Annotated in this window: 53 protein-coding genes and 1 tRNA gene (2 of these 54 running past the window's edge); 22 read left to right on the top strand and 32 right to left on the bottom strand. The window is 42.2% G+C overall.

From position 1 onward, the window contains the following. Nucleotides 1-430: the 5' portion of an SDR family NAD(P)-dependent oxidoreductase gene (locus DIU38_RS09770; RefSeq protein ID WP_112652401.1), read on the bottom strand. The gene continues 332 nt to the left of window position 1, outside the view; the window shows 430 of its 762 coding nt (coding positions 1-430); it begins with the start codon at nucleotides 428-430; the stop codon falls past the left edge of the window. A 1947-nt stretch (nucleotides 431-2377) separates the two neighbouring features. Between DIU38_RS09770 and DIU38_RS09765 the strand changes: the two genes are divergently transcribed. The 3 genes from DIU38_RS09765 (at nucleotide 2378) to DIU38_RS09755 (ending at nucleotide 6118) form a co-directional block, all read left to right on the top strand. Continuing rightward, complete coding sequence (locus DIU38_RS09765; protein WP_112652543.1) at nucleotides 2378-3352, top strand: heme-binding domain-containing protein; 975 nt, start codon at nucleotides 2378-2380, stop codon at nucleotides 3350-3352. 130 nt (nucleotides 3353-3482) lie between these two features. Then, entirely contained in the window at nucleotides 3483-3815 is a 333-nt protein-coding gene (locus tag DIU38_RS09760) for a hypothetical protein (RefSeq protein ID WP_146750379.1), read from the top strand. Between the two features lie 155 nt (nucleotides 3816-3970). Next, entirely contained in the window at nucleotides 3971-6118 is a 2148-nt protein-coding gene (locus tag DIU38_RS09755) for a sensor histidine kinase (RefSeq protein ID WP_167516133.1), read from the top strand. 188 nt (nucleotides 6119-6306) lie between these two features. On the opposite strand, the gene DIU38_RS09750 is transcribed toward DIU38_RS09755, so the two are convergent. The 3 genes from DIU38_RS09750 to DIU38_RS09740 form a co-directional block, all read right to left on the bottom strand. Continuing rightward, nucleotides 6307-6609, bottom strand: coding sequence for a hypothetical protein (locus DIU38_RS09750; RefSeq protein WP_112652404.1), 303 nt, complete (start codon nucleotides 6607-6609; stop codon nucleotides 6307-6309). Between the two features lie 114 nt (nucleotides 6610-6723). Then, nucleotides 6724-7782, bottom strand: coding sequence for an alpha/beta hydrolase (locus DIU38_RS09745; protein WP_243770773.1), 1059 nt, complete (start codon nucleotides 7780-7782; stop codon nucleotides 6724-6726). Nucleotides 7783-7808: 26 nt separating this feature from the next. Continuing rightward, on the bottom strand, nucleotides 7809-8831 hold the full coding sequence (locus DIU38_RS09740; RefSeq protein ID WP_112652406.1) for an alpha/beta hydrolase: 1023 nt from the start codon (nucleotides 8829-8831) through the stop codon (nucleotides 7809-7811). Nucleotides 8832-9399: 568 nt separating this feature from the next. Here DIU38_RS09740 and DIU38_RS09735 point away from each other — a divergent pair. Next, on the top strand, nucleotides 9400-10608 hold the full coding sequence (locus DIU38_RS09735; protein WP_112652407.1) for an MFS transporter: 1209 nt from the start codon (nucleotides 9400-9402) through the stop codon (nucleotides 10606-10608). 67 nt (nucleotides 10609-10675) lie between these two features. Here DIU38_RS09735 and DIU38_RS09730 read toward each other — a convergent pair whose 3' ends face one another. From DIU38_RS09730 to DIU38_RS09690, 9 genes are all read right to left on the bottom strand, one after another. After that, the gene (locus tag DIU38_RS09730) at nucleotides 10676-12082 is read right to left on the bottom strand and encodes a sigma-54-dependent transcriptional regulator (RefSeq protein WP_112652408.1); all 1407 of its coding nucleotides are present in this window, start codon (nucleotides 12080-12082) and stop codon (nucleotides 10676-10678) included. 69 nt (nucleotides 12083-12151) lie between these two features. Beyond that, complete coding sequence (locus DIU38_RS33475; protein WP_208057536.1) at nucleotides 12152-14932, bottom strand: sigma 54-interacting transcriptional regulator; 2781 nt, start codon at nucleotides 14930-14932, stop codon at nucleotides 12152-12154. A gap of 1060 nt (nucleotides 14933-15992) precedes the next feature. Then, entirely contained in the window at nucleotides 15993-18134 is a 2142-nt protein-coding gene (locus DIU38_RS09720; protein ID WP_167516132.1) for a tetratricopeptide repeat-containing sensor histidine kinase, read from the bottom strand. 551 nt (nucleotides 18135-18685) lie between these two features. After that, nucleotides 18686-18970, bottom strand: a complete 285-nt coding sequence (locus DIU38_RS09715; protein WP_112652410.1) for a sigma 54-interacting transcriptional regulator — start codon at nucleotides 18968-18970, stop codon at nucleotides 18686-18688. A 523-nt stretch (nucleotides 18971-19493) separates the two neighbouring features. Continuing rightward, nucleotides 19494-19883, bottom strand: coding sequence for a DUF302 domain-containing protein (locus DIU38_RS09710; protein WP_167516131.1), 390 nt, complete (start codon nucleotides 19881-19883; stop codon nucleotides 19494-19496). A 98-nt stretch (nucleotides 19884-19981) separates the two neighbouring features. Continuing rightward, on the bottom strand, nucleotides 19982-20551 hold the full coding sequence (locus DIU38_RS09705) for a DUF417 family protein (protein ID WP_112652412.1): 570 nt from the start codon (nucleotides 20549-20551) through the stop codon (nucleotides 19982-19984). A 4-nt stretch (nucleotides 20552-20555) separates the two neighbouring features. Beyond that, nucleotides 20556-20900 carry a DUF983 domain-containing protein gene (locus tag DIU38_RS09700; protein WP_317132430.1) on the bottom strand — a complete coding sequence of 115 codons (345 nt, stop codon included), beginning with the start codon at nucleotides 20898-20900 and terminating at the stop codon, nucleotides 20556-20558. Between the two features lie 210 nt (nucleotides 20901-21110). After that, the gene (locus DIU38_RS09695; RefSeq protein WP_112652414.1) at nucleotides 21111-22070 is read right to left on the bottom strand and encodes an MBL fold metallo-hydrolase; all 960 of its coding nucleotides are present in this window, start codon (nucleotides 22068-22070) and stop codon (nucleotides 21111-21113) included. A 78-nt stretch (nucleotides 22071-22148) separates the two neighbouring features. After that, a complete protein-coding gene (locus tag DIU38_RS09690) occupies nucleotides 22149-22688 on the bottom strand; it encodes a carboxymuconolactone decarboxylase family protein (protein WP_112652415.1) in 540 nt (179 codons plus the stop codon). A 520-nt stretch (nucleotides 22689-23208) separates the two neighbouring features. Here DIU38_RS09690 and DIU38_RS09685 point away from each other — a divergent pair. The 5 genes from DIU38_RS09685 to DIU38_RS09665 all read left to right on the top strand — a co-directional run bounded on the left by DIU38_RS09685 (nucleotide 23209) and on the right by DIU38_RS09665 (nucleotide 26369). Beyond that, nucleotides 23209-23622 (top strand): nuclear transport factor 2 family protein, encoded by a 414-nt coding sequence (locus tag DIU38_RS09685; protein WP_112652416.1) that lies wholly within the window; start codon nucleotides 23209-23211, stop codon nucleotides 23620-23622. A gap of 54 nt (nucleotides 23623-23676) precedes the next feature. Next, nucleotides 23677-24465: an SDR family NAD(P)-dependent oxidoreductase gene (locus tag DIU38_RS09680; RefSeq protein ID WP_091170598.1), complete on the top strand. Its 789-nt coding sequence runs from the start codon at nucleotides 23677-23679 to the stop codon at nucleotides 24463-24465. A gap of 191 nt (nucleotides 24466-24656) precedes the next feature. After that, nucleotides 24657-25097: a nuclear transport factor 2 family protein gene (locus tag DIU38_RS09675; protein WP_112652417.1), complete on the top strand. Its 441-nt coding sequence runs from the start codon at nucleotides 24657-24659 to the stop codon at nucleotides 25095-25097. Nucleotides 25098-25137: 40 nt separating this feature from the next. Beyond that, the gene (locus DIU38_RS09670; RefSeq protein ID WP_091170590.1) at nucleotides 25138-25473 is read left to right on the top strand and encodes a putative quinol monooxygenase; all 336 of its coding nucleotides are present in this window, start codon (nucleotides 25138-25140) and stop codon (nucleotides 25471-25473) included. 137 nt (nucleotides 25474-25610) lie between these two features. Continuing rightward, nucleotides 25611-26369 (top strand): SDR family NAD(P)-dependent oxidoreductase, encoded by a 759-nt coding sequence (locus DIU38_RS09665; RefSeq protein WP_112652418.1) that lies wholly within the window; start codon nucleotides 25611-25613, stop codon nucleotides 26367-26369. 66 nt (nucleotides 26370-26435) lie between these two features. On the opposite strand, the gene DIU38_RS09660 is transcribed toward DIU38_RS09665, so the two are convergent. After that, nucleotides 26436-27224 carry an alpha/beta hydrolase gene (locus DIU38_RS09660; protein WP_112652419.1) on the bottom strand — a complete coding sequence of 263 codons (789 nt, stop codon included), beginning with the start codon at nucleotides 27222-27224 and terminating at the stop codon, nucleotides 26436-26438. 434 nt (nucleotides 27225-27658) lie between these two features. Here DIU38_RS09660 and DIU38_RS09655 point away from each other — a divergent pair, with 434 nt between their 5' ends. The 7 genes from DIU38_RS09655 (at nucleotide 27659) to DIU38_RS09625 (ending at nucleotide 35304) form a co-directional block, all read left to right on the top strand. Continuing rightward, nucleotides 27659-28621 (top strand): SLAC1 anion channel family protein, encoded by a 963-nt coding sequence (locus tag DIU38_RS09655; RefSeq protein WP_112652420.1) that lies wholly within the window; start codon nucleotides 27659-27661, stop codon nucleotides 28619-28621. Between the two features lie 247 nt (nucleotides 28622-28868). Beyond that, complete coding sequence (locus DIU38_RS09650) at nucleotides 28869-29069, top strand: hypothetical protein (protein ID WP_112652421.1); 201 nt, start codon at nucleotides 28869-28871, stop codon at nucleotides 29067-29069. 144 nt (nucleotides 29070-29213) lie between these two features. Continuing rightward, entirely contained in the window at nucleotides 29214-30050 is an 837-nt protein-coding gene (locus tag DIU38_RS09645) for a sulfite exporter TauE/SafE family protein (RefSeq protein ID WP_112652422.1), read from the top strand. Next, a complete protein-coding gene (locus DIU38_RS09640; protein ID WP_091170571.1) occupies nucleotides 30051-30422 on the top strand; it encodes a DUF1634 domain-containing protein in 372 nt (123 codons plus the stop codon). Between the two features lie 384 nt (nucleotides 30423-30806). Next, complete coding sequence (locus DIU38_RS09635; RefSeq protein ID WP_112652423.1) at nucleotides 30807-32546, top strand: thiamine pyrophosphate-dependent enzyme; 1740 nt, start codon at nucleotides 30807-30809, stop codon at nucleotides 32544-32546. Nucleotides 32547-32556: 10 nt separating this feature from the next. Then, nucleotides 32557-33819: an MFS transporter gene (locus DIU38_RS09630; RefSeq protein WP_208057538.1), complete on the top strand. Its 1263-nt coding sequence runs from the start codon at nucleotides 32557-32559 to the stop codon at nucleotides 33817-33819. Nucleotides 33820-33843: 24 nt separating this feature from the next. After that, entirely contained in the window at nucleotides 33844-35304 is a 1461-nt protein-coding gene (locus DIU38_RS09625; protein ID WP_112652424.1) for a porin, read from the top strand. Nucleotides 35305-35611: 307 nt separating this feature from the next. Here DIU38_RS09625 and DIU38_RS09620 read toward each other — a convergent pair whose 3' ends face one another. The 6 genes from DIU38_RS09620 to DIU38_RS09595 all read right to left on the bottom strand — a co-directional run bounded on the left by DIU38_RS09620 (nucleotide 35612) and on the right by DIU38_RS09595 (nucleotide 43526). Then, nucleotides 35612-37858 carry a sensor histidine kinase gene (locus DIU38_RS09620; RefSeq protein WP_112652425.1) on the bottom strand — a complete coding sequence of 749 codons (2247 nt, stop codon included), beginning with the start codon at nucleotides 37856-37858 and terminating at the stop codon, nucleotides 35612-35614. A gap of 177 nt (nucleotides 37859-38035) precedes the next feature. Further along, nucleotides 38036-38764 carry an SDR family oxidoreductase gene (locus DIU38_RS09615; RefSeq protein ID WP_112652426.1) on the bottom strand — a complete coding sequence of 243 codons (729 nt, stop codon included), beginning with the start codon at nucleotides 38762-38764 and terminating at the stop codon, nucleotides 38036-38038. A 152-nt stretch (nucleotides 38765-38916) separates the two neighbouring features. Next, nucleotides 38917-39237, bottom strand: coding sequence for a phosphoribosylpyrophosphate synthetase (locus DIU38_RS09610; protein WP_112652427.1), 321 nt, complete (start codon nucleotides 39235-39237; stop codon nucleotides 38917-38919). A 616-nt stretch (nucleotides 39238-39853) separates the two neighbouring features. After that, nucleotides 39854-39927 (bottom strand) — tRNA-Ile (locus DIU38_RS09605). Between the two features lie 157 nt (nucleotides 39928-40084). Next, entirely contained in the window at nucleotides 40085-41803 is a 1719-nt protein-coding gene (locus DIU38_RS09600; protein ID WP_112652428.1) for an ATP-dependent helicase, read from the bottom strand. Nucleotides 41804-41807: 4 nt separating this feature from the next. After that, nucleotides 41808-43526, bottom strand: a complete 1719-nt coding sequence (locus DIU38_RS09595; RefSeq protein ID WP_112652429.1) for an ATP-dependent nuclease — start codon at nucleotides 43524-43526, stop codon at nucleotides 41808-41810. Between the two features lie 172 nt (nucleotides 43527-43698). Between DIU38_RS09595 and DIU38_RS09590 the strand changes: the two genes are divergently transcribed. Further along, entirely contained in the window at nucleotides 43699-45201 is a 1503-nt protein-coding gene (locus tag DIU38_RS09590; RefSeq protein ID WP_112652430.1) for a protein kinase domain-containing protein, read from the top strand. A gap of 27 nt (nucleotides 45202-45228) precedes the next feature. Here DIU38_RS09590 and DIU38_RS09585 read toward each other — a convergent pair whose 3' ends face one another. Next, entirely contained in the window at nucleotides 45229-46626 is a 1398-nt protein-coding gene (locus tag DIU38_RS09585; RefSeq protein ID WP_112652431.1) for a hypothetical protein, read from the bottom strand. Between the two features lie 120 nt (nucleotides 46627-46746). Here DIU38_RS09585 and DIU38_RS09580 point away from each other — a divergent pair, with 120 nt between their 5' ends. Then, entirely contained in the window at nucleotides 46747-47367 is a 621-nt protein-coding gene (locus tag DIU38_RS09580) for a hypothetical protein (protein WP_112652432.1), read from the top strand. Here DIU38_RS09580 and DIU38_RS09575 read toward each other — a convergent pair. From DIU38_RS09575 to DIU38_RS09540, 10 genes are all read right to left on the bottom strand, one after another. After that, nucleotides 47364-47717 carry a hypothetical protein gene (locus DIU38_RS09575; RefSeq protein ID WP_146752286.1) on the bottom strand — a complete coding sequence of 118 codons (354 nt, stop codon included), beginning with the start codon at nucleotides 47715-47717 and terminating at the stop codon, nucleotides 47364-47366. The genes DIU38_RS09580 and DIU38_RS09575 overlap by 4 nt on opposite strands. A 122-nt stretch (nucleotides 47718-47839) precedes the next feature. Then, nucleotides 47840-48217 (bottom strand): hypothetical protein, encoded by a 378-nt coding sequence (locus tag DIU38_RS09570; protein WP_112652434.1) that lies wholly within the window; start codon nucleotides 48215-48217, stop codon nucleotides 47840-47842. Nucleotides 48218-48225: 8 nt separating this feature from the next. Beyond that, nucleotides 48226-49002 carry a DUF3560 domain-containing protein gene (locus tag DIU38_RS09565; RefSeq protein ID WP_112652435.1) on the bottom strand — a complete coding sequence of 259 codons (777 nt, stop codon included), beginning with the start codon at nucleotides 49000-49002 and terminating at the stop codon, nucleotides 48226-48228. A gap of 42 nt (nucleotides 49003-49044) precedes the next feature. Beyond that, entirely contained in the window at nucleotides 49045-50091 is a 1047-nt protein-coding gene (locus DIU38_RS09560) for a DUF932 domain-containing protein (protein WP_112652436.1), read from the bottom strand. Between the two features lie 11 nt (nucleotides 50092-50102). After that, the gene (locus DIU38_RS32985) at nucleotides 50103-50276 is read right to left on the bottom strand and encodes a hypothetical protein (protein WP_167516130.1); all 174 of its coding nucleotides are present in this window, start codon (nucleotides 50274-50276) and stop codon (nucleotides 50103-50105) included. Beyond that, a complete protein-coding gene (locus DIU38_RS34420) occupies nucleotides 50273-50401 on the bottom strand; it encodes a hypothetical protein (RefSeq protein WP_262714285.1) in 129 nt (42 codons plus the stop codon). The genes DIU38_RS32985 and DIU38_RS34420 overlap by 4 nt, the downstream gene beginning before the upstream one ends. 66 nt (nucleotides 50402-50467) lie before the next feature. Further along, on the bottom strand, nucleotides 50468-51070 hold the full coding sequence (locus tag DIU38_RS09555) for a hypothetical protein (protein ID WP_112652437.1): 603 nt from the start codon (nucleotides 51068-51070) through the stop codon (nucleotides 50468-50470). Between the two features lie 767 nt (nucleotides 51071-51837). After that, entirely contained in the window at nucleotides 51838-52668 is an 831-nt protein-coding gene (locus tag DIU38_RS09550) for an RteC domain-containing protein (RefSeq protein WP_167516129.1), read from the bottom strand. A 99-nt stretch (nucleotides 52669-52767) separates the two neighbouring features. Continuing rightward, the gene (locus DIU38_RS09545) at nucleotides 52768-54153 is read right to left on the bottom strand and encodes a cysteine peptidase family C39 domain-containing protein (protein ID WP_112652440.1); all 1386 of its coding nucleotides are present in this window, start codon (nucleotides 54151-54153) and stop codon (nucleotides 52768-52770) included. 10 nt (nucleotides 54154-54163) lie between these two features. Continuing rightward, nucleotides 54164-54802, bottom strand: coding sequence for a hypothetical protein (locus DIU38_RS09540; RefSeq protein WP_112652441.1), 639 nt, complete (start codon nucleotides 54800-54802; stop codon nucleotides 54164-54166). A 132-nt stretch (nucleotides 54803-54934) separates the two neighbouring features. Here DIU38_RS09540 and DIU38_RS09535 point away from each other — a divergent pair, with 132 nt between their 5' ends. Next, nucleotides 54935-55423: a rhomboid family intramembrane serine protease gene (locus DIU38_RS09535; RefSeq protein ID WP_149354069.1), complete on the top strand. Its 489-nt coding sequence runs from the start codon at nucleotides 54935-54937 to the stop codon at nucleotides 55421-55423. 204 nt (nucleotides 55424-55627) lie between these two features. Here DIU38_RS09535 and DIU38_RS32980 read toward each other — a convergent pair whose 3' ends face one another. Then, on the bottom strand, nucleotides 55628-55804 hold the full coding sequence (locus DIU38_RS32980) for a hypothetical protein (RefSeq protein WP_167516128.1): 177 nt from the start codon (nucleotides 55802-55804) through the stop codon (nucleotides 55628-55630). Nucleotides 55805-55926: 122 nt separating this feature from the next. Between DIU38_RS32980 and DIU38_RS09530 the strand changes: the two genes are divergently transcribed. From DIU38_RS09530 to DIU38_RS09520, 3 genes are all read left to right on the top strand, one after another. Next, nucleotides 55927-56313, top strand: coding sequence for a helix-turn-helix domain-containing protein (locus DIU38_RS09530; protein ID WP_112652443.1), 387 nt, complete (start codon nucleotides 55927-55929; stop codon nucleotides 56311-56313). Nucleotides 56314-56397: 84 nt separating this feature from the next. After that, nucleotides 56398-56604 carry an HTH domain-containing protein gene (locus tag DIU38_RS09525; protein ID WP_112652444.1) on the top strand — a complete coding sequence of 69 codons (207 nt, stop codon included), beginning with the start codon at nucleotides 56398-56400 and terminating at the stop codon, nucleotides 56602-56604. Nucleotides 56605-56657: 53 nt separating this feature from the next. Next, nucleotides 56658-57671, top strand: the 5' portion of a protein-coding gene (locus tag DIU38_RS09520; RefSeq protein ID WP_112652445.1) for a serine/threonine protein kinase. The gene runs 369 nt beyond the window's last position; the window shows 1014 of its 1383 coding nt (coding positions 1-1014); the start codon lies at nucleotides 56658-56660; its stop codon lies beyond the right edge, outside the window.

The raw sequence follows: 57671 nt of genomic DNA, 5'->3' as shown, positions 1-57671 counted from the left end.
AAACTGAACCGCCCGGGAGGGAAGAATGCGCAAGCAGGGAACCAATATTTACCAAAGCATCACCCTGCCTGGCATTTTGCAAAAACGCATAAGACAGGGTTACAAGGGCGTTCATATTGAGCTGCATGGTTGCCAGTTGCTCGTCCAATGGAATGTCAATAAACTTTCCGTAAATACCAGCACCTGCATTGTTGATCAGAACATTGTATTCCCCGGTTTTCAAATGATCCGCTACTTTTTGCAGGTTGTCTTTATCCGTCAGGTCCGCAACCAAAATGGTATGGCCAGTACCATCCAGATCTTTTACTGCCTTATTTAACTTTTCCTCGCTACGGGCTACCAGTGTTACCCGGTAATTTTGAGCAGCCAGGCGTCTGGCTATCTCCAGCCCTATGCCCCCGCTCGCTCCTGTGATCAATACTTTTTTCATGATTATCTGGTTAATATTTTAAACATGTCAAAATTATTGAACAGTGTTTAAATAATTAAATTAATTTATTAATCTGACGTCAGCATGATAGTCGGATTAATAAATTAATTTTAAATCGAGTAAAAACTTGCTGTGAAAGTAAGGAAGGAATATTTCGTGAGATGGAATGTAGCTTCAAACATTGGCACCGCGATTAAAAACAGTGCCTCAGTAAAATCGATAATGCACTGGAAGCAAAAATAAGTGAACTACCTATAGCCACACGCAGTATTGATGATGATTTAAACAGAGCTGTGTCTGCCTTGTCCTCAATAAATGGATTAATTAGCCTGGATGATCGCAAATTAAACCGGGAATTAATAGGTTCAGTATTTCCGGGAAAATTCACATTTGAAATTGAGAGATAGAACCGCTCGGATAAACGAGGTTGCAGATATTATCTGATAGATTAACAACTGGTTACAAGATAAAAAGCAAAGGGCAAGCGATGAAAATTCATGCTTGCACAGTTGGGTGCGCCCATTTGGCTCGAACCAGGAACCAAAAGATTTTGAGTCTATAGAAACTAAATTACTTGTTAAATAATTGAAAATAAACAGATTACTAATAGTAAACTTTAAATATCAGACCTATCACATTAGAGCATTTTTAAAATGTACGTGGTGTTACGTCGGCCTCCTCGCTCTTTTTCCAAAATACCTTTTTCAATCAAATTCTGTGTATCCCGTAAAGCCGTCTCAGCAGAACTCTTTGTCATTTTTGGCACAATTATCACAGATTGGTTTTCCAAAAATCATCGAGCAAAACCGTGAACATATGTTGTTGACGGCCACTTAACTGACCTCCACTGTTTTCTGGACAGCTCTCATCTTCCATAATTCAACCCCTTTTTCCGATATTGCAATTTTTTTTCTTTTATAATCGCCTGGGAAGACAGAGCGCGGTTCGCAAAAAAGCAGCCCGTCTTATCCATATTTCATTAGTCACGAGTGGCTTTGGCGATATGACATGAGCAAATGCTATTATGTGAAATTATTAAACAATTAATTATCAATTAATTAAACCAATGGCATTGCTTCTGCCCTAATCCTGTCATATCGTTCATCAAAAAAGTTGACGCCATGCAGATAGGAAATACCGGAATCGAAGGCTCGAACAGCCTTAGCCCCAACAATAGGATCACATCGGAAAATTGCGCAAACCCAATAGTTCCGGTGCTCGGTCGCCGAAACCAAGTCTGCTGGCCATTTATACTGTTATGCATGAAAATTCGGAAACTGCAAGGCAGAACACTGGCAATTTACCTCGAAGCCCTGGAGTTACTGCACATACTGTATAGATAATCAATCATCCATTAATTTCATAAACATGAAAAATTTCACAAAGATCACGGCTTTCATTCTTCTTCTCACAGCATTCGCTATGAGGCTACCGGCAAATTCAAATACGTTTTGGACAACAGCAAAATTAACTTCATTGCGTGTTGCCTACACCCTAGACAGCAAAAAATAAAAACCGGGTGGTGATTAGTTAAAGATTGGATCGCCAATCAATACTCCTTGTAACAAAAGCAATATGGAAATCTTATTATTTCTTACGACACACCTGATGATGTTTTCCTGCCTGATCGTCATTCTTCAAGCAGTTTACAATATACATCGCGACGATATAACAGAGCCCTGCATCTTTTGAGCGACAGCTTTCGGCAGGATTGAACAATGTAATTATTGAAATTTCACTTATTCCATTATTAAAAGTGAAATATCGCCGGCACGCACGCCACAAAAACAAGCTAATATATTGACTATGAAAATATTAAGCAAAGGCACATTTATGGCTAAAGCAATTTAATAGAGCTCCATTGGTTGAACAGGCGGCATGGCTATCAATGGTTTAAATATAGTTGGTAAAATCCAATCTGCAGAACAGCCAAAGATCAAATCAATTATGAACCCATTACCAAAATTATTCAGCCGTGAGGCATTCACCAGTATCGGCCTTATGGTTCTGATCTTGTTGGTGGCAGTTCAGTTTTTACGCCCAGAATTAAAAGAACGCCCGGTAACTCGTGATATCACCTTGCCGGCCGACGTTAAAGCAATCTTTAAAAAATCATGTTATGATTGCCATTCCAATGAAACTCAATTAGGATGGGGCGATCAGATCGTACCCGCTTACTGGCTGGTCGCCCGGCACATCAGGCAAGGGCGCGCACACCTGAATTTTTCTGAATGGGATAAACTGACGCCGGCTGAACGCAAACAAAAATTATGGGAGGCGGTCAATCATACCGCGCTTGGTGCGATGCCGTGCGCAGATTACGTTTTTATGCACCCGGCGGCTAAAGTATCCGATAAGGAATTAACTATCTTAAAAAACTACCTTGCCAGCCTTGTGGATTATGAGCCTTCTGATACTTCGAAAATCAATGCCGAAGCTATCCAATACCAGCAATGGCTGCATACGAAGGCGCAGTCCATTCTTCCCGTTTCACCCAATAGCATCACTTATGATCCGAACTATAAGAACTGGCAAGTCCTGAGCACCAGCAACCGCTTTGAAAGCGGGACCATGCGGGTAATATTTGGCAATGAGATCGCTATTCAGGCAGTCAGTCTTCATAAGACCCGTCCATGGCCCGACGGAGCCCGGCTCGCCAAAGCGCTTTGGACACAAGTAACAGATTCTGCCGGAAATGCGCGCACCGGTGCATTTGTACAGTTGGATTTCATGATCAAAAATTCGCAAAAGTATGCTTCTACGGGTGGCTGGGGATTTGCCCGTTTTAAAACATTGAAAATGGTACCGTATGGAAAAACCGCATTATTTGCATCAGAGTGTATCAATTGCCACCGGCCTATGAAAAATCAAGATTATGTATTTACTATTCCTGTTAAAACTGAACGTCGTGAAAGTCGTTAGATTTTTTCTTTTAGTTGCTGTGGCTCTGTCTATAGCCGGCTGTGCCGGGGCACCCTTTGTGGATCAACAATCGAATACCAGGGCGACAATACCTAAGAACGCCGGGTTTGATCCATCAAATTATAAAGTTATGAGTACGCTGATTGATAAAAAAGCTGGCACCATGTCCACCCTTTATGCAAATGATATCGCCATGCGTGCAGCCCGGTCAAGCAGGCTGAGAGGTGCACGGGGATTAGCCATGGCTCTGGTAACCTGGAAACAGCAGGAGAATCCTTATTGGTACGGAAATAACATCCCGGGTGAATTATTGTCGGTTGAAATGCTTAGTTCAGACAACCGGACAGACAGCATCAGGTATACGCTTTTTGAAAGAAAAAAATTAGCTTTTAACGGCTTATCGGCACAACCGAATCAAAGGAAAAATTTTATCTTAGACCAGAAACCTTCAATTATGCCCTAAAAATATTTTAAGCGCTAATGATCCGAAATCCCAAAGCAAAGTCAAGCAGACCATTTTATCTTTATTTTGCGATCACATGCGTTTGGCTTGCGATTTTTCTGCCTGCAAAGGTCCGGGGGCAATACTATGGCTATCCAAAGCCTATACCTGCGGCCATGGAAAGCTATTTACAGTTACAGCTGAAACATAGCAAGCCCGACTTAAACCAGGTAAAGGTGCTTTTAGATCTGGCTAACCTATATTATAATAAACCCTTGCGAAAACAGTCTGATCTAAACACTGCCCAAGGGTATGCGGAACGGGCAGGAAAGCTAAGCGGACAACTTAAATATACGAAGGGTTTTTCCCTCGCCCAGATCCGGATGGCTGAAATATTAAGTGATCGTCACCGTGTTGCCGAAGCAGATGCTTTATTGCCATCCGTTACAGGTGGCGAACGGATTAACATGCTGCTGACTTTAAGCTACAAAAATTTTTATGAAGCTAATGAAATTACGGATGGCTATTACGGTGATGCGCTGAAATATGCACGGCAGGCCAGGGATTTGTCCCTTAAGGCAAATGATAAAGAAAAAGAAATCATCGCCAGGGTCCTGTTGACCTATTTCCGCTATTATGGTAATTATACCGGGATAGAAGCAGACTTTACAGCCCTGCTTAAAGATAGTGAAACGGCACATTATCCCTATCTCGAGTACGTGTACCTGCCAATGTACGTTTATTACATGGCTACTGGTGATTATAAAAAAGGTTTTGAACTAGCCCAAAGATCCCTGGAACTTGAGAAAAGATTAAATGATCCGCTTGCATTAGCTGACTGTTACGGCGCTTTTGCAAATTTTTATAACAGTAACAAACAACCGGAAAAGTTTATTGAATATCTGAAGCTAGCGATTGATGCACAAAAGGTCCATCCCAGCATGTTCAATGATGATGCTCCTAAATTAGTTACCCAGGTGTCGGCCGCGTTACGAGCCATGAAGCGTTACGGCGAAGCGATTGACTACCTTCAAAGAGGAATGCGAGAGTTTCCAGCAACAGGATCAGAAAATGCGCGCTATGAAAGTGAGTTAGGCCGCTGTTACCAAAAGATAAACGTTAGAAAGGCTGAAAGGCATTTACTCAATGCTTATAATTATTTAAACAGCGTACACGAGGCCTTTCGGGCCGATCATCAGGAGATGGCACAGTTCTATGTCGAGACGCAGTCCTATGCCAAAGCCCGGCCCTATCTTGACCGGATTTCTAACGAGGTAAAACAAAAACTTAAAATATCTACGCGTAGCGAGATCGAGTACCTGTATTTTAAGGTTGATTCAGCAACTGGTAATTACAAATCTGCGATAGCACACCTGAGCCGTAACAAAGAACTTGATAATTTTTATTTAACCGAAAAAAAGAACAAAGACATTCAGGAATTGAGTATTAAATATGAGACAAAAAAAAAGGAAGACCAGATCAAAATACTTAACCAAAATTCCGCTTTAGAAAAGGGAAGACTACAACGTCTAAATCTGATCAAAAACGTGACTATCGTCGGTATTTTCCTCGTAGTGGTCATTGCCGCCTTATTCTACCGGCAAAGTACTATCCGTAAAAAAAACAACCTGATCATTTTAAAGAAAAACGAATTACTGGAGCATCTCTTAAAGGAGAAGGAATGGTTATTAAAAGAGGTGCACCATCGCGTGAAAAACAACCTGCATACGGTCGTTTGCCTGCTGGAATCGCAGGCGATCAATTTACAGGATGACGCTTTACATGCGATTGAAAATTGCCAGCACCGAATTTACGCCATGTCACTTATCCATCAGAAACTTTACCAGTCGGAAGATATTGAAACGGTTAACATGGCAATTTTTTTACCTGAGTTCATCGGTTATCTTAAAGACAGTACCGGCACCGGCAACAAGATATATTTTGAGCTTGAAGTGGACCTGATAAAAGTTGAAGTATCACTCGCCATACCGCTCTCGCTGATCATCAATGAGGCCGTGACCAATGCGATCAAATATGCGTTTCAAGGGCGAACAAATGGCATAATATCCATTAAGATGTATACTTCCGGCCCTAAGGTTAAATTGATTATCTCCGATAACGGAATCGGCATACAACATGACCATCTTCAAGGCCCGTCCAATTCACTTGGCCTCAAACTTATCAGGGGATTGGCCGATGATATCAATGGCAGCCTCGAAATCCAAAATCGAAATGGGACTTCCATCATGATCGAGTTTCAAATCGAACCGGTAACCTACAATAATGACGCATTGACCGAGACGGAAATCGCACGGAACGGTTAAATATTTTGTAACTGTGTCTGTCAAAATCATTTAATTGCTTGTTCAAGGGCATCTGAGTCAGATCACTTTAAGGATCAGCCTCCAGCCGGACAGTTTACAGGAACGCAGTTTAGCTCCTTAGGAGTAAACTGCGTTTGCCGGGGTTAATGCTGATAAACTCACAGACCTAAGGTATAAGTAACACAAGGTCAGGATAACCAGCCGGAATCAGGCTTGACCGTAAGAACGCTGAGATAATATTTCAGATAGGCAAGGCATAAAAAAACATTTAATAAAAGAACACCAACCGCCATAGGTACCCCAGCCGGTGCCAGTATGATATGAAACAAGAAAATATTTACGCTTACCGGCAACAGCACTAATAAAAACAACGCTGTATACCGGTTGATTAATAAAAAGAAACCACCTACAATTTCCACTATTTTCAAAAATTGAAAAAAGTAGTCTGAAGAAATCGGTGCTTTAAGAAAGTCATCTCCTTGCTTTCCCATTTGAGGAACCGGCGTAAATTTGAGAAAGAAATCAGGCCGAACACAAAATAGATCAGTCCCAATAACAAGCGGGTAATCAATACTGTTGTTTTCATTTTGCCAGGTATCTGTTGCTTATTTTAAATATTTACGCATTTCTGCGGCCGCCTGAATAAAAAGAGATTTGGTCTGCGGAAGGTCTGCTAACCCGGTCAGCAGGCCCCAGTCATGAATAACGCCATTGTAACGAACAGTTGTTACAGGCACACCGGCCTGCTCCAGCATACGGCCGTAGGTTTCGCCGTCATCGCGTAAGATATCTTCCTCTGCCACCAGAATCAGTGCAGGAGGCAGACCCTTTAACGGGTGGGGGCCGGCTTTTACGGGTGAAGCATGTATGTCATCTCTGTTGCTATCTTCAGGTATATACATATTATACATCCACTTCATTACTGGTGTTGACAGGAACCGGTCCTGACCATAAGCCTTGTAAGAATCCGTTTCAAAATTATGATCAAGTATTGGCCACATCATGATCTGCAGGCTGATCTCCGGGCCGTTGTTCTCTTTGGCCTTAATAGCGGTTATCGCGGTCATATTGCCACCAACACTATTGCCCACAACCGCCAGCTTTTTACCATTCACGTTGATCTCATTGCCGTGCTCGGCAACCCACTGGGTTGCGGCATAAATCTGATTGATTTGCGTAGGGTAAGCAGCATCAGGCGTGCGGGTATAATTAACAAAAACCCCTACACAACCCGAAAGTACGGCGAGGTTCCTTACCATATGCTTGTGAGTCGGAAAGTCGCCTAACACCCAGCCGCCGCCATGTATATAAATAAACACCGGAAGATTTCCCTTTAAACCTTCAGGACGAACGATATTTAATTGGAGGTCCTTGCCATCAACTTTGATCGTTTTTTCTGAGATGGTAACGCCGGACATATCAACCGGATAAGCTTTTTGTATACTGACCAAAACCTCGCGGGCTTTTTCAGGTGTGAGTGTTTCCAACCCGGGTCCGCCGATATTGAGCGTCTTCAGAAAAGTCTTAACCCCAGGGCTGAGATGGTCATCAGTTGCATAATCTTTTACCTGGCTGTGCGCGTTAAAAGCGCTGCTGATAATTAATAACAGAATACCTGCCAGGTATCCTGCCGGTTTCGTTGAGGTCATGAATAGATTTTTCATTTTTATAATTTTAGTTAAGCTTATTATTAATTTCCGAGGTTATTATCTTTCTTGATCAGGTGGTTGCGCAATTCAGCGGCAGCATGTTCAAACAGTGAACGAGTGGGATGGATATACGCCAGCGGATTAAGCAATCCAAAGTCATGGATCATGCCGTTATAACGTACTACCGTCGTCCTAACGCCGGCTTCGTCCAGTTTCCTTCCATAGGCTTCGGCCTCATCACGCAGCACATCGTTCTCTGCTACCTGGATCAATGCGTGCGGTAAGCCTGCCAACTGTTCTTTAGTGGCCTGCAATGGAGATGCGTATATTACGTTGCGGCGCTTAGGATCTGGGATATACATATCGTAAAACCACTTCATCAGTGGTGTAGTCAGAAATCGCTCCTGACCAAATCGCTGATACGAATAAGTATCAAAATTGGCGTCAACGATCGGCCACATCATGATCTGCAATTTTATTTCCGGACCGTTGTTCTCCTTCGCTTTCAAGGTGGTCACTGCTGTCATATTGCCACCAACACTGTTTCCCGCAATTGCCAGACGCTTGCCGTCCACATTAATCTCATGACCGTTTTCCGCTACCCATTTGGTAGCCGCGTAGATCTCATTGATCGCCTGTGGATAAGCAGCATCGGGGGTACGTGTATAATTCACAAATACGCCGGCCACTCCGGATAACACGACGAGGTCGCGCACCATTCTTTTGTGTGTTGGGTAGTCGCCTAACAACCAGCCACCACCATGAATAAAAATAAATACCGGTAAAACCCCTCTCATGCCTTCGGGGCGTACAATATTCAGCACAATTTCATAGCCGTCAGCATTGATTGTGCGTTCCGATTCCTCGATGCCTGACATATCTATGGGTACAGATAGCTGGGCATTTTCCAGCACTTTTCGTGCTTCCAGCGGGGGCATCGATTCAATCGCTACGTTACCTGGGGCGTTTAAAGCTTTAAGAAATTCCCTCACCTCTTTTGAAAGTCTCGGATCCTGATCATATGGTGGTATGACCACATTACCATCATTACTAATTGTTTTCATTGTTTTGATTTTAATAAATGATTGTGCCCGTTGGGTTATGGCTGTTGATAGTGAACTTGCGTTAGTTCACGAATTGCAGCCATTATTGCTATCTGGATAGGCGAAACTGGTGCCACTATTTAAATAACTAACAATCAGATACTTATTTTGTAGACCTCAATTTATAGGTCACGAAATATCACTTTATGAAGGCTTTTTATTTAGATATCAAGAATGACTGCACCATTGCAGAAAATCGGCATAGCGAATGATTATCAGGCGGGGCTATATTCGGCTAAAAACAAACGCACAGGTATTCACCGGAAAAACAAGCCCCCCTTGTCAATCCTTTAGGGCAGGCTTAGATCAATATTTAACTAAAGCTGTTTGCGTTATGGAAATCGCTAATAGCAGGCTAATTAGCGGTATACCGCATGAATTAAAACAAATATTAAATCATAAAACACTCATTAACAGAAAACTAAAAAACAGGCATCAGAATTGAAATCCGTGAATATGACCGGAGCCAACCTTTCCGTTAAGAAACTTTCAACTGGCATTTACTTCATTAATATTCAGATCGCCGCTCATGAACAACTTATTAACCACACCCGCCATATCTGACAAAAACCGCGAAAAATTGCTATGGCTGCTTGCCTCCGCAACCTTTATCATTTTCTTTCAGGCCTATATGATTGCGCCATTGATACCCAGCCTGGCAACGACTTTCGGTGTGTCCCAGCAACTGACAGGAATACTGATTCCGGCTTACCTCATTCCTTATGCAGTTTCTACCCTTTTTTTCGGACTGTTGGCAGATCGGTTCGGGCCTACCTCGATCATTACCGCCTCGCTGACTGCTTTTGTAGCCTTATCATTTTTTACGTCTACGGCAGCAAACATGGATCAATTTATTTTATGGCGGTTTTTAACCGGTGTAGGATCCAGCGGTGTCATTCCGATCTCCGTATCACTAACAGGCAGACTGTTCAGTTTTGAGGAGAGGGGCAGGCCGCTGGGCCTGCTTTTTGGCGCCATGGCTGGTGGAGCCGCCGCAGGATCTACCCTGGGTGTAGCCGTCGCACCCGTTGTCGGCTGGAGATTTTTATTCATAGGGTTGGCTATCCTTGCAAGTATAGCGCTATTGTTGCTCGTTTTTGGCATCAAAAAGCTTCGGCTACCCAAACCCGTTACTACCGGGATCACCTTAACTGCCATCATAAACGGCTACTATAACCTTCTTGCACAAAGGCGCGGCCTCAGGACTTACTTTTACGTTTTTTGCAACGGTATTTTTCATTCAGGCGTTTTTACCTGGTTGGGATTGTACTTAAAAGACAACTATGGTCTTAACGAGTGGCAGATAGGGCTGGCATTGATGGGCTATGGCTTACCCGGATTTATTTTTGGCCCCTTTATTGGCAGGGCGGCCGATAAAAACGGCCGAAAACGCTTATTACCTTCGGGAATCCTTTTAAGTGCGCTGAGCGTCGGACTGCTTGCATTGCACCTGCCGTTGTGGATGGCTTGTTTACTTATAACCATCCTGTCATTGGGATATGACCTAAGCCAGCCTCTTCTGGCCGGGATAGTGACTGATTTGGGGAAAAATCAGCCGGGGCAGGCAATGGGGCTTAATGTTTTTACCTTATTCATGGGATTTGGTTTAGGAAGTCTGTTGTTCGGGGCTATGGTTCCTTACGGCTGGGCTGTGGCCTTGATCACTTTCACAACTTTTCAACTAACCATAGCACTATTTGGCTTTAAGGTTTTCAAGCGTGAAACGAACAAGATCTGAATATTACAATCTGGGTATCACAAAATTGACATTAATGCCGGCTGCGAAACACAGTTGTAAGTTCAGATCAGTCATTTTTGTTTTCACCGCTATTTTTAAAATAGTGCTTCTTGTCTATCCCCAGTTTTTTCATTCTCGAGTTTAATGTGGATACGTTAATATCCAGCAGTTCGGCCGCCCCTCCTTCACCAAAAACCTTCCAGTCACATTTAAATAATGTAGCAAGGATGTGGTCGCGCTCATTCTCCTCCATAGTTTTTTGCCTGTCTGCTTCAATTTCAATCGAGGCTTTCCGTTTATCCTTAGGAAGCACCAAACTGGTGATCAGCGTTCCCATCGAAAGCAGCACACTTCGCTCCATCATATTTTCCAGTTCACGGACATTGCCGGGCCAACTATAATTCCGGATTTGCGTGATCACGTCGTCAGAAAAGCCGGTGATCGACTTTCCCTGTTTAACCGCGTATTTTTTTAGGAAATAGTCGGCCAGTAACAATATGTCACCTTGTCTTTCCCTTAAGGGCGGTAACAAGATCGGAAAAATGTTCAGCCTGTAGTACAAGTCCAGACGGAAACGGCCGGTGCTGATTTCTTCTTCAAGATTCTTGTTGGTGGCCGCAATGACGCGCACATCCACTTTCTTCGAATTGCCGCCGATCCGTTCGATTTCCTTTTCCTGTAAAACCCGTAGGAACTTTGTCTGCAGGTCAAGCGGGAGCTCACCAATCTCATCCAGGAAGATCGTGCCACCGTCGGCTTGTTCAAATTTACCTACACGCCTGTTGAAGGCGCCGGTAAAGGAACCTTTTTCGTGCCCGAAAAGTTCGGATTCAATCAGATTTGCGGGCAGCGCCCCGCAATTAACAACGATCAGCGGTTTATTTTTACGGTCAGACAACTTGTGTATCGCCTGGGCTATCAATTCCTTGCCAGTGCCGCTTTCTCCTAAAATCAGCACGGCCGTGTTTGATTGGCTGACAATCTTTACGCTGTTCATAATGCGCGCAATGGCCGGACTATTGCCGATGATTTCGGGAAGGCCTCCTGATACCGCAGAACCAGCCCTTTTAAGATAAGCTTCGCGGTTTTTTGCCTCCTCTTCTACCTGCTGATGCAGATACCAGGCAACATCCAGCATAATCAATACATCTTTTGCCCGGAACGGTTTTACAAGAAAGCCATAAGGTTTGGTAGCTTTGGCTGCATCCAGTATTTCCTTATTGGAATTGGCAGATAAGTAAACAAAAGCAATGTTCATTTCGCGCAGTTTTCCCGCAAGATCGATACCCGTCAGATTTCCTTGTAAAAGGATGTCCAGCATAACCATATCTGGTTTTTCTTTTTCAACCATTTTTAAAGCGATGGGCACCGAACGGGCAATTCCTGTTACCTTGTAGCCTGCCCTTTCCAGGATCCCCTGCATGTTATTGGCCTCAATAAACTGGTCTTCAACAATCAATATTTTTGTTCTCACGTTTATATTATTTGATGGTCAACTTTGTGTGGTTTAATCGCTCTATAATCATCAATTATGTTATTAGCATCATATTAAATGTTCCTTTTTGATACCAAGCCGCTTAATTTTCGAGTTAAGCGTACTTGGCGGCACGCCCAGTATGTCGGCAGCACCACCTGGTCCGGATATACGCCCCTGGCAGTATTTGAGGATTTTTAAAATATGGTCGCATTCATTTTCATCAATGGTCTTCAGCGCTATTTCGCCTGCTGAGGTGGCGGCCGTTCCTTTGGGTTTATTAGTTGGTAAATGGATATTTTTCAGCATTGGCCCGGTGCTCAGTAATATACTGCGTTCAATTAAGTGTTCAAGTTCCCGGATATTTCCGGGCCAGCTGTAGTGGACCATTTCCTGCAGCGCTTTGCTGCCGAGCGTAGTTATCTGACGCCCTGTTTTTTTAGCATAACGGTGGATAAAATGCGTCGCCAGGATCGGAATATCCTCCTTACGGTCGCGCAGTGCCGACAATTCGATAGGAAAAATATTCAAACGGTAATATAAATCACTGCGGAAGCGGCCTTCATCAACCTCCTTTTCCAGGTCGCGATTCGTCGCCGCGATAATCCTAACATTTACTTTGATCGTGCCACGGCCTCCCACACGTTCAATCTCTTTCTCTTGTAAGGCGCGCAGCAGCTTTACCTGGAGCTCAAGGGGCATCTCTCCTATCTCATCCAGAAACAGGGTGCCATTGTTTGCCAGCTCGAATTTGCCCAGGCGGCGTTCCGTTGCACCTGTAAAACTGCCTTTTTCATGACCAAAAAGCTCGCTTTCGATAAGGTTTGCCGGAAGCGCTGCGCAATTGACCTTCACCATCAGTTTGTTTTTGCGCGGAGAATTATTGTGAATAGCCCTGGCTATCAGTTCTTTTCCCGTCCCTGTTTCGCCCAGTATCAACACCGTACTGTCTGAAGAAGCAACCTGTGTAACCATGCGAAACGTTTTTTGCATCACCTGACTTTCACCGATAATCTCTGCGTAATTTTGATTTACCTCTATTTCTTCCTTCAGATAAATTGTTTCTTCCTCCAGTTGATGTTTGTAACGGTCAATTTCTATGAGTTGTTGGTTCACCTTTTCATTGGCCAATATATTAGATATGGCGATTGACAACTGTGAACAAATGCTTTTTAGTAAAACCTCCTGTTGTTTGACTTGGCGAAAATCGGGGTGAAGAAAACTTAAAACGGCAATCCCCTCCGAACCGATTTGTATGAACATGCCGATGCGCGTATTGTCTGACTGGGCGTCTGCTGTCATTGGACCAGGAAGCAAGGTCAGGCAGCTATCGTTTACTTCGTACAATACCGGGCTGTCAACCTCTGTAATTAGGTCAAGAATACTTTCCGGGAAAGTCATCAGCGTGTTCAAATTATCTGCCAGTTCATCCGGTTCAGCCCCCGCTTGTGACGCATCATAGAGAAACGGCATGCACTTTTGACTTTCCCGGTCAAATAAATGGATGACATAATCTTCAATTCCGAACAATTCCTGAAACTGCACTTTAAGGATTTTAGCCAGCAATTTATGGTCCCTGACCGGTGCGATAGCGCTACTGAACTTTAATAAACGCCCTTTCTCCTCCTCCCGTGATTTGATTTCCTGGTTCGCCAGGATATTCGCCACGGAAATGCAAAGCTGCAAAGATAAACTTTGGATCAGTTGTAGTTTACCGGTGGTAATAATGTCGCGGTCCTTGAAGTAAATCAGCCAAAAACCGAATACTTCTTCGCCTTTAGCAAGACGGATCACCAGCAAGGTCTTTTGCTGAAGCTGGCGGTTAATCTTGACATATAACGGCTGATATTCCTGTAAAGCCAATTCATCGAGATCGAACAACAGCGGGATACTGGTCTGCCTTGCCTGGTTCAGTACCGGGCCGTTGATTTTATTACTGTCACGGGCACTGAGGTTAGACAAATGTGTTTTTGCACGGGCATCCTCATCCAACAGGAAAGCACTATAGGTGAGCCCGTCGTTATTCCGGACAGCGATCATGGTGTGACTGCAGCCCAATAGCTGCTTAAATTTATCCTTGATAAACCTGGCCAGTTCATCCGTACCGCGGACAGAAGCAATATCAGTATTAATGGCCAGCAACAATTCCATTTCATTTCTTCGGCGCATCGTTTCCTCTACCATTTTGATATTAGAAAGGGCGACCGAAAGCTGAGCGCTGATTCCCCTTAATAAATTGATACGCAGCGAAGCAACCGCATGCGGGAACATGTGCAGGATCAGATGGCCCAACGTTTCCCCGCTGACTTTCAATGTCACCGCGGCAAAGTTTTGCCAGCCTCTTGCCTCCCAGGATTTAAACAGATCAACTTCCGGATATCGCTCCACAAACTCAGCGGTATCAAAAGACAGGTCCGTTAAGGCATCCGCCATTTCGTTGATCACAGGTCTCAGCTGTAAATTATGTTCATGCCGCCTGTTTACCTTTAATTGTATATCACCCGCAGAAGTTCGTTCTTTCTCATATTCATGAAATTGATAGCTATCATTTTCCGCGCTGTGCAGGATAATGGTAAGCCCTTCAATATCAAAAAATGAAGCCAGTTTGGCATGTACTGCCTCCAGGAGGTCTTCGCTGTTTCTGGATGCGGCGACTTCGCTACTCAGGTTGAGCAGAATTGCTTTTTCGTCGTCGTTTGCATGTAATGTTGCCGAAAGCAGATGTGTTAAAATCGCATCCTTAAATTTTTCAGACAGACTTTCCATGCTGATCAGGTGTTCATTCAGCATATCCGAAAGTGCTTTGTATCTGACTTCTTCAGTTCCGGCGTGTTTGATGGAGTTCAACATAACTAAATATTTTAATAGGGTTTAAAACTGTTTTAACCTGGAAATGAGATTAGCCGAAAAGCAATTTACAATTCCGGTACCACAAAATAAACTATTGATTTTAAGTACATTAATTTAATTTCCTATTTGAACGTTGACGAAATATCATCAAGCCTGAACGGCATTGGTGATATTTCACCAATCGCTTATTTATGTATGGTTTAATGATGTCGTCCGCTTTCCAAATGAGGACCTTCCAGGCAGCGATAGCGATGCCCATTTCGGTTGCTGCTCATCCCCCACCAGAGCTGTTCTAACTTCGGATCCGCTGTCGTAAGCATTAGCAATAAACGAAGATCACCCTGAAATACCCGAAATTAAAAGGGGACAAAATTAATAAAGCGGTCAGGCGGGTCATTACATCCGGCCATGGACCAGTACTTACCGTAAGAACCGACAGGGCGACGGAAATCTTAATCAATAGCGCCACATTCATGGCGTAGCTGACGAACATCGCCATATAAAAATTACCTGTTTCGATTTCATAGGTGAGTTTACAATGATCACATTATTTTAGCATTCTGCTGTCCGTGGAGTCCATACATTGCGCTTACAAACATTCCACCCGGTGGCAGGAGCATTTTGCGTGTATCACAGCTGGCCATAGCCAGCATTTCATGATACTGAGCAAGCTAAACATAATTGCCTATCGGGCCGCGGCCGGTAATGACGATAGTATGTTTATTGGTGTTTGCGCCGCGGCAGTAATCATGCCGCCGATGGCATAATCTATAAAAGGATAATAGCCATTCCAGAAGGTATCCGCTACGTGAAGAAAGAAAGTTTGTAAACCCTGACGTTTGAGTCACCAAATGTATGAGGCACAGATAGCTTAAAATAGGCTCATGGAAAGAAAAAGCCGTTTCCTATACAAATAAATGGCTTTTTATTAAAGTGCGCCCACCTGGGCATTTATCGAATCAGTTTTTGAGTGATTTGAAGTGAGTAGCGGCTCAATGTGTTACGCAGTTTGAGAACGCTATTGAGCGAAATTAAAAAGAGGCAGATTGTTCCTTTAATTTCAAGCCGTTGCGTATATCATCTCGTCTATTTTAAATTTAAGCGTAATTGTTGTTCCATTAACGTTCTCAATACTGATTTCCGCCTTTATATCTTCGGAAAGACCACGCAACAGCTTCAAGCCTAAAGCCCCTGAATGGCTTCCAGATTTATGCGCGTTTATTCCAATACCGTTGTCCGCAATTATTAATTCAACCTGTTCATTAATTTGATACATAGTAATACTTATAGCCCCCTTTTTTTTACCAGGGAAAGCATATTTTATGGAGTTGGTTACGGCCTCGTTAATGATCAGCGACAAAGGTACTGCATAGGATACAGCCAACCTAAGCGGCTGAATATCGAGTTCAAAACGGATCTGACTGGTGGTTCCAAAACTATCATTAAGATAACTTACAAATTCGGGGATGTAAACAGACATATCGATCGTTTTTATATCTTCCGACTGGTAAAGTTTTTGATGAATCAACGACATGGCATAAATGCGATTCTGGCTGTTTTCAATGGCTTTCAACGCATCATTCTCCAAATAAGCTGCTTGCGACTCTAAAAGGCATATTACGGTGTGCAGATTGTTTTTAACCCTGTGGTGCACCTCTTTCAGCAACCATTCTTTTGACAGTAGGAGAACATCTTTGTCGTGTAGCAAGCTCTCTAACAGATGGTTCTTATGATCTATTTCATCCTTTTGAGCTTGTAGCTTTTCATTGTTTTTCCTATTAATATAAAATCGATAATAAATCATTCCTATGATTAAAACGGTCAGAGCCACACCGATATATATTAGTTTCCTAACGTTATCGGCTTGTTGGTTTTGAAGCGCGTTTTTAGCTCGAAGAATCTGGAGATCTTTTTCCTTTTGGGTCATCTCCAACTGAATCTTCATACCTGCTATATTTTTGGCATCATTTAATTCAACTATTTTCTTATAGTACGTTACATATTGTAGGAGATGTTTTGCCGCAGATTCGTAATTTCCCTGGAGCGAATCAATCTTAAAGAGCATCCAATTGGCTGCAGAAAAAGTTATTGGTTCGTTCATTTTAATAACGGGGATTGCTAAAGAATTCTGAAGGTAACTTTTTGCCTTATCGTACTGTTTTATTTCAAAATAAAATGTTCCTATTTTTAGTTTAATTTGAGCCGAGCGGAAATCTTTTGTAATTAATTTGTCTTGATCCGAAAGATGATCAGCCATTAAAAAATATTTTTCAGCCTGCCTATAGTTGTTTATATCTTTATAGTTTGCGGCTATCGATAAATAGGCCATTTGTTTATCGACAAGACTTGCAGGAGGAATAGTTTTAAGTGTATTTGATAACAGAAGTATCGCTTCTCTTGACTTGCCGCTCTCATTTAGATAAGAGGTATAATTAAAAAGGGCTCGATATATGGCAGGATCGCCATTCTTACTTAACTCCTCCACCGCTTTTTTGAACCAATAGGATGCAAATGCGGATATTGTTTTACTCCCATAATGCAAATCGGCAACTCTTGCGTAAAAATATCCCAATCCAATACTATCTTTAGTTTCCTGCGATGCTCTAACAGCCTTTAGCCCATAGTTCGTGCCTCTATCATCGTTACCATTAACCTTGCAGATTAACGAAAGCAGATCGTAATTGTAATGAGTGTAGGGAAAAGCCATGGCATTTTCCAGTTGTAGCGCTTTCAACGCATTTACTTCGGCTCCTTTGATATCCTTTAAAACAAAGGCCAGGTACGCCAAATTCGTTAATGTATTAACTTGCTTCGCAGGCTTATTCAACTGCTGATACAAAATATTGGCTTTCGCTAAGCTATTTATTTTCAACATAATAGTAGCAGGTAACGGTGGGCAATAGGTGCCCTGGTAATCCCAGGCTTTTGCCTCCGTTACCTTGTCATTCGCTCTCTGGCAAATATTAATCAGGTCCGTAAAGCACTTTGTCCCTTTTTCTACCTGGTTACCTTTGAAATAGTTTTTGCCCAATAAACAAAGACTTTGGTTTGACCAGAATGCTGAATGAAGCGCCTCGCTCTCCTGTTTGGCTTTTGATAAAAAATATTGAGCACTGTCCCGGTCATTTTGGCTGTAACCTGGTTGGAAAGCATAATAAGAGCCTAATAGTACCAGCAACTTAACATGGTCTATCCCATGCAAAGTGCCCAATATTTTTACGGCTTGCCGGGTTTGCCGGGTATCTATCCATTTATTATCTTCTTTAGCGATATCATCGCTAAAGCCATCTGTAATCACCGTCCACCTGCTTAATCTGCCTTTTCGGCTTACCAGAACAAGACTGCTATCCTGGTCTACCTGTCCCTCCTTTACAACCGTATAAAAATTTAAACTTAGCTGTAACCAAAGTTGTTGTTTTTCGGAGCTTAATCGGGAAGTCTGGGCATAGATCGTTACTGGATAGATAATAAGGTATACCAGCAAGTTCAACAACATAAATTTATTGGCCATGGCACTTCAATATTATCGACGGTTCGGAAAAAACACAGCAAAATGCCATCAATAGCCTTACATTGACTCCTTCGAATACAGGTGCATCAAATTAATTTTTCTTAGACATGGCTGACAATTGCAAAAATGCGAAAACAGACACAAAGAACATTTTAACTCTTCGGGGACTGAAAAGTCCACCTAATAAAATTAAACGCTTTTTTTGAAAATAGCAAATGTGCCAACATTGGGGCGACTTTGATTTAAATATAATTCCGGATTTGCGCGATAACCTTGTCGGAAAAGCCGGTAATTGATCTTTCTTGTTTACCTGCGTATTTTTTCAGAAAACAATCGGTCAGCAACAATATGTCGCCTTGGCTTTCAAGTAGTTGCGGTAACAAAATCAGAAAAACGTTCAGCCTGTAGTATAAGTTCAGTAGGAAACGGCTGACACTGATTTCTTCTTCGACATTCTTGTTGTTGGCCGCAATGACGCGGACATCTCCCTTTCTGCCATCAACACCATATTTATCCTGCAGGTTCATTTAAGGTCCCCATCGATTGCCGCACTCGCAGAAGGCTTTCAGCTTATGGCTGAACAAAAAGGTCAAGGCACTTTTCAAGCAATACGCTATCATCAAACTTAAGCTTGTCTTTACGGTACAGTCGACAAAGAAAACATGTGATGATACAATTATGAGAGTGGAGTACGCCGGCTAAGGTTTCCCGGTATTCCCCAAATTAAAGGAAAAGGTCATTGATTTCGTCCTTGGTCCTATCGGTACGGAATTCTTTCTTAAGGCCAATGTAGTATAAGTATTTAAAATAGTATGTATAAAGGGCGTCAAAAAGAATTCTCATCTTCTGAGAAGACAAAATTGTTCCATTCTTCTTTTAGATCCGCACCTTTTAAAGTTCTAATCATTAAAATTACAGGCCATTTTTAATAATCTATAGCAACAATTAAAATTTCGGTTAACACCGGGAATCCAATCATTGATAATTGGCCATATAATTATAATAATGAAATTACTTTAGCGCAACATTAATGTTGCATAAATTGCTATCCTAATCATTTAACGCAGATTGAATAACACTGCTTAGGTCAAACAGTTTAGCGACTTCCGGTTTCAGGTTAAATCGTTCCTGCAGATATGCTGCAGTATTATAGGCAATTGATATGTTATGTGCCGTATCTTCCCACACCAGGATTTTTAACGGTAGGTCAATACCCGAAACGGCAACTTCTGAAAGTACCTTGCCGCCCACTTTAGGATTCCCGAATAATATTAAATGCATCGGTGGGATAGCAATGTCAGCAGTACTTAATTCTTTCTGCTGGTCAATTACTGCATAGACCTTTGCACCGCGACTTTTCAGTACGGAGCAGAGACGCACCACAGTTGCTTCAGCAGTAAAACGACTTTTTTCAATAAATACGCCTTTAGGTTCGAACATAACGCAAATATTTGAAGGTGAAAATATAGCAATTCTGGCGAGTGAAACCATTGGCAAAAATTGCCTGCGGCAAGGTTTCTTATTGAATTGTGACTGTATCATTTTTTTTGATGGCGATCCAGGTAAATAGCCGCAGACTCACTCATGGTTATAATCGCGCCGCCCATGATGACGGTATCTTTGAGTACCAGCCTGCCACGGCCCGATAAAAATGGAAATCCCCAATCAGCATCACCAAGATTTGGCACCCAGGATTCGGGGGGGGTGACCAGAAAGAAAAGCGTTACCGCGGTCATCAGGAAAACCAGGATGCTGGCAATCATACTTGGTGTTGGCCATACGCGGTATAGCGCCACAAGCACGGCTACAACGATCAGGTATACGCCCAGCCCCCTCGAAAATGGATAAGTACCGTTACCAGTGTGCCAGATATGATTTTTCTGAAACAGTTCACCTTCCTTATTGACATGTTTTTTGTAGGCTGCAGGATCATTATAAAAAAAAGACATGATCGGGCTGTTCGCTACAAACGGAACGATACCTTCAGCTTCATAGGTGAAAAATTTAAGGCCGCCAATCCACAGAAATGCTATGACGACACCAGCGCGGATAACATTTCGTCCGGCCTGCTCCATGCCTGCGATAAAAGAAAGGAGTGAGCTTTGCATATTACTAATTTAAATTTAACGGCGCTATGCTGTCGCCGGGGTCAGATGCCGGCAAAACTGATTCGGGCTTATCAGCGCTGTACTCCGGCTGATAACTGAGACCAGGGGTGAGCCAGTAAAGCAGGATTACCCTGGAATACCTGAAATTAAATGGGGACAAGATTAATGAAGCGGTTAGCAATACTATTACATACAGCCACGGGTTAGTACTTCCAGTAAGAACCGATAAGGCGACGGAAAGTGTAATCAATACCGCAACATTCATGCCGTAGCTGACGAACATCGCCACATAAAAATAACCAGGTTCGATTTCATAGGTAAGTTTGCAATGATCACATTGCTTCAGCATCTGTTGTCCGTGGAATCCGTACATCGCATTCGCAAACATTTTTCCCCGGCGACAGCGGGGGCATTTTGCATGTATCACGGCTGGCCATAACGGCCATTTGTTAGCGTTATTCATAAACTATAATTACTACTCTGGGATTGATTCAGAAACTTATTTATCTGTCGGGTTGAACAGCACAAAGTCCTGCTGTTCAACCAACAGCTGCCCCGGTTAAACGCCAGTAAATACCAGCTTGGCGAAAAAATCACCTTTAATAACGAAATTGCCAAACACGGGATCAAATGAAGCGGTAGGCTTCGCTGCGATCACTCCTTTTAAATCTCTACCCTGTTTCTTTAGGCTCGCTACCCTTTCACGTATCGTGGCCAGCATATCATGAAACTGAACAAGCTGCGCGTGATTACCTATCGGCCCGTGGCCGGGAATAACGATAGTATGTTTGTTGGTGTTTGCAACATTCTGGGCCGCGGCTGTAATCATGCCGTCAATGCTGCCGCCGGTGGCATAATCTATAAAAGGATAATACCCATTCCAGAAGGTGTCCGCTACGTGAAGGATGTCGGCATTGGGGAAATAAATTGAGGAATCTGCGTCGGTATGAGCCGGTTGATAGGTTTTTACAAGGATATTTTCTCCGTTAAAATGCTTCTTGTATTCATTTTTGTAGGTAATAGTTGGGATCCCACCTTTGGGCAGGGGCTCAAAGGTGTAATTCCATTCGGGCTGGAAAATGCGTTTGGTCAGGTGATCACGGGTAATATCCTGCGAGATAATTGTTGCACCGGCATCATGCAACCAGTCATTTCCGCTGGTATGATCAAAATGCCAGTGACTGTTGATCAGAACTTTGATCGGCTTATTGCTGATGGTTTTCAGCGCCGCTGCCACGTGGGCCTTTGATACGTCAATACCGGCGTCAACCAGCAGTTTTCCCTGGGGGCCGTTCAAAACGGCAATGTTACCGCCAGAACCTTCCACCATAAAAATATTGCCTCTCAGTGTGGTTACATTGATTTTGGCAGTAGCGGCAGCCCTGTTGATCTGCTGCACGGGACCATCAATTACTTTCTGCCCGAATAATAACCTTGGCGACAGGATAGCGCCTGCGGTTAAAAGGCCGGCACTCGCTAAAAAGCTGCGACGGTTGATGTGTGTGTCATTTGTATTCATGATAATCTATTTGGTTGTTAGCAATTCGGTTTATGGATATATGCAGCTTGTCCTGAACCGGCAAGCCATTCTTATTTATTATTTTAAGCTCACGGCTTCCGGGAAATCGAGCGGTACTCCAGTAACAGCGTAAACATAATTGGTAAAAGTGCGCAGTGCTACCAAACCGATCAGTTCGATCAGCGCATCTTCGTTGTAACCGGCTTCGAAAAAGTCACAAAGCAGTACAGGGTCTACCTGGCCCTGGTTCTCAGCGATGTATTTGGCTAAGCAGATGACAGTGCTGAGCCTGGTTTCATAACTGATACCTTTACGGATATTGATTGTTTCGTCATGGTTAAAACCATTGTTTTTTGCGGTGACGGTGTGTGCTGCCAGACAGTATCGACATTCATTCACTTCTGATACAACGAGGTAAATTGCCTCACGTTCCCTTGAACTGAATACACCGCTGCTTAACGCTGAATCAAATTGCAGAAAACCTTTTAAAGTGGCAGGAGAATAGCCAATTACTGCGTACAAATTTGGCAGTTTGCCAATTTTCTGAGTGATCTGATCGAACATTGCCCGTGACTCCGGGCTTACTTCTTCCCGGGTAGGAACTTTGATTGCTTCCATAATTACTTTTGTATTTTAAGATATGCCTTCTTCCGGATGACGATGAGCATCTGAAATGGACAGGAATCGTAAAGTAATATTGATGCCAATCACATAACACACTGTACCACAGATAGCTAAAACAACACTTCAAATTCTCACCTCACGTTATTTCGTTAATTAGAACTAAAAAAATGAAATCCCAATAGTCTGAAATTGTCAAGCTGTATCCGAGATGTATGCGGAAGCAGATTATTCCGGCACTTCACGGCAATTCAGAACGAACCCGCACTAAAAAGCGCGAACAACTTTCCATAGATACTCGTGATTATCGCCATAAACAAGATTTCTATTAGCGCTATTTCAAGAACCGCTTGTATTTACCTGATATATCGCATGGAAGCTTAAAAACAAAACAAATTAAATATCTGATTTTCAATATTTTAAATTATGGCACTTGATTTTATCTTCAGCATCATGAACAATGATCTGCCCTTGCTGAAGTCTTATATCAAACGCTAATAAATTAAATACCGAGGTTATGACACAAAAACTCCCCCTCCCACCATTTACCCTGGAAACTGCGCTCATCAAAGTACAAGCCGGAGAAGATGCGTGGAATACGCGGAACCCTGAGAAAATCGCTATGGCTTATACTGTAGATACCGAATGGCGAAACCGGGATCAATTTATAAACGGCCGGGAAGCGGTCATTCATTTCCTACAGGGGAAGTGGGAAAAAGAGTTGGATTACCGGTTAAAAAAAGAGCTGTGGGCATATACGGATAATCGTATAGCCGTGCGCTTTGAATATGAATACCATAACCAAAAAGGTGAATGGTTCCGGGCTTACGGTAATGAGAATTGGGAGTTTGACGAAAACGGGCTCATGCGGAAGCGTTATGCAAGCATCAATGACGTAGCGATCCTTGAAGTAGAAAGGCGGTTGCTTTGATCGTATCCGGCTACAATAACATTATTTCAATAAATCACACTTAAAAAATTTAATATGGAAAATGAACTTAACGAATGGTCGGATACACCAATAGCTGAAGGAAGGCTTGAAGGGAAAGTCGCATTGATTACCGGCGGCAACAGCGGTATCGGATTGGCAAGTGCTAAACGATTTGTTGCCGAGGGAGCTTATGTATACATCACGGGCCGACGCCGGGAAGAACTTGATAAAGCCATTAGTTCAATCGGACAAAACGCCACGGCGATCCAGGGTGATATCAGTAACCTTGCCGACCTGGATAAAATCTACGAAGTTATCCGCGCCGGTCACAACCGGCTGGATATCGTATTTGCCAATGCCGGGCTGGGCACTCTTGAGCCACTGGGCAGTATCACCGAGGCTGGATTCGACCTGGCGTTCAATGTGAATGTAAGGGGGACGTTATTTACGATACAAAAGGCGCTGCCATTTTTATCTTCGGGAGCATCCATTATCCTGACCGGATCCTCTACCGGTTCCAGAGGCACCGCAGCCTTCAGCGTTTACAGTGCAACCAAAGCGGCCATCAGAAATTTTGCACGTAGCTGGGCACTGGACCTGCGTGGCAAAGGTATCAGAGTCAATGTGCTTTCTCCTGGCGCCACGGCCACTCCCGGTCTTTTAGGCTTGTTCGACAGCAGTATACAGGACCAGGCCATGCAGGCTTTCAGCGATGAGTCACCGCTTGGCCGTGTAGGACACCCTGATGAAATAGCAGCTGTTGCGGTCTTTCTGGCATCGGATGAGAGTACTTACATGACGGGAAGCGAAATATTTGTTGATGGCGGACAGGCGCAGGTATAGTAAACGCGGCGGTTGTCATGAGCTATGTTTCGACACGCCGTCGCTTGACATTTGTCAAATCATTTCCTATCAAATGTCAACCGCCGGAGGGTAAGAGACGATTTACATTTGCAAACGGATCAAACCACGGATTTTTCGAAAGGTAGCTTTCAATAAAAAATCTGGATGGTGACGAGTAAAATAAAAATCATATGGAAACGGAGATAGAAGATAACGGTACCCGCACAGCAGACATCAGCTCCCTTGTTTTAAAATTTCTGGACACAGCTACCCGTGACCCAGCAGAATGGTTAAATCTTTTACACGATGATGCTGTATTGGTATTTCCGTATGCAGAGTCGGCGGGCCTGCCTGTAGTGGTTGCCGGAAAGGATGTAATAAAAAAAGCAACGGCATCCTTCCTGCAAATGGTACCTGGTATCCGCTTTAACAACCCGGTCGTTTATCCGACTCTGGACCCGCACAAGGCCTTTGCAACCTATGAAGCTTGTGTCACGGTAGCAGCAACGGGCAGGGAATATGAACAAAACTACATTACCATGTTCACGGAACAAGCCGGGAAGATCATAGAAATGTATGAATACTATGACCCGGTTAAACTCAATACGGCCTTTTCGGAAAGCCAGAAATAAATTATTAATCCATCATACATATCAAATAAATTAGATCATCATGAGTAAGAAAGCAGTATTGGTTGTACACACCACTTACACCATTCATCCGGAAGATAAGCAAATTTTCACCAACGCGGTTTTGTCGCACATATCTGCTACCAGGAAAACAGAAGGCAACGTGTATTACCACTTTTCATGGGATATGGTAGATCCTAATACCTGTGTACTGGCCGAAGGTTGGGTAAATCAAAAAGCCCTTGACGATCATCTGAAAAGCGAAATGTTCCAGGCGGCTTTAAAAGCTGTGATAGAGCATGTGCGCATCCTTGAAAGACATGGCACACTTTACACTGTTTCCGGCGAAACAGATATCATTCCTGAAACTACTAACTGATCAACAACAGAGGGAGGATAATTATCCGCCCTCTGTTGTTGAGGTGGGACCGGGAATTTCTGAAATCCTTGAGCACTGGTTATCGATGGCGGCGTTACCGCTACGCTGATTTAACCAGCAGACCGTTAATCGCTACGATGCGGAACACCGCAGGAAAGAACAAGAATGCTGCAGATGAGCTGGCTGCAACTGATAATATTGAAGTTGTGGAAATGGATGTAGCCGATGATGAATTGGTCAGCAACGGATTTAATTACATCATCAACAAATATGGCAGTATCGATGTATTAATCAATAATGCAGCCGTAACGGGTTTTGGCGTCGCTGAAGGCTATTCAATCGACGCATATAAAAAGATGTTCGAAATTAATTTTTATGGCGCTATTCGCACCTATCAGGCCGCTTTGCCGGTTATGAGAAAATTAAAGCAGGGACTGATCATCAATCTGTCGACCGGAGCAAGTGGGTTTTCGGTTCCTTATATGGTTCCTTACATGGCCTCAAAGTTTGCTTTAGAAACCTTTATCGAGGGTATTGATTCAGAGCTGCGTGAGTTCGGGATCGAAAATGTTTCCATTCCCTGCGGCGTTTATTCCACAGGCATGGCCGATAAAGGCGGACATAACGCCGACCGTTCCGAAATAACTGCTGAATATCCCGATTTTGAGCCCCGGCTGGCTGCACTGGGAACTTCAATGTTTGGCAAAATGCAGGAGTTTGATATGAACCCGCAGGCAATTGCTGACGGTATCCAATCACTCATTGATATGGAAAAAGGCTTCCGACCGCTGCGATACCCCATCGACGCCATAGCACAGGGAACAGACCAAGAGTTTATTACTGCAAAAAGAAAGATCAAGCGGAAATGGGCGGCTAAATACGGCATCGATTTTTAGCCCTGCACCTGACAAAATAAAAATCCCTGAATTGGTCAGATTCAGGGATTTCTTTTTGCGCCGGATCTATTTGCTTACTTGCTGGGCCGCAGCCATAATTACTGCTGCTACTTCCTGCGGGTGGCTCATAAAAACAACATGGCTTCCTTTAAGGCGGGTGACGATACTGTTTGACCTTTTATAGCCATTCATCGTAATGACCGGATTAATGCTTTTATCATCTTCCGAAGAAATACCGTAAGTTGGTTTGCTTTTCCAGGCGGCCTCCGTTACAGGAGTTCCAAATGCTTCGGCGGGAATAAAACCGGATGAAGCGAACATAAATTCAGCGGTCTCATCACTAACATCAGCGCAAAAACCGGCATGGAACTTTTCTTTTGAATAATATACATTTCCTTTTTCATCCGGTGGCAATAAACCGTTTTCCGGTTTTGGCGGTGCACTTGAAGCCAGCTTTACTGTATTTTCGCCGACCTCAGGCTGAAAGGCATTAACGTAAACAAGCGCTGCCACTTTCGGATGAACGCCGGCCTGTGTAATCACGGTTCCGCCCCACGAATGGCCTACAAGTATAACAGGGCCGTCCATTTTGTCGATAGCGAAATTTGTCGCGTTTACGTCTTCTTTAAGCGAGGTGCAAGGGTTCTGAACAAGCGTCACATTATATCCTTTTTGGGTCAGTTCCCTGTATACCCCCTGCCAGCCCGAAGCGTCGGCGAAGGCTCCGTGTACAATCACGACATTTTTAACTTTTAGGGCCTGCGCGTATGTCTTACCGGTCAGGGTAAAACCTGAGGCAATTGCCATCAGTAATACCAGCAGCCTACACCATTTGGTCAATCTTTTACTTTTCATTTTGATTGGTTTAAAATTTAACGATTTAGTTTACGAAGCATCTAACCAATCCCATACCACCTCACAATAAACTAACTATCAACAACTTAAATAGAACAATCATTTCAATTGATAACGATATATCACTTTTGTCCGGGCCATTGATTAAATAGAGACAAAGCGGCACCCGGAATTGACTTTGTCGAGAAGGTCATTATTGATCCATCCATTGTTACATAAGTCAAAAGAGTGTGGGGGTCCGTAGCACCTCATAATTAGCGGCATATCAATGACGAAAACCAATTAGCGTAATACCGCGATACGGCGAATGCGCAACAAACAACAAATAACTGATTAACAATTAATTAATAATTGGAACGCCTTTTATTCGGTGTCATCATAAAGGATTAGCATACCCGGTCTCGCATAACCGTATCAACTAATTTATTAGCCATATGATAACCTCCACAAGAGAAAGCTTTATTGAATTTATGCCGGTGAGCATATTCGGCAGCGTAATGGGCTTATGCGGTTTATCATTTGCCTGGCGGCGGGCTGCAGTGATCTGGAACATTTGGGAATTGCCGTACTTGATTTTCAGATTGTTCGCGATTGCGGCCTTTATAGCCTTATCAGCCTGTTATCTGGTCAAATGGTACAAGTTCCGAAAATTAATTATAGAGGAGTTCCGGTCGCCGAAAACGATTTGCTTTTTCGCAACCTATATCATCTGCTTGCTGCTCCTACCCGGGGTCGTCATCGATTTTTTTCCCAGGGTGGCCATCGTCATCTGGTGTACCGGAGCCATATTAATGCTTTTTTTTGCATGCTATATGCTGAGAAGATGGCTGGATGAGCGGCAGGAACCGGACTCAGCCATGCCTGCATGGGTCCTTCCCATCGTAGGTACTTTGGACATACCTATAATCGGTAATCAATTGCCTTTGCCCGGCATCCATGAAATAACAATGATGGCCTTCGGGATCGGTTCAGTATTCGCGCTGGTCCTTCTCGTGATCCTTATCTCCAGGCTGATTTTCCAGGCACCTTTACCGGAGGGCCTGCAACCATCCCTTTTTATTTTAACTGCGCCATTAGCACTTGCTTTCACGGTTTACCACCAGTTGACGATGAAGCTGGATATTACAGCCGGAACTTTATTCTATTTTAATCTGTTTTTGGCCCTGCTGCTGGGCAGTAAGATTTTTCTAATTCCCCGAGCATGTCCCTTTAAAATCTCATGGTGGTCGGTGAGCTTTCCGTTATCAGCACTTTCTATCACAGCACTGACCTATGTGGAAAATAAACCTGACTGGGCCCATCAGCTCTTTGCCGCCGGGATGCTTCTGTTAGCCACTATCGTTATCTCCTACTTGTCTGTCATGACGATGTTCCGGGTGGCCACTAAGACATTTTAAGTCCAAAAATCTGGGTCGGCCGTAAGCCTGGCAACAAGCACGGCCGTACTATAAAACCGATAAAATGCTGGTAAAAAACAATATATCAACAATGGAGGCCGGATTAGCGATATAAAGCACTTGTACACGCTCATAAAAAAAATAACAAACAACTGACTTACAACTATTTAAAACATGGCACTTTCATTGATACCTCTTCAGTAATTAACAACAGTGATTTACATAAACAGACTTAAAGATTTCAATCATGAAAACAAAAAAGAAAGAAAAGAAAACAGTCGCCGAGGCACCAGAGGGGCATGATCATCATGAAACCTACCTGGAAGAGGAAATGCCCAATCCCGACCATGAATTTCCGGGAGTCGGCCGTGTCGTAGGGGATTTCGTAACCAGGGACCACGGGAGATCTTCGCACCGTATGATCGATCATGAACCAGGAATTTTTTAATTACAGAACAGGTGAAGTACAACCCGGAAGCTGTTGTTAGGGCGGCTTCCCGGGGCCTTGCCTGTTCCCCAAGCCAGAAGGCGACATGGATTGCACACCGTGCAAGGCTTCTCTATTTACAAACGGCAATCACCCATTTAACCGATGACGCTAATTGCATTTACTTTTTTCATATTAGCCGGAGCTTACCTGGCAGGCTTAATAGGTTCGATGACAGGGTTGGGTGGCGGCTTTATTGTTATTCCGTTATTGACTTTACTGCTGCATGTCAACATCCATTACGCAGTGGGGGCGTCTCTGATCTCTGTCATTGCTACTTCTTCCGGTGCAGGCGCTGCTTACGTTAAAGATAGCCTTTCTAACTTTCGCCTTCCTATGTTTTTAGAAGTTTCAACAACGCTTGGGGCGATCGTGGGTGCTTTATACGCAGCCCTCGTCCCGGCACATTTAATACCCGTCATGATCGGAGCCATCCTGATTTTTTCCTCAGTCATGTCACTACGCAAGAAAAACGATAACCCATCAAAACAGGTATCTAAATTAGGTGAACGCCTGAAGCTGAACGGTACTTATAACAATGGTTCACAGGTCATTCCTTATAAGGTCAGGCATATTACAGGCGGCTTCATCGCCATGTTCTTTGCCGGCGTTATTTCCGGTTTGCTGGGCATCGGGTCGGGAGCATTAAAAGTTTTCGCCATGGACACCGTAATGAATATTCCATTTAAAGTTTCCACAAGCACCAGCAGCTTTATGATTGGCGTAACTGCTGCCGCCGGCGCAGTGATCTACTTCCAGCGCGGGTACATTGATCCTGTAATCGCAGTGCCTGTCGCTACAGGGGTAGTCTTCGGGGCACTGACGGGTGCCAAGCTGCTGACAAAAATTAATTCACCGCAGGTCCTGCGCATGCTGTTTGCAATTGTCGTTTCCCTGCTGGCGGTTCAAATGATCTATAACGGCCTTAAAGCGCATCATTAAATGGATAAGTTCAATAAAAACAACATCAACCAGCTGATTGGCGGCGCCCTGCGGTTGGGTGTCTTCCTGTCATTGATTTTTATGGTTGCAGGCGGCATAGGATATTTATCCAGCCGCAGTGAAGAACCTGCCGCATTCAGCGCCTTCCGTGTAAGCAGGCTATCATTTCCAGCGGTCTTCCAGGGGCTTTTGTCCTTCCAAAGCACCGCCATCATTAACTTTGGCATCATGTTGCTTATCGCTACCCCCGTGATGAGGGTGGTGCTCGCCTTACTGAGCTTTGTATTAGCTAAAGATTCCCTCTACACCGTGATCACCATCCTGGTGTTGCTTATCATATTATTCAGTATCATTAGCGGGCATAGCTCCTGAAGACTAATTCCCGCAAGTTTAACATACATAGCAAATGGCAAGACCTTATCCCACGGTACAATCCGCCCGATGCTCCGGCAAGAACTTTTCTTTAGTCTTGTTCATATTTTGTCAGCGATACTTGGTCATTAACCGTTTTTTAAGCGTTCGCCAGCTATTATCTGAACGAGATCTACAGCAGATTCCTTTAATCGCTGCCTATTATTGGCATTTCAATCACAACTGCCTAAACTTCGATATATCGCTACCTTCATTTCCGCGAATTCGAATTAAATAATTGAATATCAATTAATTATTAACTGGCACTACATTCCCTATCTCCTTGTTGATGATGGACGGAAGACATCCGGCCAGGATTCACCTAACAATTAAACAAAGTAACAAATGACAAAGAACGTATCACAACAACTTGTTGAGCTTTTGGTTAACGCGGGCATTAAGCGTATCTATTCTGTTACCGGGGATAGCTTAAACGAGTTTAATAACGCAGTCCGGAAAGATGGGAACATTCAATGGATCCACGTGCGGCACGAGGAGGCGGGTGCTTTCGCGGCCGCTGCGGATGCAGAACTTACAGGCCTGGCCTGCTGTGCGGGAAGCAGCGGCCCCGGGCATGTCCATTTAGTAAATGGTTTGTATGACGCGCACCGTTCGGGCGTGCCGGTACTTGCTATTGTATCAACCTGCGCCACCGGGGAGTTCGGCTCAGGCTATTTTCAGGAAACCAACACGACCAGGCTATTTGACGATTGCAGTCATTATAACCAGATCGCTAATACTGCCCATCAGCTTCCCCGAATGGCACAGGCAGCTATTCAGCATGCCATACAAAAAAAAGGAGTTGCCGTTTTAGGGCTTCCAGGAGACGTGGCGGGATTACCGGCCGTGGATAACATATCTGCTGACAGGAATTACTTTCCGACGGCGACTATTCAACCGTCAGCAGCAGAAATTCAGGAGTTAGCCGAACTGATCAATTCCCATCGAAAGATTTGTATTTTCTGCGGCATTGGTGCCGCCGGAGCCCATAAAGAAGTTGTTGAGCTATCGTCTTTCTTACAAGCGCCGGTTGGTTATTCCTTCCGTGGAAAGATGAGTATCGCTCACAACAATCCTAATGAGGTTGGTATGTCCGGGCTTCTGGGTTTACCAGCCGCATACCACAGCATGCACGAAAGTGATCTGATCCTGCTACTGGGAACTGATTTTCCTTACGTTCCGTTTATTCCCCAGGATAAGACGCTGGTGCAAGTTGACCTTCAGCCCGAGCGCTTGGGACGGCGGGCGAAATTAGACATAGGGCTTTGGGGGGATGTGAAGGCTACCATAACAGCTTTGATGCCCCTCCTCGAAAGAAAAACAGATAATAGTTTCCTGAAAGCCCAGTTGCAAGTACATGAAAAGGTAAAAGACCACTTACTGATTTATGTAAATGACAAGGGCAAAACGGACGCTATACATCCGGAAGCAGTGGCCTTCATTATGGACAAACTCGCAACGGATGATGCGGTGTTCACTGTCGATACAGGTATGTGCTGCGTATGGGGCGCGCGCTACATTACCGCCAACGGAAAGCGAAAATTGATTGGATCGTTTACGCATGGTTCGATGGCAAACGCAATGCCACAGGCTATCGGCGCTGCGCTGGCATTTCCAGGCCGGCAGATAGTCGCCATGTGCGGTGATGGTGGTATTTCCATGTTACTTGGCGACCTGGCAACCATTAAACAGTACAATCTCAATATAAAAATCATCGTCTTCAACAACCGGTCACTGGGCATGGTGAAACTTGAGATGGAAGTTGCCGGAATTATGGATTATCAAACCGACATGGAAAATCCCGACTTCGCTATGGTTGCTGAGGCCACCGGCATTAAAGGAATTACTATCCATGATCCGGGACAGCTGGAAAGTTCGATGACCCAGGCTATGGCACATCAGGGCCCGGTATTAGTGAACGTTTTTACGGATCCCAATGCATTAGCCATGCCGCCAAAACTAAACTTCAAAATGGTAAAAGGCATGTCCCTGTATATGGGCAAAATGATGCTTGGGGGGAAATTTGAAGAAGTGATCGACACGCTGAGGGCCAATTACAAGCATCTGGAAGACCTGAACAATTAACACGAAGGACATGAAAAACATAACATCGCCGGCAGCTAATCCCACTATGAGCCGTATGTTCCGGGACCGCGCTTTTATTATAGCCTGGGTTTTCGGATTGATTTTCTATTTTCTGGAGTATGTCATTCGGTCGGCACCGGCTGTAATGATCAGCCAGTTAAGCACACTTTTTAAGGTAAACGCTTTGGGTGTAAGTGGTATCTTAGGTACTTATTATTATACCTATTCTGTTACCAGCTTAATAGCAGGAATGTCTTTAGACCGTTTCGGCGCGCGCTACCCTATCGCTATTGGCACCGGTATATTGTTCTTAGGCTGCCTGGCTTTTGCTGCACCTTCTGTAGCCATGGGCGATTTTGGCCGTTTACTTCAGGGAGCAGGTTCTGCATTTGCCTTTACCGGATGTGTTTATCTCGCTGCCCATGGATTCGCCCCCTGTTATCTGGCCACAGCAATTGGGGTAACCCAATGTATTGGTATGCTTGGCGGATCGGCAGGTCAGTTCGTGACCGGTCCCTTATTGAGGTCAGGTTTGCCTGTTACCGTATTCTGGCTTGGGATAGGCATTGCCTGCGGTATAGTCACACTAATGCTTTTCCTGAGTACGCCTGCAGAAAATAAGCGTAACCAGCAACAAAACACTCTTTCGGGCATACTCGTTCCTTACCGAGTTGTTTTTTCTAATTCTCAATCCTATTTGAGCGGACTTATTTCAGGGTTGTTGTTTGCTCCTACCACGATTTTTGCCATGACCTGGGGAGTTACTTTCCTTCAACATGACCGAGGTTTTTCCTATAGTTTGGCAGTAATTACCTGCTCCATGGTGCCGCTCGGCTGGGTGATTGGCGCCCCTCTACTCGGTTGGTTTTCTGATCTCCTTGGTAGGAGAAAGCCTGTATTATCTTTGTGCATCATATTGATGGTTATCTGCCTAATACAATTTACCTACTTTCCAGGCCTGATCTCTGCTTTTGTCACAATGCTCATATTCGGCATAGCCTCCGGAGCGGCTATGATCCCATATTCCATCATCAAGGAAGCCAACCCAGATAGTGTTAAAGGCAGTGCGACCGGCGGGATTAACTTCCTTACATTTGGTGTTACCGCTATACTGGGACCGGTGTTCGCACACTTTTTTGGAAAAACCTTAACGACCGCGGCGGACCCGGCAGTTCATTTTAATGGGGCTGTTACTTTCCTGCTGGCAACTACCGGAATGGCATTTCTGATCAGTCTGATCATCAAAGAAACCGGTTCTGCCGCGAAGAAATGATATAAATATCTAAACGTTACGACGATGAAAACAAAACAATACATCAGAAAAATTTCATTTTCAGTAATTCTGGCTTTGACAATTGGCATAGCTTACGGGCAAGGCGGTTCGCCATCCTATACTGACGGGCTAACCATTAAGCTGGACAGCACGGGTCAAAAATATGTCAGGTTCCTGGTCTGGACAGACTTCAGGGCCCGATATTCAGAGTTGAATCCCGGTACTGCAGTAAACGGCATCGCTAAAGATAATATGCTGGACTTCAGCGTTCGCCAATTCCGATTTGCATTATACAGCCAGTTAAGCCAGCGTTACCTGGTACTTGGAACTATTGGAATAGATAATCAAAGCTTCTCCAGCGGAGGTTCGGCAGGAGGCGGCAATACGGGAAACGGCGGCGCAACATTCAACGGAACTTTGGGCAAAAAGCCTTCCCTGTACGTGCATGAGTTATGGAATGAATATACCATTGTTCCAGACAATGATTTTGCAACGCATAAGCGTAACTTTGCCTCATTATACATTGGTACGGGCTTGCATTACTGGGTTGGTATCAGCCGCATGTCATCCTTAAGCTCATTCAACTTCCTGGCCATCGATGCGCCAATTTACAACTGGCCACTAATCGATAATTCTGATCAGCTGGGACGCCAGGTGGGTATTTATCTTAAGGGTGTTGTCGGGCCTGTTACCTACCGATGGGCGGTTAACAAGCCGTTTACTGTTATTACTCCCGCCGTCGCCTATGCTAAGCCCAATGCCCCTGAATTAAATTATGCGGTAGATAACAACGCAAACGGTAACCTGTCTACTACGGGATATGCAGCCTGGCAATTTTTTGATAAAGAAAACACCTTGGTTCCTTATACCACCGGAACCTATGTTGGTACAAAAAAGGTGCTGAATATCGGTGTCGGCTACTATTACACCGGCAAGGGTACCACCACGCAAGTAAACAATACAGCTACATCTCCGCTAATTAACCATAATATTAGCATTTGGGCGGCTGACGTATTTGCCGATCTACCCTTTGGCGGCAAGCGGCAAAACTGGGCATTTACCGGCTATAGTGTTTATTACCATGATGACTTCGGGCCAAATTACCTGAGAAACGGATCGATCATGAATGAAAATGTCGGACCGGCCCAAAACTATACCGGAGTTGTATCACAGGCCGGCTATGGTAACGTTGCTCCGATTATTGGTACAGGTTCATCATGGTTTACCCAGGTTGGCCTTTTATTGCCCAAAACGCTTTTAAAAACAGACGTTGTGCGTTTACAGCCATTTGCCGAATACAGCTTGCAGCAATTTGAAAGGTACGGCAGTTCAAAATTTACTTGGTGGAGTGCCGGCGGTAACGTTTACCTTGACGGCCATCATGCCAAAATCTCCTTTAAATATCAAACCAGACCTATCGTTGTTAATAATCAGCAAGCTTTTTCAAAAGGCAGTTATGTTATTGCAACGCAGGTATTTTTATAGAGTTAAGAAAGCAGGCTGCCAACATCAACCCAAAAAAGGAATTGGCGGCAAATCTATCAAACGGATATTTGTTTACCAAAAACAAATATCCGTTTCGTTTTTTATCCGTTGCATTCAATCCATCATGTGCTCTGGTAGGGGCAACAATATTTACATTCGGGCTTATGAGGCAATAGGTCGTCTTGCTATTTGATCTGACGGATAATGCCTGCTACAACCGCCTAAAGATACAATCCTAAAGATCAAAGCACCCGCATTTGACTATTCAGCGTTCATTAAGCAAGGTCATTACCGGGTACCCGTCTAATCAAACAATAGCTGCACCTGTTTCCATGTAACGATCTGAATCTGTTAGATTTTGATTCCTGAAAGATATGGTAATTTTAGTTCCATATTCAGCTTCGCAGCAGTAATCGGCGTGGATATCAGCACTTAAGCCACTAATCAGCTTAAGCCCCAGGGATTCAGTTCCATTTTGACATTGATTTTGCGGCATACCGATCCCGTTATCAATAATTTCGAGTTTAATCAAGCCATCATTTTCCGACATCAGAATGAAAACGTCGCCATTTCTATCACCGGGAAACGCATACTTAATGCAATTTGTAACGGCTTCATTCAGGATCAGCCCCAAAGGAATAGCGTGTGAGATACCCAGTTCGATCTTTTCCACATCAATGATAAAATGGATTTTCCCGAAGGTATCAAAACTGTCCTGAAGAGATAGCACCAACTCCGGAATGTAAAAGGCCATGTCAATAGTTTTAATTTCATCTGACTGGTAAAGCTTCTGATGAATTAACGACATGGCATAAATACGATGCTGGCTGCTTTCAATCGCTTTCAAGGCATCATTTTCCAAATACTGTGCCTGTGATTCCAGGAGGCAGATAACCGTGTGCAGGTTATTTTTAACGCGATGGTGAACTTCTTTCAGCAGCCATTCTTTGCCGGTAAGCAATTGCTGTAATAATTCATTTTTGTGCGTGATGATGGCATTTGCCGCTTTCTTCTGCTTGTAAATACGGTAGATCAACGCACTGATGATCAGCATCACGATGATACCCCCCAGGGTAAGGTTTTGAACCAGCCCCGCATGTTTAAGTTTTGTTTGCTGGAGCAGCTCATTTTGTTGCAGCAGCTTTATCTGCTGATCCTTTTTTTCCGTTTCGTATTGCACTTGTTGTTTTTGGCACTCGACCGCCTTGCGCTCGTTGAAAATCGAATCCTGTATCTTATTGAAATGTATCAAATGCTGCACCGCCGACCGGTAATTACCTTTGGCCGTGTCAATCCTGAATTTTAGGGAATATAACGCCGACCGGTCGTAAGCAGTGCCGTTTTTGGCCAGCAATTCTTCACTTTTTTTCATATAATCGGTTGCCTGACCAAATGATTGCGCCGCCAGGTAGAACTTGGACATGATGAAATTATCTTCAATCAGCTTAGCAACATTCAGCTTGTTTTTATATTTCAGGTCAATAGTCCTTAATGCTTCGGCATAAGGTCTGCCATTATCGATTTGATTTAATTTCGTATATATTTTCACAAATGATTCATTGGTTATCCTCGAAAGATCCATATCATTTTTCGGCGCTGGGTATTTTCCCAAAACTTGTTGCAAAATCCGCTTTGCGGCGATCGGCTGTTCGGTATTGAGGCAGCTGTTTACGATGTTAACACATAGAAAATAGATGGTATTAACATCGTTGTATGTTTCCGCAGTTTTAAGCGCCTTGACAAAATAGAATGTTGAATTTTTATAATCATGTTTCCTGTAAAATATCAAACCCAGGTGATTATTAATTGCGCACAATTGCATAGTGGTGTCTTTGTCCAGTTCTGCTGTTTTCAGCGCAAGTAATGCATAGGACAGCGCCTTTTGCAGATTGGTATCATACAAATAAGCAACAGCAATCAGATCATATACTTCCTGTACCGCCTGATAATGGATAGATTTGTAAAGCGCCAGTGATTTCAGAAGTTTTTCTAAAGTGGTTTGCACAGCGTTGTCATACTCACCCAGGCGCTTATATCCGTACGCCTGCCGTTCGACATTATTCGCCATTTTAAATGCCTCAATCCCTTTCGTGTATAGATCCAGGACCTTACTGCTGCCCGAATCATCGTAAGGATTATAATAGGTGGCACGTTGGTAATAAGCCTGCCCCAGGTGGTAATAGTTTTTAGCATCACTCAACAACTGGACGGCTTTATCGTTTAAAACCTTTGCTATTTCCTCTTGTTTGATTTTCCTTGCCAGATACGACTCTACCAAAGCAGTGTATCCGTAGGCCGTAATGGATTTAATTTTTGTATTCATGCGTTTCGCCTGGTCAATAAACAACCGCGCGCTGTCCAGGTCTGTCTTCAATTGACCTTTTTTGAATATATTGAATTCTGCAAGGGTTAATAAAGCATGGATATGCGCGGTATCTGTAACCTTTTGCTGGACTATTTTTAGCAGTTGGTCTGCTTGTTGCCTTTTGATCTCCTGGCCCCTGCACAAAAAGATCGTTCCAACCAGGATAAATAGCAGTATAGGTTTTCTCATAATCTGATTATAAATTGATTAGCTAAAATGTTTAAAAGTTCAATTTTCATGCTTTCTCGGGATGAGATGATGACTTTAAGTTCATATTCATCAATACGATATGTTCGGATCTACAACAATCTCCGGGCTTAGCGCAATTCATCGTTTTCAGATCAAACTGCTGATGCCCTCAATCAATCATTTATCATGGAGCCGCCTTGTTAACCTGCCTTCGTCGATTACCAGGTTTTCCCCGGTGGCAAACGGGTGCTTTATGAGATAAATCAGCGCGAGCGCCACATCCCCCGGTTCCCGGAAGCTGCCGAAGAATCGAACATCATTGACCGCTGTAATTCTGGTTGGGCGTTCCGTAATTGTACGGTAGTAAGACTCCTGGCGAGGCAAACCTACTGTAACGCAGTTCAAGCGAACAGGCGCTAATGGAACTGCCATTGCCTTCGTATAATCGGGTAATATATCTTTAATACAGGGATCCGGCGATTGATTAACTGAGCAAATGGTAATCGAACAACCGGGTCCCATGAGCGGTAAAGCATACTTAATAGCAGCAGATATACTAATAAAACAGGTTGTAATAAAATGCCGCTCTGCCACTTCCGGCAATACATTCGATCCAATGGGAATCATATGCTCGGGGAGAACCATGACCATGTGATCTAAAGAAGCCCGGTTAATGAATAATTCCTTATAACAATCATCACACCTCAGTTCGCTCTCCTTCATATTACAGCCAAATGGCAGAACGAATTTGTTTTTTAATACCGGGCTTAACTTCCTGCAAACCGCTGTTACATGCGCCCCTTCTGCTGCTGCAAATATCGCAGTAGCCTGTCCGATAAGAGAATCAGCTCCTATGACAACGACATTTTTACGTTTTAAGGACCGGTGATAACTATGATCTTTCATTTCATTTCAGTTGGCCAGGCATTACACAGGGAAAGGTCTGCTTAAGGCTATTCACGATACTCTGGCATTTAAACAGGCATCATGACCAACAAACATTCGATCTCAATGCCAACGGTAAGGCGCCTTCGTTTTCGCAACACGCTTCTGATGAATCATGTCGGTTTGCAAATCAGTGCCGCGGAAAGCTTTGACCAGAGGTGAATCGAAAGGCCATTCGTAAAAGTATTGAATGCTATCATGAGAATGCCTTTCAGCCCATTGTGCATCGAAGCTATCGCATAAATAACGCAGCCCCGATCATTTACAGCTTCCCTTTCAAAAAGATGCGTTTCTACAATCTCGAAGTCGTCTGGATTTAGCAGTTCCCTATTCTGGACACAAAGCAAGTTTTCACTTTTAAGGACGTAGTCAAATTCATAACCTTTCTTTTGCAGATCTATTATTGCCTCTTCCTTGTTACTGTAATTATTCATAATGGTGAAAATGTGAGTGAATGCATTGTCAAAGCTGCCCGTGCTGCATCATTCAAAACATTCAATCCCTATGCCATCAGAAAAACAAACTGACTATCAATACATTACCACTTAAAAAAAACAGCTCGGCTTGCTTCATTTCGTTTATTTTAAAATAATTAACCAAATATCAATAAACCGCATCTGGGAGAGCATGCACTAAGTGTTGTCATCTTCGTGCCTAATAGATCAATGGTTTGTGTTGATACTAGCGCACAGTTTATTTTAAAATTTATTTTGGATAAATTATGATTGACATCCTTACCGGGTAATTGCCAGGGCACCATTTCTAATTTCGAACAAGATACAGTTGGGACATTGCAACTCTAAGAGCGTACCACGCCAGCCTCTTCAAAAAGCGATTTCGAAATTAAAAAGACGGTAAGCGACTGTAAAAATGTGCTTAGCCTTAGTCAATCTCCACACATAACATCAAAACTGAGCACCTAAGTTAAAAACTTAAATTAGGTGCTCAGTTAGGTGCACAGAAGTTGACGTTTCTTGAGGGGGTAATTAATAAAAAACCCCTTAAATAAGCTACTTAAGGGGTTTTGCGACCTTTTTAAAGGTAAGGAAGTGCGCCCACCTGGGCTCGAACCAGGGACCAAAAGATTATGAGTCTTCTACTCTAACCGACTGGGTTATAGATGCAATCGCTAATTGCGATTTACTGACGCAATATTAAGACTAATTTGCCAAATGGTCAAGAAGCGGTTGTTACATATTTGTTACTTGACCAGGATAAAGTAACGCTTGTGCATAAGTATCTTTTCAAAAGATGCAGGAAAAGATTTTGGCTTATTTCTTTTTAAAAAAGTAATGGGCAAGGCGTTGCATTTGGCGTACAGATAGTGGTCATTTGTCTGGCCCTGGTTGCTCCAACCCTAAGTAAATAACGTGCTTGTTCGATATCTGAAGGAGTTGGATTGAATCGAACAATTGAGCTTTGACGATCATCCCAAATTATTACTTCATCAAATTCCTTTCCCTTGGATTTATGCAAAGTCATGATGTAAATACCTTTGTAATCTCTATTAGCCATTGAGAAATGCTCTTGCAATAATCCGGTTCGTACGGCTTCTTTCGTGTTTCCGTAATGCCCGTTTTGTTTATAATTTTCAGCAAGTGTTTCTCCCAACAGTGCACCTCGATTCAATAGCTTAATATACTTTGAATCGGTAAATATATCAGTTAGAACTTCGTGAGTTGCTTTTCCGATTTGATCTCTTACCAGCAACCAATCTGCTTGAGGTATGCCACTAAAAATTAAATTTAAAGTAGCATCAACTATTTTTTCGATATCATTTATCAAATGCAACCTGTTTTTGCCTATAACCTTACTTCCATTCAAATAATTCGTCAACATCTCTGATCTTTCAATATCTACCTTAGTAACGCGATCCTTCCTACCTCGTAAATGTGCAATTATATTATTAACGAAATCAACTCTGAGTTCATTCTTAGATTTACGTTCCATAAGTCCAGCTATTAAAACAGCTACGAGAGCGGGTCCGGCAGGATCAATTAAAACTTCGTGACTTATAGATTTATGCCGGGCACTTGTCTTTGAAAGATAATTGGAAATAGAAAGAGTTCCTAATTTCGTTTTGGTAAGGACTGCAATTGACCAACTATTATCAGGCTTGTCTTTTATCTGCCGTTTCATGCTTTCAAATAATGCATATTTTATAGCTGACATTGGTTCTCCTGCATCATATCCATATCGCTTTATCTGAACCTGCTTATATTTTTTGCCCTTATTAGATCCAATCAATAGATCATTTCCGAATTGAACAATATCGGTACCATTACTTCTGTTATTTTCATCTCCGAAATCGTAGGTCGTCGGTTTAAAATGTTTTTCAAAATCCAGTATTCTTTTGGGATTTGCACCCCTAAAATCATAAATCCTTTGGTATGGATCTGCGAGGGCAATGATGGTACTTCTTTCGCCGAGCAATTGTATTATCGGCCATTCCATTGGATCAGTATCCTGAAACTCGTCAACATAAATTATCGGGTAAACATCGCTTAACATGGCCCTCACTTTTTTTGCTCTTTCCAGGATCTCAGTGGTTGTCTCAGCAAAGATGTCAAATGATAGTATTCCTTCTTCCTCAAAAAGTCTTTTGCACTCATTCCTCCTGTTCTCTTTGCTTAATCCAAAGAATCTGGCGGCTGCATCAGCGGGATTTAAAAGTCGGATTATCTTATGTTTTACGATGAGTTTGCTGAAAGTTTGAATGATTGTCCATGCAAATGCGTGATAGGTATTAATCTCGATATTCTTGAGGTGTTCAGGGTTAAGTATACTTTTCGCGCTTTCTACAACTCTACCAACTGTAGATCGGGCAAAGGACAAAAATAATATCCGCTGGTTTTTTTCTATACCTACCTCACCTATGGTTCTTTCCGCTTTTATCAAACTTATAGTTGTTTTTCCGGCACCAGGACCTCCTTTAACAATGATATGGCCATCATCTGTCAACAACTTTTTTCTTTGGTCACAAAGCACAATTTCTGCCATAATCTTATATGTGCTTTTTTATATCCTTCAATGTCGCTTTTAGGGTTTTAGGCATTTCCTTGAGGGTACAATCCCCCAGTAGGTCAGCAGCACCAGCAGCGCCCTTAGCCCATTTAAGATAACTCATTAAAGCATTCTTATATTCATCATTTGTAGAAGTATCTTTGGGTTCAATTTTTGCCAGATGAGATGGCCAACCACCATCTTCCACAATTTGAAGCAGAAAACGCTTTTGTGCTTCAATATCGACCTCCTCGATAATTAGTGCTTCGAACCCCTTATATGGTAACTCGTAGGGATGATCAACATATTTCTTAATTTCTTTAAGGGTATCTTCTTCTTGTTTATCAAATACTGCAAATGTGGTTTTCTTTAAACCCTTAAAGTACGCGCCATATTTGCTTATCGCAGTGTCTGATCCTGCATTAAAAATAGCGATACCCAATGCTTCCAAAGATGAATAATTGCTGTGAAGTTCTTCAAGCTTTTTGGCTGCACCTGAATATGCTGCGGCTTCGGTGACACCTTCCGTTATCAATACGCGTTTTGCCAGTAATGCTTCTGCAAATTTTGCTCTAAATTCGGAGCGATATGTTTTAGGCTTAACACCATCAGGTAGGCTAACTGAGGTACTGTGTACCTTTCCTTTTTTGCGATTGATTAAGCAAATTTGTTCAGGTTCAAATTCTTCTAAAACAAATGGAGAATGTGATGTAAATAATGCTTGATTCGCCTTTTTTCTGACAATGTTAACAATACGCTTTTGGGTATATGGAGGTATGGCAATTTCAGGTTCTTCCATAGCAAATATCACAGTATCTTTCATTTCCGCAATCATTGAAAGTAATGCGAGAACCATGGTATTAACAGTTCCTGTTCCCTGATGATGAAATGGAGCGTAATAATCATCTGAACCGGTTGACATAAATACAGTTAGGGTTTTTCTTAGAGATTCTCTTGTCAGATCAGTCACTTTAAGGTGTGGTTCTGACCCCCAATCGGCAGGAACAAATTCTTTCAGTGCTTCTTGTACACCCTCCAATACTTCTTTTACGCCGAGATCAGGATCATCAGCGACTGTAGTATCTCTCAATTTGTCTAAAACATCCTCCCACATTTTAGGCCTGAGTTCCTTGATTTTTAATATGATATCTAATAATGACCCACGTTCAAGACTTAATGCCCTTGAGCCAGTCCTTAGTGCGCGTAGGTAAAGAAACCCACATTCGCGTTTGTCCATTTTTCCAAACTTGGCAAATGTGCCATCTTCCTTTTCGGGGTTACAAAAATATGTCTCTCCTGTAAAATCATCCTCGTCCACGTCATAGTGGCCACGAAATGCTACCCGTAAAGCCTCAACTGTACTATCTCCATCTACAAGTTCAGCAGGTGGTTCTTCAAATAACTCACATAGATCATTATCCCAATATTCAATATGATTACGAAAACGCCTGACTTGTTCCTTATGAAGGCCAGTAATTACAACTTCGACGCTTATTTCAATTGGTTTATCATCCTTGATATATTTTCCATTAAAGAAATCGTGTTCATCAACTACCGGTGTTCTTCCTAAACGATCTGGGCCTAAAACCAGATCAATTGCTTCAAAAATGGTTGATTTTCCTGCATTGTTGTCTCCAATGAAAACGGTGTGCCCGCTAATATAAATTACGGCTTCTTTTATGCCTCGAAAATTATTAATGGAAATTCTTGATACTTGCATGATTTTGGTTTAAGCTGAGATTGGTATAGTTAGGTAAATATATCAATATTGTGTTTTATTGATAGGCATATAATTAGGTAAAAAATATTTAAACAGTTTATTTTTACCAAGCAAATGAAACTTATGCATCTTAGCGAAGTTTTTACCAAACCTTAACGTTTAGCAATTTTTTATGACAGTATCTGACCTTACCAAATATTTTAAAAGTGTTAATAAAATCATTCCATCAGACCTTGGTGAAATTACGCTGATTAAACCCGTCGGCCAGGGCGGAAATGGGCTTGTATATGAAGCATCTTTACACGGTAAGAAAATTGCAGTTAAATTTCTTTTGACCGAATCATCCGGAAATATTAAAAAATCAAAAGAAGATCGTTTTTTAGCTGAGTATTTTAATGTCATCACCTTACCCTTCAAAAAATCAATTGTTCGTTACTTTGATTACGCCGTTTTCCAACCAACCATTAATGATATAGTCCAGTACATTCCAATGATATTGATGGAATTGTATGATGGATCACTTAATAAACTACAAGCAAATGCAACAGAGGAGCAATTTGAAGAGTTGTTTAAATTTCTGGTTGATACTGTTGGTTTTGTACATAACAACGGTATAATTCATCGTGATATTAAACCTGAAAATATCCTGTATCAGAACAGGCAATTTATTTTAACGGATTTTGGAATAGCCAGTTATAACCCTGAATTGTTCGCGGCCAAGGCAATTACCGATAAGGCAGAAAGACTTGGCAACAGAAATTTTTCTTCTCCGGAACAGGAGAATGCAGGAACTTCTGCGGCTGAGACGATGGATATTTATGCAATTGGTCAGGTCGCACAATGGTTTGCTACAGGTTCTACTCATAGAGGCACGGGTAGAAAGAGGATAACAACGAAGTTTACTGGTTTGAGTAAATATGATAGCGTTATCGACAAATGTCTTCAGCATGATCCTGCTGCGCGTTTTCAAAATATTGCTGAAATTAAAGCAGCTTTAGGAGTTGATAAATTTGTTGATCCATTTCAAGATTTCTACAGGTTTCACGATATGCTAACCCGATCCTTTCCTCGAAATGAAACCGGGACCATTTATTGTGATAACGCAGATAAAATCAATAGGCTATTTGAAAATATTGAAAAATACCAACCAGAATTAGACAAAAAACTGTGGTGTACAAGCAATTTTGGGGATCACGATTTTAATCTCAAAAAGTCACCTTTTACGGGACGGTGGAAATTTGACACTTTGGAGTACAAGATAAAGGATATTTGGGTGCACTACGATACCAGTTTTTTCAATGATTTTGTTTTAGTTCATTATTTAAAGGATGACCCATTTAAATTTGAAAATAAGCATTACATGGGAGTTACGGTTGTCGATAATTCCTTTATTATATCACCATCAGAAGCTCATAATGGTTATGCAGAAGTAAATGACGAAGTTATTACATTGAGCGAACACCAAACAGAATATATCGAGCGAGAACAAGAGGAAGGTTATTTTCTAATTAGTACTGGTGATCAATGTGCGCATTATTGGCCAAACATGGATGATATCAGGAAATTTATAGAAGATCTTCTAAAGCAAGAATTAATACCTACTATTGATGAAGTTAAAGTATTAGAGAAAAAAATCAGAAACCGCCGCCCATTAGAAGTTTCGAATAGGCTTTAAGGCGGGTCAACTGGTAATATATATTATTTAATCCTCCTGTATGTCCTCATCATCAATGTCAGCCTCATTATCTCGACCATAAAACATAATTCTCAAAAATGTTTCAAACAGCAAATATGATTCTGTATTTTCAATTGCCCAACCAAAAGCATCCCCATAGAAGGGATGAGAACCATACTTTGACCAATGGGTATAGTCGTGTCTGGTTACCTCCCAATATAATTCTCTGATTACTCCAGTTGGCCTTAAATCATATTGGAATACATAAACACTTTCAATATTGCTTGACTCGTACTGATCGAAAGAACCTCCAAAAACCCCTTCCGAATGAATTTTTACTCCCATCCGGTTAATCGTACATGCTTCAACAGCCTTCTGACCTATATGGTGTAAATTTGAAACCCAATTATACCCCAGGTCAGTAAAATAATTCCAGTCAGTATGTATATCGTTATGTTTACCGAGGCCAGGTAATATGTTTGTCAGATTGATCTCATCATTTATTTCGAAAAGGCTGGGAGGTTCAAGATGCTCCAATTCAGGATTATTTATTCTAAAATAATTATCAGAAGCTATTTTATAGGGATTTAAACCAACTAAAACAAGTTTGTTGGTATTGGGCAACAAGTTATTAAATTCTGGCCATTGCTGTTGCGGGTAGACAAACCCGTGTATGCCTTTTTCTTCCATGAGCTGCGCGGCTAAACCAGCAACACGGTTCATATCTACAATATTTTGCCCCTCGGGTTTTGGGTTCCAATGTGTCTCTTCATTATTCCATGAATATACCAATACGTCAAAATTTCTTTTTTTAAAGGCATTACTGGAAAAGTGTATAATATCTTCAAGCGATGGTATATGAGGTTTCAGTTTTAATGAGGTAATTTCATTTTCATCTTCAAATATTGGATGCAGTATGCAGATTTTTCGTTTATCAAAAACCAGTGATTGCAAAAAAGCATCCTCAATGGTTTTGCCATACATCGGGCAGATTAGGATAAAAACGTTATCATCCCTGCTATGAGAAGGAAACTTTGCATTTATCTGGTTGGCATAGGCCAACAATTCTGTAAATGCCTGTCGCTCTGTTTGACCATCTTTTTTTAATTCAACAATATAAATACCTGGTATGCCTTCGGCCTTTCCCAAAAAGTCAGCTCTGATTTTTGTCTCACCAATATTTCCGAGAGATACCTCATTTCCAAATAATCGTAGGCTTTGTAAATCCTCGAAAATATTCCTAATTCTTTCGATGATGATATTAAACAAAATTTTATCGGAGGTTAATTCTTCTATAGATTGCTCATTATGATTGAATTGATATAATGGCGGGAGTTCAAACTCACCAATGATTTCATAAAAATCATCCTTGTACTTCCAGATATGTTCCTGAATTTCTTTTTCGCTGAAGTTAATACGAGTCATCTATCAAGTTGTTAATATAAATGGACATTTAGTAAAGTAATAAGGATGCATTCTTGATAACCACCGAATTTATTATTTTTAAAAATAACAAGCCAGATAACTTAAACCACACATTTTAATATGAATTTATTAACTACTGTTTACGGTGTATATATTATAGAATCGCTTAACGATGGCGATTATTTTGACGGTGAAAACCTAAATGGCATCCTAACGGTAGCAAAGATACCGGTGATCTATCGATATGCTCTTTCCGTAAGCTCGTTGAAAGAATTGTTACAAGACTTTAAACGTTCTAAATTTCGGTATCTCTATCTTTCATGTCATGCAGATGAAGATGGAATAGAAATAAACGGTGAGGCTATTTCATACAGGGAGTTACAACATATGTCAGGTAATATGAAAGATGTACGTATTTTTATGTCAGCTTGTAAAGGTGTGAACAGGCCGTTTGCCAAACTGATGATAGGAAAATCCAAAATATTATCACTCATCGGATCTCCAGACGATATCGATCAGGATAAAGCAGCAGTATTTTGGCCGGCGTTTTTTTATATTATGAAAGAATCTGATGAGAAAAAAATGGTCAGGAGCAATATTTCAATAACCTTAAAGAAGCTTATTAATTTATTCGACCTTCCTATTAACTATTATAGCAAAATTACCGGAGACCCAAAACATATGAGGCAGCTGAAAATCAGGACTGGAAAGAGTACTGATAATAAAAAGATTGCCATTTAGAAGGATAAATAATGCGATGGTAATTCTTCAAGGGGGCGGGCATCATCCCAAATTTTGGTTAAATGGATTTTACTGATAGCCTCAATGATGGCATCCCTAAAACCATCATCAAATGCCCCTCCTGAAATCTGCTTCCATGAAGAACCTGATAATTTTTCAATTACAAGTATGCCGCTATTATCTAACTGTATGAAGAAAACCATTCGTTCCTTATCATAGTTAACAAATGTTTTCAGCCCAAAATCACGATTTTGATCATTGAATTTAAATTTGACATCTATCATATTGGGTCTATTTAGTATTTCTAAGGTAGGTATAATTGATTCAAAATCCTTATCTGGTAATGCCAATATGTAGTTGTAATTTAAAAGTAGAACGTATAGGTTACCATTAATTAATTTCTTTTGCTTCTTTTCTTTGATCACAAAGAAAAGAAGTCCCCACCATTAAAAAAGGGGCCTCAGCCCCTGTATTAGCCGTTATACGGCCTTTTTACAATAAAATAGAAGGTTGCCTCATCTTCCCAAATGAGGGCTTTAACTGGCTCTTCTATGCGTTTTTTTGGCAGTATTTCCAGTTCCCGGTTTAAATCGTCAGGGATATCCGGGGGGTGATCAGCAATATTTATTTTAATTGATTGTTGTTGTCGATTAAAGGCAAACGCCACCCGCAAAGGCCTAACACTTAAAATAGTAACAATTTCAGACTTCCGTTTTTTCAAGGAATAGTAAACGTCCCAAAGCGCATTTTGAAAAGTGAAACCGATCCCGTTAACAGTGTGATTTTTAAATAGCCGTCCGTTTTTCTTACGGACGGCTAATTTGAAAGCAAATTCATAACAAATTGTCATGGCTCATTTTAAGTTATATTTTTAATTATAATCTGAGCATCTAAATAAGCGCTCCGGCTGATGTGTCGTTGCCATGCACCCTCTCTTGGTGACCAGCGGAAACCGGCAGATTTTAGTTTCTTGCGGGTGCTTTCATCAGGCTTACCGGGGAATATGATTTGCAAGCGGTTCGCCTCTTTGTTTTCAAAAATGCGGATATCGTTTATTGTCTCGTCGATTGCTGTTTTGTCCTCCAGCTTTTTAAGTTGGTCGATACGCTGCTGAATCCGGCGTATATTGGCGTTGTTATTGGAAAGACTGAAATGCGCGAATCCTTTGCCATAGCCGGGACTGGTTTTATTTAATTCATCCCAAAGATTTTCACTTGCAGCCTCTAATTTTAAAAAGCCTTCTTTATCGCCTTTTCTAAGGCATTTGTTAGCAGACTTCATAAACTCCTGTGCCTTTTTTAATTCATTTAACTTGGCGTTCAGCTTTTCCAGGGCTTTAGGGTCATCCGAAAATATGGCGTCATTATTTTCAATGGTTTTTGCTTTGTCCTGATAATATGCAGCTTTATCCAATTTGATATTTGCCTGTTGAAATTTATTGCTGATCCGGTTGCGGTAATTACGATCCCCTTTTTCTGAGTGATGTCCAATTAAAATAGGTTGTCCCATCGGTATAACGCTTGCCATTTTTGAGGCTGTTGTATACAGGCTTTCCGCTTCCTGGGTGTTCTTTTTAGCTAAGCGGTGTGCGTTAATTATGCGGTTTTCTTTACGTTCTTCAAAATCGTGTTTCATGATTGTAGAATTTTGGCGGGAGCTAAAGCCCCCGCCTTGTTATTAATTAAGTTTAAAATCACCGCCGCCAAACTTTTCAAATTCATGGCAGAGGTTAAATGCGATTTGTGTTTTAGTCAGGCCATTGCCGAACATGACGGACTTTAGTTTTTGCTCTTCGCTTTTGTAGTCTAATACATTTTGAAAATAACCTGTTATCGCATTATATGCGCCAAACAACGTCCCGCGGGTGGTGTCCATTTGTTGGGTTGGATTGGTAAAGGCATAGGTACAAATACGTTCAACCGTATTTTTAAACCTGCTTGAAAACTCGTCAGGCGCTTCGTCTGTCAATACCTTGTTTAGCACCTCTTTGCTTGGTGCCATTGCTAATTGCACCAGTTTAAGAACTTCCTTATCACGAATGCGGATTTGTGACCAGCGGTTAAATACATCGCCTAACTGGTCGGCTAAGGTGTTGGTGAAGCCCATAATTTTGTGTGCCTCTTCTAATCGCTCTTTAGCGCTTTCCGTGTGGCGGATTTTGTGGCAATTGCTCATATTTCGCAATGCTGCGTTAAGCGTGTTGTTACATACTATGCGAATTGGGGTAAATGCAATAGTGATACTGCCAAAACCATCGTGCGAGGTGGTAAGGAACAAATATTTTTCGATCAGGTCGTCATTACCAACCCGAATGTAACCCGGCAATTTGGCGGTAATAAAAATACGTTCACCGTTACCCAATGCTCCGGCAGTTTCATACAATACGCCATCGCCACCGCCTACAATAGCATCAAAAAATTTAAAGGCATCCCGGTTTTGTACAATTTCGTAATCACTACCGACTACCCCTAAAACCTGATTGGTATCTGCGCGAACGGTAGCAAATCTTTCAGGCACAAAAATATCATCGGAATACCGCCCCTGCTGATCGCATGCATATAATGACCATTTTTCTACTTCATAGTCCAGTCCGGCTACCTGTATTGCTTCGGCACTGGTCAGGTAACGGTCAACGACCTGCCCGAGGCCGTGCCATGCTCTTTCCTTAACGCTCATAAAAGCGTGTTTACCTGTTAGTTGATTGAAATTTATATTATCTGGCATGATTGTAAATGTTATTTGGTTTTCAATTCCATTATTTCGGTTTTCAGCACCTGCACATTATTTGTGCTGGTAATGCTCAAATTGGTTTCCCTTTGCAGTTCGCTGATGGCGTTATGTATGTGCTTGTAGGGCGTGTTTACCGTTACTTTAATGAGCAAATACAAGGTGTCGTTATGCTTATTCATGATTGATAGGCGTTTATGAACTCGGCAAATTCAAACTGGAAAACTGCGGGGTTTTCTTTTGCTAACTGTTCGGCATAGCCGTCCCAAAAAAGCTGGTTTGTTAATTCGATAAATAGCTCGTACATCTTAATTCCTATTTAATGGATTGGTTAAAAAAAAGCCTCCCGGCAATACCGGGAGGCAAGAGTTAATTAGTTAGGAAAAACGATTTCTGCCTCGATTTCAGAAAGTTTAGACACACAGGCATCGTAAACAAACTGTGCAGTCATGGCAATGAGGTTTGGGGTGTTGGTGGTAAACTTGTTACCCTTGTCGTCCTCAATGATCAGTTTGCAACCCTGATAAAAATTGCTTTCCAGTTGGTCGGCATTTTCGGCCAGTTTGATCTGAAAATCTTCTAAAGTTTTGATCCGGGCGATTAAGGCTAAACGCTGTATGTTTTTGCGATGCAGGCCCTCTACGTATTTTACTGTCTGCTCCAAATTCAAGGCAGGTTTAAGAAATTTAATTTCTCCTGCGGGCTGCTCTTTCACCTCTTCGGCTTTAGGTTGCTCATGGCCTGTTGCCGGTTGCTCATTAGCGGAGGCCTTAGTTTCTGTTGCCGGTGTGGACGCAGCTTGCGCAGCCTGGGCTGCGGGTTCAGTTTTGGCGGGGTCATTTTTAACAAGTCCATCGTTTTTTTCATTGTCTTTGCCGGGGATGCTCGGGCGATTGGTGGTTTCGATTTTTTTGCTGTCGTTTTTTGGGGTTGCTGCACCTTGTGTAGTTCCGCTGTTTTTGGTTGTTGTGCTCATTTTCTGCGCGTTAAAGGGTTAAAAATTTGTTTGATACTTTTTTTTCGCCTGGCTCATTCGGCTATCGCCTCATTTGCCTTTTGTTAAGCACCCCATTATTTGCGCGCGGGGAAAAGAGACAAGGCTGACGCAAAAAAATACGCTGCCAACACATCGCGGCGCAGCCGCAGCCTTAGAAATTGCAGGAAGATTTTTTTGACGGCACTCCGCATGGCCTTGGCTCGCGGCGGGGGATTCCTTTGCGTAACAAAAGGCAAATGAGGCGATAGCCGTCTGAAGAATATCAGCGCTGCGGCGGTCATGAAAACCGACCTGCACGGCACCAGCGCCTGACGGTTACCGTTACCGTCCGTAAGCGCAGGACCGGGCAGGTCATTGGTGTATGTTATGCGCTGCAATACCCTGTAAGCATTGCTGAGATCAAACAATGGTCTGGAAAAAGGGAAAGGCCTTTACGGCGGCTGCACATAGCGAGGAATAAAGCGTCAGCGGTATGACGAGTATTGTGCAGAGCTTAGCGGTCGCCGTGAAGGCTGTTCCCGAGAAAGCGAAGCTGGTGAGTGATGGAGTAAAGCGGAATGCGAACCTGCGATAGCGGCGGGTGCATCAGGGGGTGCAGCGGCATCCTCCCAAGGAGATACAGCGGAACACCCGGCCCGAAGGGGATGCCCACAGAGGCATTTAAATCTTTTCTAAAATAAAAGATATATCTTGATAGCTGAGGTAGAGCAATAGGGTTGCCTTATCTACGGCAACCCTTAAGCAAATCAGCTATTATGCTCATCGGCCTTACCTTGTATGGCAGAACGCATTTGATCAATAAATTTGGTGATGCTCAATCGTTTTCTCCTGGATATTTCTGAGAATTTGCGTTGCGCAATGCCTATGGAGACTTTGAGGTTTGTTTCAATCCATCGTACGATTTGATTAAGACTGGCATTACCGTCATTTACCTGGCCGGTCAGCCATATTCCGTAGGCCAATTCTACAGCATTTATAACATCTCCAGTCCACCTTAATTCAAAGTCACCATCTGTTCTCATTACCGGTGAGTTGTTCATTAAGAATGTAATACGATTAATAATCATCTGGTTAACCTGTTCAAAAGCGATAAACTTGGCAAACAGATCACTCATCGGAGTGGAATCGTTGTGTTCTGTGTCGGTGATTTCGGGGAGAGGAATTTGCGAGTGATCTGCATTCCGGATGAAATAAAGATGGTCAAGCTCGCTGAAATGATTTCTGTAGTATTGATAATAAAACGAATTCAATTTAAAAACGGATTGAAAACCCTTAATGGCTTCCTCGAAGTAATTAATCAAGACATCACTTGTACCTATAGGTTCGTTGACACTTATGTTATATTCGACGGAAACCTGGAGCTTATAAGCCAATATTTTAGGTCTTATTTCCTTAAAGAAGATTATCTCCTCTTGCGGACTGGTAAATTCAGTCGTCTTCAGATGTTCTTTTAAATCAGCGATGGCCTTATTTACCAATATTACGGAGGCGCTATAACGCTCCATTGGTGGATAATTTTGCAAGCTGAGCAATTCCTCCTTCAGCTGGCTTTCGATTGTTTCAAATGTTGGATTCATATAATCATTTTCAAAGTTAGATGACATTTCAAGGTGGTGAAAAGCACGGCTAAGCCCCTCCGGTAATTAACGGGGGCGATTAATCGAATTAAATTGAGGTTAACTACCGAAAACTGTATTCATCTGTATTGCCGCGTCAGCACCTTCAGCCAAAACGGTCAATGCATTTAAAATTTTCGGTATCAGCGAGAACATGATATAACTGAGGATAACTACGATCATTAGGGAATCGTAAGAAGCACCTCCATTATTAAAGGTCAGAAAACAGGTAAAAAATATGGCAGCTATGTTGAGTGTCTGCATGATCTCAAGCCTGAGTGTTAAGTGGGCGGCTTTCATTCCATGGTTCTCCGCAAAATTCATGGTGCGACGGAAGTTGCCTAATTGTTGATTGGCAATCAAGTCACTCAGGCCATGATCTATACTATTTGTGCGCAAGTGACAAATATCTTTTAATGCGCGTTCGGCAGACTTTGAATAATAATTCAGCCGGGATATTTCGAAGGAATATTTTGATGAAAACCTATAAATGCAAATCAATGCAACAATCAGGAATACCAGATCAATTGCCCCGGCAACCGGCGTCGTATAAAATACGGCTCCCAGCATCACAAGGATAAAGGCACCGTCGCAACAAATAACAACCATAAATGCTGAGATGGCGGCCTGAATTTTTTGAATGTCCGCAAGCGTATTAGGTATATTGTAGGTTTGAGCATCATCTTGATGCGACTTGAAAAATATGCGGTTTAATATATGTTGAATCAACCTGTCATTAATTGCGAGATTGATGCGGATGAGTAAGTATTGTCTAAGGTAATTTGCCAGGGCGCGAGCGAAGTATATAATCACTAACAATATAATCAGACTTACTAAACGAGTACCCTGCAAAAGGTTATTGTATATCATTCCACGTTGAAGCAACCAGGTTAACCCAACGCCAAAAGCTGCCGCTATCAGGGAAAGAAATCCAAATACGGGAATTAATGCAACCGGTACATCCCGAATACCTCTTAGCAAACGCCAGGGAGATGGAAAGTTGTCATAATTAAATTCAGGTTCCTTCTCAAAATACAAAGCAGCCTTCGAACGCCAAATTTCCTGAAGTTCATCTATAGGTATATAGGTGACCTGTTTTGCAGGATCGGCAACCAGAAAATAATGTTTACCTTTTATTTTGCGGGAACTAAAGCTAACGATAAAATGATCCTGGCCATCATCGTTAGTTGTATGCAGGATCACCGGTTTGTTTATAGATATCAAAGTATCGAGATCCATTTCCACGGCCCTCGCGGGAAAGGAAGATTCGCTACAAACATTTTTTAACTGAAGTAAAGAAACAGGTTTATTTGAAGCGGATAATTCGCGATCAATCAGCGGGATCTGATTATAGCAAGCAAAAACCATTTTGAGGCAGGCCAATCCACAATCCTGATCTGTGGCTTGTCTAATAAAGATTCTTTTGATTAAAGCGATGGGGGTCATAGTGATGTTGTTAGGCCTGTGCAGGAAAAACCACCATGGTAGTAAATACTACACAGGCAATCCAGACGACCAGCGCCGGGACATATCCTTTCAGGACGATTAATAATGAGTTGTCGAAATTGAGGGTAGTAATTTTTGTCAGTCCGAATGCAAGTGCAAACCAATACGCAATTTCAAAGGCATTCAAGGATTGTAATGGATAATACCAGGCAACCGGAACATTAGGAAATAATGACAGCGTTGAAAGTAAATACGTTTTATGCCAATCGCTCAGGGTTCCGGCCGGTTCAAAATAATGAAACCATAGAAGTTTGCCGAAAGCAGCAAATAAAAAGACAAATTCAGCATACACTACTACGCCAAATATCGATCTGAACCTTATTTGGTATTTAGCAACGTAAAATGTTGTATAAATGACCAGGGCAATTAAGGTAAGTTTTATTGTGAGGTAGAGGCCTTCAAACAGGTATATCCAATTTTGAGCATTTACATAGGTGGCTATAGCATTATCGTCATAGCCTAAAAGATCACCACTGTTTTTATAAAACTCGGGTGTAAGGACCAACCGGTTAGTTAAGCCAATTAAAGCGAATGAGGTTCCTAAGAGAGTGAGGAATGCTATTAAAATCGTTTTACCTTTGCAATGCATGTTATAACATTTTTTGGTAAAATTCCGTAGTTAGCGGGAAATGTCCTATTTGTATGAATTATAAGTTATAATTTAAACTTATGGTTTAAATCCATCGTTATAATAATATTAGTCGTACCTTATCTACTACCTATGCCGATAACAATATCCATCATGATTCTCATCATGGTAACGAGCGTTATTGGGTTTATAAACCCGATAATCAAGATCAACCTGATGCTTCATCCTTTCAGTATCTACCATCACAAACAATTTTACCGCCTATTTACCGCCGACCTGGTACATAACGATCCAGTCCATCTCATCATTAATGAAGCCGTTATTTTTTTCGCTTGCGGCAGCCTGGAAACCTACCTACATCAGCATTCAGCTTCGGGCAGTTTCCTTTATTTATTTATATACCTGGTAAGCATGTTAGGCGGAAGCGTTGCCATAGCTATTCGTCATTACAAAGATTTTGATTATTCCAGTTCAGGCGCATCGGGTAGCGCAATTGGGGTCATGTTTGGCTATATGATCCTTCAGCCGCATGTAATTGCATTTTATTTACCTGTCATTGGGGTATTGAAAATATCTACGGGCCTTTTTGTTTTATTATCGGGTTTATTATTTATCAGTTAAGGACAAAGAACCCGATGATGAATAATGAATTACATTTTTATTCCGCTGTTTCTGGCGCGGGAATTACGATGCTTTTATTCCATGGACAATTGTTAAACTGAAAATTAGTACTTATATATTAATTCGGACATAAATAACAAAGCCGGCCAAATGATCATTTAGCCGGCTATTGATTGAGGCACTAAAAATGCCCATTCTTTTTCTTTACCACAACCCAAGGCAGGAAGGGCCTGTAGCGGCAGCCACTGCGCCTACAACAGCACCAGCGCCACCAAATAATCCGCCTAAAGAAGCCGACACTACGATGTTGTAACCGCAGCTCATTGCGGAGGCGAAACCGCCTTTTAATTCGTCTGCCTGTTGATCAGATAAGTCTTTCATGTATTTAAAATTTTAGTTCTTCCCCCCATTGGGAATTGGACTAAAATTGATCAGATAGGCGCTGGTAAGCTAAAAGCTTAACTTATGATTTATTACTTTTGCTTATAGGATAAAACAATATTATGGAAGCTACTGGATTTAATAATGATCACATACCAAATCATAAGGATAGTGTCGGAGAAAGAATCCGTATCCAAAGGGAAATTAAAAACTACTCACAGACCTATATGTCGTTTATGCTGGAGATTTCGCAGCCAGCCTATTCCAATATTGAACGAGGTACTACCGTTTTAACTGTTCCCAGGCTTTATGAAATTGCAGAAATACTGGAGATATCCATCTTCGTATTGATGCCGCCATCCAAGTACGGGTCAGGTATCAATTTGGGGCGATATTTAAATACGCTATTCAAACTACTTAAACCCCATAATAAGCGATTAAAAGGAAAACATGAATCGGCTTTAGCTAAAGGAATTGTTTACAGGGACATTTCAAAAAACCTGGACTAATAATTTAAAAAACTGAGTTATTGCACTTTAGGCTGATGCCATTCATCTTTACGGGTCTAAACCGACTGTAAAAATAGATTGGCTATGGACTACAGAACCTATGAAAAACGGCTTGAATATATCCTGGAGCTTATTGAGAAAGGACGTTTTGGATCAATTGAAAGAGTTGCCAAGCGATTTGATGTCAGTACGCGGACGGTAAAGCGCATGCTTCAGAATCTGCGTGATAAAGGCCATGATATATTATATGATAAAAAAATAAAAAAATATTATATCAAAAATACAGAGTGACAATCTCTGTCCCGCTGCCGGAATAGTTTTGATTTCATAAATGAGTCACTACTATGGAAAAGGCATTCACAGTAAATCTTGTTAGCTACATACCTATATTGAAAAATGCGGGTATCAGGTTTAAAGAAGATGAGAAAACCCTGATGATCGGCAAGCCAACGGCTAAAGCGGGCTATGTTATTATTGTCAGCTCCCGAACCCTTGATACACCAATACAATTGACCCGCATCCTGCCCATTCTAAAAGAAAGTAAGGCTGCGTACAGGATTATAAAAGATCAACATTTCCAATACAGGTTGAATGCAGGGGCATTCGGGGATGAAGAAGCTGGAAAAGTACTTATTATTTTTCCGAGCAACATCGATGAAGCCAAAAGATTAATAAATCAAATCGTTCCTAAAACGCAGGGCTCAAAAGGCCCGGTTGTCATGAACTCCCAGCAAATTAGTGATGTTGTATTTATTCAAAAAATAACAGCCAGTGGGAACGGTGATCTAATATTGGAAAAGCCGGGCATTAAGCAGTTTCCCTTTGCTGTAGATAAAACTTATAGGGAAAAGAAGAAGTTATTTGGTTTGATCGGTCGGTATTATCTCCCAGTGCAGCTACTTAGGTCAAACTCCAAGGGCGCTATCTACAAAGCCATTAATCTAAAGCGGTTCGCATTTAATTGGTGTATAATTAAAGAAGGTAGACCTGTGGCATTAGATGACCATTTTGACCGAGATATGAAAGACCGTTTGCATTGGCAGGAAAATGTGCATAGGTCATTAGTTGGTAAGGTATACACCCCAAATGTAATTGATTTTTTCAGCCGTAAAGGCTACCATTATCTGGTCATGAATTTTGCTGAGGGCATTTCCTATGGCGAATTTGTTAGAAATGAGCTTTCAGGAAAACGATGGACTGAGCTAAATACAATCAAAAAAGCAGAATTGCTGGGTTATTTTATCCAGGCGGTAGAACTTGTTGAAAATGTACATAATGCAGGTTTTGTTCATCGGGATGTTACGGATGGTAATTTTATCATTCTTGATGACGGCCAGCTATGTATTATTGATTTTGAA

Source organism: Mucilaginibacter metallidurans, from assembly GCF_003286435.2.
Lineage (GTDB): Bacteria > Bacteroidota > Bacteroidia > Sphingobacteriales > Sphingobacteriaceae > Mucilaginibacter > Mucilaginibacter gossypii.
Note: the sequence above shows the minus strand (reverse complement) of the source record. Positions and strands in the feature narration are given on the sequence as shown.

Bases quoted from the DNA above. Each gene is read 5' to 3' on its own strand.
- DIU38_RS09690 (WP_112652415.1), bottom strand. From the start codon at position 22,688: ATGGAAGCAATCAAAGTTCCTACCCGGGAAGAAGTAAGCCCGGAGTCA.
- DIU38_RS09595 (WP_112652429.1), bottom strand. From the start codon at position 43,526: ATGCAAGTATCAAGAATTTCCATTAATAATTTTCGAGGCATAAAAGAA.
- DIU38_RS09550 (WP_167516129.1), bottom strand. From the start codon at position 52,668: ATGAATCCAACATTTGAAACAATCGAAAGCCAGCTGAAGGAGGAATTG.
- DIU38_RS09625 (WP_112652424.1), top strand. From the start codon at position 33,844: ATGAAAACAAAACAATACATCAGAAAAATTTCATTTTCAGTAATTCTG.
- DIU38_RS32985 (WP_167516130.1), bottom strand. From the start codon at position 50,276: ATGAATAAGCATAACGACACCTTGTATTTGCTCATTAAAGTAACGGTA.
- DIU38_RS09670 (WP_091170590.1), top strand. From the start codon at position 25,138: ATGAGTAAGAAAGCAGTATTGGTTGTACACACCACTTACACCATTCAT.
- DIU38_RS09695 (WP_112652414.1), bottom strand. From the start codon at position 22,070: ATGAATACAAATGACACACACATCAACCGTCGCAGCTTTTTAGCGAGT.
- DIU38_RS09755 (WP_167516133.1), top strand. From the start codon at position 3,971: ATGGAAAGCTATTTACAGTTACAGCTGAAACATAGCAAGCCCGACTTA.
- DIU38_RS09530 (WP_112652443.1), top strand. From the start codon at position 55,927: ATGGAAGCTACTGGATTTAATAATGATCACATACCAAATCATAAGGAT.
- DIU38_RS09535 (WP_149354069.1), top strand. From the start codon at position 54,935: ATGCCGATAACAATATCCATCATGATTCTCATCATGGTAACGAGCGTT.
- DIU38_RS09620 (WP_112652425.1), bottom strand. From the start codon at position 37,858: ATGAGAAAACCTATACTGCTATTTATCCTGGTTGGAACGATCTTTTTG.
- DIU38_RS09555 (WP_112652437.1), bottom strand. From the start codon at position 51,070: ATGAGCACAACAACCAAAAACAGCGGAACTACACAAGGTGCAGCAACC.
- DIU38_RS09565 (WP_112652435.1), bottom strand. From the start codon at position 49,002: ATGAAACACGATTTTGAAGAACGTAAAGAAAACCGCATAATTAACGCA.
- DIU38_RS09715 (WP_112652410.1), bottom strand. From the start codon at position 18,970: ATGAACCTGCAGGATAAATATGGTGTTGATGGCAGAAAGGGAGATGTC.
- DIU38_RS09560 (WP_112652436.1), bottom strand. From the start codon at position 50,091: ATGCCAGATAATATAAATTTCAATCAACTAACAGGTAAACACGCTTTT.
- DIU38_RS09710 (WP_167516131.1), bottom strand. From the start codon at position 19,883: ATGTTCGAACCTAAAGGCGTATTTATTGAAAAAAGTCGTTTTACTGCT.
- DIU38_RS09650 (WP_112652421.1), top strand. From the start codon at position 28,869: ATGAAAACAAAAAAGAAAGAAAAGAAAACAGTCGCCGAGGCACCAGAG.
- DIU38_RS09655 (WP_112652420.1), top strand. From the start codon at position 27,659: ATGATAACCTCCACAAGAGAAAGCTTTATTGAATTTATGCCGGTGAGC.
- DIU38_RS09640 (WP_091170571.1), top strand. From the start codon at position 30,051: ATGGATAAGTTCAATAAAAACAACATCAACCAGCTGATTGGCGGCGCC.
- DIU38_RS09660 (WP_112652419.1), bottom strand. From the start codon at position 27,224: ATGAAAAGTAAAAGATTGACCAAATGGTGTAGGCTGCTGGTATTACTG.
- DIU38_RS09680 (WP_091170598.1), top strand. From the start codon at position 23,677: ATGGAAAATGAACTTAACGAATGGTCGGATACACCAATAGCTGAAGGA.
- DIU38_RS09630 (WP_208057538.1), top strand. From the start codon at position 32,557: ATGAAAAACATAACATCGCCGGCAGCTAATCCCACTATGAGCCGTATG.
- DIU38_RS09540 (WP_112652441.1), bottom strand. From the start codon at position 54,802: ATGCATTGCAAAGGTAAAACGATTTTAATAGCATTCCTCACTCTCTTA.
- DIU38_RS09685 (WP_112652416.1), top strand. From the start codon at position 23,209: ATGACACAAAAACTCCCCCTCCCACCATTTACCCTGGAAACTGCGCTC.
- DIU38_RS09665 (WP_112652418.1), top strand. From the start codon at position 25,611: ATGCGGAACACCGCAGGAAAGAACAAGAATGCTGCAGATGAGCTGGCT.
- DIU38_RS09765 (WP_112652543.1), top strand. From the start codon at position 2,378: ATGAACCCATTACCAAAATTATTCAGCCGTGAGGCATTCACCAGTATC.
- DIU38_RS09570 (WP_112652434.1), bottom strand. From the start codon at position 48,217: ATGACAATTTGTTATGAATTTGCTTTCAAATTAGCCGTCCGTAAGAAA.
- DIU38_RS09585 (WP_112652431.1), bottom strand. From the start codon at position 46,626: ATGACTCGTATTAACTTCAGCGAAAAAGAAATTCAGGAACATATCTGG.
- DIU38_RS09545 (WP_112652440.1), bottom strand. From the start codon at position 54,153: ATGACCCCCATCGCTTTAATCAAAAGAATCTTTATTAGACAAGCCACA.
- DIU38_RS09745 (WP_243770773.1), bottom strand. From the start codon at position 7,782: ATGAAAAATCTATTCATGACCTCAACGAAACCGGCAGGATACCTGGCA.
- DIU38_RS09740 (WP_112652406.1), bottom strand. From the start codon at position 8,831: ATGAAAACAATTAGTAATGATGGTAATGTGGTCATACCACCATATGAT.
- DIU38_RS09525 (WP_112652444.1), top strand. From the start codon at position 56,398: ATGGACTACAGAACCTATGAAAAACGGCTTGAATATATCCTGGAGCTT.
- DIU38_RS09580 (WP_112652432.1), top strand. From the start codon at position 46,747: ATGAATTTATTAACTACTGTTTACGGTGTATATATTATAGAATCGCTT.
- DIU38_RS09645 (WP_112652422.1), top strand. From the start codon at position 29,214: ATGACGCTAATTGCATTTACTTTTTTCATATTAGCCGGAGCTTACCTG.
- DIU38_RS09750 (WP_112652404.1), bottom strand. From the start codon at position 6,609: ATGGGAAAGCAAGGAGATGACTTTCTTAAAGCACCGATTTCTTCAGAC.
- DIU38_RS09615 (WP_112652426.1), bottom strand. From the start codon at position 38,764: ATGAAAGATCATAGTTATCACCGGTCCTTAAAACGTAAAAATGTCGTT.
- DIU38_RS09610 (WP_112652427.1), bottom strand. From the start codon at position 39,237: ATGAATAATTACAGTAACAAGGAAGAGGCAATAATAGATCTGCAAAAG.
- DIU38_RS32980 (WP_167516128.1), bottom strand. From the start codon at position 55,804: ATGAAAGACTTATCTGATCAACAGGCAGACGAATTAAAAGGCGGTTTC.
- DIU38_RS09675 (WP_112652417.1), top strand. From the start codon at position 24,657: ATGGAAACGGAGATAGAAGATAACGGTACCCGCACAGCAGACATCAGC.
- DIU38_RS09760 (WP_146750379.1), top strand. From the start codon at position 3,483: ATGAGTACGCTGATTGATAAAAAAGCTGGCACCATGTCCACCCTTTAT.
- DIU38_RS34420 (WP_262714285.1), bottom strand. From the start codon at position 50,401: ATGTACGAGCTATTTATCGAATTAACAAACCAGCTTTTTTGGGACGGC.
- DIU38_RS09590 (WP_112652430.1), top strand. From the start codon at position 43,699: ATGACAGTATCTGACCTTACCAAATATTTTAAAAGTGTTAATAAAATC.
- DIU38_RS09735 (WP_112652407.1), top strand. From the start codon at position 9,400: ATGAACAACTTATTAACCACACCCGCCATATCTGACAAAAACCGCGAA.
- DIU38_RS09600 (WP_112652428.1), bottom strand. From the start codon at position 41,803: ATGGCAGAAATTGTGCTTTGTGACCAAAGAAAAAAGTTGTTGACAGAT.
- DIU38_RS09700 (WP_317132430.1), bottom strand. From the start codon at position 20,900: ATGCTGAAGCAATGTGATCATTGCAAACTTACCTATGAAATCGAACCT.
- DIU38_RS09635 (WP_112652423.1), top strand. From the start codon at position 30,807: ATGACAAAGAACGTATCACAACAACTTGTTGAGCTTTTGGTTAACGCG.
- DIU38_RS09705 (WP_112652412.1), bottom strand. From the start codon at position 20,551: ATGCAAAGCTCACTCCTTTCTTTTATCGCAGGCATGGAGCAGGCCGGA.
- DIU38_RS33475 (WP_208057536.1), bottom strand. From the start codon at position 14,932: ATGTTGAACTCCATCAAACACGCCGGAACTGAAGAAGTCAGATACAAA.